Annotated in this window: 47 protein-coding genes (1 of these 47 running past the window's edge); 27 read left to right on the top strand and 20 right to left on the bottom strand. The window is 75.0% G+C overall.

Annotation, left to right across the window (positions count from 1 at the left end):
* Window positions 1–70: the end of a helix-turn-helix domain-containing protein gene (locus tag IF30_RS0109655; protein ID WP_158834882.1), read on the top strand. It extends 1,094 nt beyond the left edge of the window; 70 of the gene's 1,164 nt are visible here — the last part of the coding sequence; the start codon falls outside the window, past its left edge; the stop codon is at window positions 68–70.
* 44 nt (window positions 71–114) lie between these two features.
* Here IF30_RS0109655 and IF30_RS0109650 read toward each other — a convergent pair whose 3' ends face one another.
* The gene (locus IF30_RS0109650) at window positions 115–852 is read right to left on the bottom strand and encodes a class I SAM-dependent methyltransferase (RefSeq protein ID WP_030234829.1); all 738 of its coding nucleotides are present in this window, start codon (window positions 850–852) and stop codon (window positions 115–117) included.
* A 113-nt stretch (window positions 853–965) separates the two neighbouring features.
* Complete coding sequence (locus tag IF30_RS0109645) at window positions 966–2,174, bottom strand: MFS transporter (protein WP_030234823.1); 1,209 nt, start codon at window positions 2,172–2,174, stop codon at window positions 966–968.
* Between the two features lie 191 nt (window positions 2,175–2,365).
* On the opposite strand from IF30_RS0109645, the gene IF30_RS0109640 reads away from it, so the two are divergent.
* A complete protein-coding gene (locus IF30_RS0109640) occupies window positions 2,366–2,665 on the top strand; it encodes a WhiB family transcriptional regulator (protein WP_030234818.1) in 300 nt (99 codons plus the stop codon).
* A gap of 48 nt (window positions 2,666–2,713) precedes the next feature.
* On the opposite strand, the gene IF30_RS0109635 is transcribed toward IF30_RS0109640, so the two are convergent.
* Window positions 2,714–4,774, bottom strand: a complete 2,061-nt coding sequence (locus tag IF30_RS0109635) for a phosphocholine-specific phospholipase C (RefSeq protein ID WP_030234817.1) — start codon at window positions 4,772–4,774, stop codon at window positions 2,714–2,716.
* A gap of 298 nt (window positions 4,775–5,072) precedes the next feature.
* Here IF30_RS0109635 and IF30_RS50170 point away from each other — a divergent pair, with 298 nt between their 5' ends.
* Complete coding sequence (locus IF30_RS50170; protein WP_267884519.1) at window positions 5,073–7,847, top strand: BREX system ATP-binding domain-containing protein; 2,775 nt, start codon at window positions 5,073–5,075, stop codon at window positions 7,845–7,847.
* Window positions 7,848–8,018: 171 nt separating this feature from the next.
* On the opposite strand, the gene IF30_RS0109625 is transcribed toward IF30_RS50170, so the two are convergent.
* Window positions 8,019–8,855 (bottom strand): alpha/beta fold hydrolase, encoded by an 837-nt coding sequence (locus IF30_RS0109625; protein ID WP_030234815.1) that lies wholly within the window; start codon window positions 8,853–8,855, stop codon window positions 8,019–8,021.
* A 491-nt stretch (window positions 8,856–9,346) separates the two neighbouring features.
* Between IF30_RS0109625 and IF30_RS0109620 the strand changes: the two genes are divergently transcribed.
* Window positions 9,347–9,697 carry a hypothetical protein gene (locus IF30_RS0109620; protein ID WP_158834879.1) on the top strand — a complete coding sequence of 117 codons (351 nt, stop codon included), beginning with the start codon at window positions 9,347–9,349 and terminating at the stop codon, window positions 9,695–9,697.
* A gap of 299 nt (window positions 9,698–9,996) precedes the next feature.
* A complete protein-coding gene (locus IF30_RS0109615; RefSeq protein ID WP_234322648.1) occupies window positions 9,997–10,665 on the top strand; it encodes a sigma-70 family RNA polymerase sigma factor in 669 nt (222 codons plus the stop codon).
* Here IF30_RS0109615 and IF30_RS0109610 read toward each other — a convergent pair.
* A complete protein-coding gene (locus IF30_RS0109610; RefSeq protein WP_051709618.1) occupies window positions 10,651–13,530 on the bottom strand; it encodes an AfsR/SARP family transcriptional regulator in 2,880 nt (959 codons plus the stop codon). The genes IF30_RS0109615 and IF30_RS0109610 overlap by 15 nt on opposite strands.
* Window positions 13,531–13,799: 269 nt before the next feature.
* Between IF30_RS0109610 and IF30_RS41210 the strand changes: the two genes are divergently transcribed.
* On the top strand, window positions 13,800–16,604 hold the full coding sequence (locus tag IF30_RS41210; protein ID WP_037899437.1) for an AfsR/SARP family transcriptional regulator: 2,805 nt from the start codon (window positions 13,800–13,802) through the stop codon (window positions 16,602–16,604).
* Window positions 16,605–16,947: 343 nt separating this feature from the next.
* Window positions 16,948–19,275 (top strand): ATP-binding protein, encoded by a 2,328-nt coding sequence (locus tag IF30_RS0109600; RefSeq protein WP_051709615.1) that lies wholly within the window; start codon window positions 16,948–16,950, stop codon window positions 19,273–19,275.
* An 82-nt stretch (window positions 19,276–19,357) separates the two neighbouring features.
* Here IF30_RS0109600 and IF30_RS0109595 read toward each other — a convergent pair whose 3' ends face one another.
* On the bottom strand, window positions 19,358–20,635 hold the full coding sequence (locus IF30_RS0109595) for a serine hydrolase domain-containing protein (protein ID WP_037899430.1): 1,278 nt from the start codon (window positions 20,633–20,635) through the stop codon (window positions 19,358–19,360).
* A 276-nt stretch (window positions 20,636–20,911) separates the two neighbouring features.
* Here IF30_RS0109595 and IF30_RS0109590 point away from each other — a divergent pair, with 276 nt between their 5' ends.
* Both IF30_RS0109590 and IF30_RS0109585 read left to right on the top strand, forming a co-directional pair.
* Entirely contained in the window at window positions 20,912–21,907 is a 996-nt protein-coding gene (locus tag IF30_RS0109590; RefSeq protein WP_037899427.1) for a phospholipase D-like domain-containing protein, read from the top strand.
* A gap of 187 nt (window positions 21,908–22,094) precedes the next feature.
* Window positions 22,095–22,991, top strand: coding sequence for an alkaline phosphatase family protein (locus IF30_RS0109585; RefSeq protein WP_030234802.1), 897 nt, complete (start codon window positions 22,095–22,097; stop codon window positions 22,989–22,991).
* A 10-nt stretch (window positions 22,992–23,001) separates the two neighbouring features.
* On the opposite strand, the gene IF30_RS0109580 is transcribed toward IF30_RS0109585, so the two are convergent.
* Entirely contained in the window at window positions 23,002–24,435 is a 1,434-nt protein-coding gene (locus tag IF30_RS0109580; RefSeq protein WP_063752556.1) for an MFS transporter, read from the bottom strand.
* An 80-nt stretch (window positions 24,436–24,515) separates the two neighbouring features.
* Between IF30_RS0109580 and IF30_RS0109575 the strand changes: the two genes are divergently transcribed.
* Both IF30_RS0109575 and IF30_RS0109570 read left to right on the top strand, forming a co-directional pair.
* Window positions 24,516–25,055 carry a MarR family winged helix-turn-helix transcriptional regulator gene (locus IF30_RS0109575; RefSeq protein ID WP_030234799.1) on the top strand — a complete coding sequence of 180 codons (540 nt, stop codon included), beginning with the start codon at window positions 24,516–24,518 and terminating at the stop codon, window positions 25,053–25,055.
* A 66-nt stretch (window positions 25,056–25,121) separates the two neighbouring features.
* Window positions 25,122–25,715, top strand: a complete 594-nt coding sequence (locus tag IF30_RS0109570) for a hypothetical protein (RefSeq protein ID WP_234322647.1) — start codon at window positions 25,122–25,124, stop codon at window positions 25,713–25,715.
* A gap of 60 nt (window positions 25,716–25,775) precedes the next feature.
* Here IF30_RS0109570 and IF30_RS43375 read toward each other — a convergent pair whose 3' ends face one another.
* Together IF30_RS43375 and IF30_RS0109560 are read right to left on the bottom strand one after the other, a co-directional pair.
* Entirely contained in the window at window positions 25,776–26,903 is a 1,128-nt protein-coding gene (locus IF30_RS43375; RefSeq protein ID WP_030234796.1) for a TolB family protein, read from the bottom strand.
* Between the two features lie 155 nt (window positions 26,904–27,058).
* Window positions 27,059–27,541: a DUF1348 family protein gene (locus IF30_RS0109560; RefSeq protein WP_030234795.1), complete on the bottom strand. Its 483-nt coding sequence runs from the start codon at window positions 27,539–27,541 to the stop codon at window positions 27,059–27,061.
* A 104-nt stretch (window positions 27,542–27,645) separates the two neighbouring features.
* Here IF30_RS0109560 and IF30_RS0109555 point away from each other — a divergent pair, with 104 nt between their 5' ends.
* Entirely contained in the window at window positions 27,646–28,209 is a 564-nt protein-coding gene (locus IF30_RS0109555; RefSeq protein WP_030234794.1) for a TetR/AcrR family transcriptional regulator, read from the top strand.
* Window positions 28,210–28,271: 62 nt separating this feature from the next.
* On the opposite strand, the gene IF30_RS0109550 is transcribed toward IF30_RS0109555, so the two are convergent.
* Entirely contained in the window at window positions 28,272–29,504 is a 1,233-nt protein-coding gene (locus tag IF30_RS0109550; RefSeq protein WP_030234793.1) for an alginate lyase family protein, read from the bottom strand.
* 192 nt (window positions 29,505–29,696) lie between these two features.
* Between IF30_RS0109550 and IF30_RS47620 the strand changes: the two genes are divergently transcribed.
* Both IF30_RS47620 and IF30_RS0109540 read left to right on the top strand, forming a co-directional pair.
* Window positions 29,697–29,840 carry a hypothetical protein gene (locus tag IF30_RS47620; RefSeq protein WP_158834876.1) on the top strand — a complete coding sequence of 48 codons (144 nt, stop codon included), beginning with the start codon at window positions 29,697–29,699 and terminating at the stop codon, window positions 29,838–29,840.
* The gene (locus IF30_RS0109540) at window positions 29,833–30,051 is read left to right on the top strand and encodes a hypothetical protein (protein ID WP_030234792.1); all 219 of its coding nucleotides are present in this window, start codon (window positions 29,833–29,835) and stop codon (window positions 30,049–30,051) included. Before IF30_RS47620 ends, IF30_RS0109540 begins: the two co-directional genes overlap by 8 nt.
* 79 nt (window positions 30,052–30,130) lie before the next feature.
* On the opposite strand, the gene IF30_RS0109535 is transcribed toward IF30_RS0109540, so the two are convergent.
* Together IF30_RS0109535 and IF30_RS0109530 are read right to left on the bottom strand one after the other, a co-directional pair.
* Window positions 30,131–31,390: a DUF5685 family protein gene (locus IF30_RS0109535; RefSeq protein WP_030234791.1), complete on the bottom strand. Its 1,260-nt coding sequence runs from the start codon at window positions 31,388–31,390 to the stop codon at window positions 30,131–30,133.
* 176 nt (window positions 31,391–31,566) lie between these two features.
* Entirely contained in the window at window positions 31,567–32,310 is a 744-nt protein-coding gene (locus IF30_RS0109530) for a class I SAM-dependent methyltransferase (RefSeq protein ID WP_030234789.1), read from the bottom strand.
* Window positions 32,311–32,605: 295 nt separating this feature from the next.
* On the opposite strand from IF30_RS0109530, the gene IF30_RS0109525 reads away from it, so the two are divergent.
* Genes IF30_RS0109525 through IF30_RS0109515 form a run of 3 tightly spaced genes read left to right on the top strand, consistent with a single transcriptional unit; the run spans window position 32,606 to window position 35,361 of the window.
* Window positions 32,606–33,169 (top strand): helix-turn-helix domain-containing protein, encoded by a 564-nt coding sequence (locus IF30_RS0109525; protein WP_030234786.1) that lies wholly within the window; start codon window positions 32,606–32,608, stop codon window positions 33,167–33,169.
* A complete protein-coding gene (locus IF30_RS0109520) occupies window positions 33,166–34,638 on the top strand; it encodes an MFS transporter (RefSeq protein WP_051709612.1) in 1,473 nt (490 codons plus the stop codon). Before IF30_RS0109525 ends, IF30_RS0109520 begins: the two co-directional genes overlap by 4 nt.
* Before the next feature lie 27 nt (window positions 34,639–34,665).
* Window positions 34,666–35,361 (top strand): alpha/beta fold hydrolase, encoded by a 696-nt coding sequence (locus IF30_RS0109515; protein WP_030234782.1) that lies wholly within the window; start codon window positions 34,666–34,668, stop codon window positions 35,359–35,361.
* Between the two features lie 123 nt (window positions 35,362–35,484).
* Here IF30_RS0109515 and IF30_RS0109510 read toward each other — a convergent pair whose 3' ends face one another.
* Entirely contained in the window at window positions 35,485–36,069 is a 585-nt protein-coding gene (locus IF30_RS0109510) for a TetR/AcrR family transcriptional regulator (RefSeq protein WP_030234781.1), read from the bottom strand.
* A 145-nt stretch (window positions 36,070–36,214) separates the two neighbouring features.
* Here IF30_RS0109510 and IF30_RS0109505 point away from each other — a divergent pair, with 145 nt between their 5' ends.
* The gene (locus IF30_RS0109505) at window positions 36,215–37,396 is read left to right on the top strand and encodes an FAD-dependent monooxygenase (protein WP_037899423.1); all 1,182 of its coding nucleotides are present in this window, start codon (window positions 36,215–36,217) and stop codon (window positions 37,394–37,396) included.
* Between the two features lie 10 nt (window positions 37,397–37,406).
* Here the strand turns inward: IF30_RS0109505 and IF30_RS0109500 are convergent, their stop codons facing one another.
* Window positions 37,407–38,885 (bottom strand): DUF2252 domain-containing protein, encoded by a 1,479-nt coding sequence (locus IF30_RS0109500; RefSeq protein WP_420791131.1) that lies wholly within the window; start codon window positions 38,883–38,885, stop codon window positions 37,407–37,409.
* Window positions 38,886–39,130: 245 nt separating this feature from the next.
* Between IF30_RS0109500 and IF30_RS0109495 the strand changes: the two genes are divergently transcribed.
* On the top strand, window positions 39,131–39,544 hold the full coding sequence (locus tag IF30_RS0109495) for a DUF2809 domain-containing protein (RefSeq protein WP_030234774.1): 414 nt from the start codon (window positions 39,131–39,133) through the stop codon (window positions 39,542–39,544).
* Between the two features lie 56 nt (window positions 39,545–39,600).
* Here the strand turns inward: IF30_RS0109495 and IF30_RS0109490 are convergent, their stop codons facing one another.
* The gene (locus tag IF30_RS0109490) at window positions 39,601–40,383 is read right to left on the bottom strand and encodes an SGNH/GDSL hydrolase family protein (protein WP_030234772.1); all 783 of its coding nucleotides are present in this window, start codon (window positions 40,381–40,383) and stop codon (window positions 39,601–39,603) included.
* Between the two features lie 217 nt (window positions 40,384–40,600).
* Here IF30_RS0109490 and IF30_RS0109485 point away from each other — a divergent pair, with 217 nt between their 5' ends.
* Window positions 40,601–41,494, top strand: coding sequence for a 4Fe-4S domain-containing protein (locus IF30_RS0109485; RefSeq protein ID WP_030234770.1), 894 nt, complete (start codon window positions 40,601–40,603; stop codon window positions 41,492–41,494).
* 283 nt (window positions 41,495–41,777) lie between these two features.
* A complete protein-coding gene (ddaH, locus tag IF30_RS0109480) occupies window positions 41,778–42,605 on the top strand; it encodes a dimethylargininase (RefSeq protein WP_030234767.1) in 828 nt (275 codons plus the stop codon).
* An 86-nt stretch (window positions 42,606–42,691) separates the two neighbouring features.
* Here ddaH and IF30_RS0109475 read toward each other — a convergent pair whose 3' ends face one another.
* Complete coding sequence (locus IF30_RS0109475; RefSeq protein ID WP_030234766.1) at window positions 42,692–43,873, bottom strand: globin domain-containing protein; 1,182 nt, start codon at window positions 43,871–43,873, stop codon at window positions 42,692–42,694.
* 105 nt (window positions 43,874–43,978) lie between these two features.
* On the bottom strand, window positions 43,979–44,422 hold the full coding sequence (locus tag IF30_RS0109470; RefSeq protein WP_030234763.1) for an RrF2 family transcriptional regulator: 444 nt from the start codon (window positions 44,420–44,422) through the stop codon (window positions 43,979–43,981).
* Between the two features lie 292 nt (window positions 44,423–44,714).
* On the opposite strand from IF30_RS0109470, the gene IF30_RS0109465 reads away from it, so the two are divergent.
* On the top strand, window positions 44,715–46,364 hold the full coding sequence (locus tag IF30_RS0109465) for a beta-propeller fold lactonase family protein (RefSeq protein ID WP_158834873.1): 1,650 nt from the start codon (window positions 44,715–44,717) through the stop codon (window positions 46,362–46,364).
* Between the two features lie 204 nt (window positions 46,365–46,568).
* The gene (locus IF30_RS0109460; RefSeq protein WP_030234759.1) at window positions 46,569–47,699 is read left to right on the top strand and encodes an aminotransferase class I/II-fold pyridoxal phosphate-dependent enzyme; all 1,131 of its coding nucleotides are present in this window, start codon (window positions 46,569–46,571) and stop codon (window positions 47,697–47,699) included.
* A 106-nt stretch (window positions 47,700–47,805) separates the two neighbouring features.
* Here IF30_RS0109460 and nagB read toward each other — a convergent pair whose 3' ends face one another.
* A complete protein-coding gene (nagB, locus tag IF30_RS0109455; RefSeq protein ID WP_030234757.1) occupies window positions 47,806–48,588 on the bottom strand; it encodes a glucosamine-6-phosphate deaminase in 783 nt (260 codons plus the stop codon).
* A 343-nt stretch (window positions 48,589–48,931) separates the two neighbouring features.
* The gene (locus tag IF30_RS0109450; RefSeq protein ID WP_158834870.1) at window positions 48,932–49,339 is read right to left on the bottom strand and encodes a hypothetical protein; all 408 of its coding nucleotides are present in this window, start codon (window positions 49,337–49,339) and stop codon (window positions 48,932–48,934) included.
* Between the two features lie 297 nt (window positions 49,340–49,636).
* Here IF30_RS0109450 and IF30_RS0109445 point away from each other — a divergent pair, with 297 nt between their 5' ends.
* From IF30_RS0109445 to IF30_RS0109435, 3 genes are all read left to right on the top strand, one after another.
* Window positions 49,637–50,398, top strand: coding sequence for a hypothetical protein (locus IF30_RS0109445; protein ID WP_030234753.1), 762 nt, complete (start codon window positions 49,637–49,639; stop codon window positions 50,396–50,398).
* A complete protein-coding gene (locus tag IF30_RS0109440; protein ID WP_051709606.1) occupies window positions 50,395–51,921 on the top strand; it encodes a serine/threonine-protein kinase in 1,527 nt (508 codons plus the stop codon). The genes IF30_RS0109445 and IF30_RS0109440 overlap by 4 nt, the downstream gene beginning before the upstream one ends.
* 72 nt (window positions 51,922–51,993) lie before the next feature.
* Entirely contained in the window at window positions 51,994–53,094 is a 1,101-nt protein-coding gene (locus IF30_RS0109435; protein ID WP_030234747.1) for a calcium:proton antiporter, read from the top strand.
* Between the two features lie 420 nt (window positions 53,095–53,514).
* Here the strand turns inward: IF30_RS0109435 and IF30_RS49160 are convergent, their stop codons facing one another.
* Window positions 53,515–54,519, bottom strand: coding sequence for an LPXTG cell wall anchor domain-containing protein (locus IF30_RS49160; RefSeq protein ID WP_051709604.1), 1,005 nt, complete (start codon window positions 54,517–54,519; stop codon window positions 53,515–53,517).
* Between the two features lie 460 nt (window positions 54,520–54,979).
* On the opposite strand from IF30_RS49160, the gene IF30_RS0109425 reads away from it, so the two are divergent.
* On the top strand, window positions 54,980–56,263 hold the full coding sequence (locus tag IF30_RS0109425) for a geranylgeranyl reductase family protein (RefSeq protein WP_030234740.1): 1,284 nt from the start codon (window positions 54,980–54,982) through the stop codon (window positions 56,261–56,263).
* The last annotated feature ends 137 nt before the right edge of the window (window positions 56,264–56,400 follow it).

Here is a 56,400-nt window from a genome sequence, read left to right as displayed (position 1 = left end):
CCGCGATCCGCGGACGCCGTGGAACCGGTTCGCCTTCCGCACGGCCATCCTCGCCCGGGCCCGCCCGTGACCGCCGACCGGGTCCGGGCCGCCGGAGGCCGTGGTGGCTGCCGGTCAGACGGGCCCGGGGCGGCCCGCGGCCACGACCAGCCACTGGGCGGGCAGTTCGATCGGCAGGCCGTCGTGGGTGGATTCGGTGGTGGACAGCGGCAGGTCGCCGGTGGCGAGGACGGTGAGGCCGGCCTCGCGGAACAGTTCGGTGACGGCGGCGTCGGCGACCTCGGCGGGGGTGAGGCCGTGGGCGAGGACCGGGAGCAGCTTCGGCGGCGGTCCGGCCGGATCCCCGGCGAGGTTCGCCAGGACGTCCTTGGCCGATGCGCGGAGTTCGACGACGAAGGCCCGGCCGCGTTCGCCGAGCAGGGTGGCGACGGCCTCGGCGACGGGGCGGCGGTCGGCCGGCTCGCTCTGGTGGATCACTCCGCGCATGTACACGTGGGCGTCGCCGAGCCGGTCGTGGAGCGCCCGGACGGCCTCGGCGTCGGTGGCGTCCAGCCGGGCGAACTCGGCCCGCCGCGCCGGGTCGCGGCGGCGGGCGAGGTCGAGGGCGGCGGCGGACAGGTCGACCCCGACGGCGCGGGCGAAGCGTTCGGCGAGGAAGCGGGTCTGGGTGCCGTTGCCGCAGCCGAGGTCGACGACCGGCAGCTCGGGGTCGGTGAGGTGGTGGTCGAACAGCGCGAGGTGGCGGGCCGCGGTGACGGCCGGCTCGGCGTCCCAGATCACCGAGCCGGGTTCCTCGGGGGCGTCGCGCCAGAAGCCCTCCCAGGCGTCCCGGTACCGGTTCGTCACGCTCATGGGGTTACCTCCCGTTTTCATGCACAGGTGCCGTTGTCACCGCACGGTGCCGGGGCGGTGTCCGTCGGTCCCGGCTCCGAAGCAGAACGGCGGGGGTTCAGAATGGCGGGGGGTCAGGTCTGGGTGCCCGGGCTCGCCTGCCGCAGCAGGTACGCGCCGGAGGCGGCGGCCAGCACGGCCATGCAGGCGGCGAAGACCAGGCCGGCGTGGGCCAGGCCGACCGGCCCGGTGAGCAGGCCGACGCCGATGACCGGGATCGAGATGCCGAAGTAGGCGACCACGAAGAGCGCGGACAGGACGCCGCCGCGGTGCTCGGCGGGGCTGGCGGCGGCGACCTCGCCCACGGCGCCGCGCAGGCCCATGCCCTGGCCCGCACCGCCCACCAGGGCACTGAGCACCAGGGGCGCGAGGGTGGTCCAGGCGAGTGAGGCGGCCAGCAGGGCCAGCCCGGCGATGAGCACCAGGCAGCCCAGCGGGATCGCCCGCGCGGTGCCCAGCCGGGGCACCAGGAGCTGGCCGAGGGTGGAGGCGAAGAAGGCGGCGAAGACAATGAGGCCGACGACCGCCCGGTTGTGGATGTCGAGCACGCCGGTGAGGAAGGCGGGGCTGACGGAGGTGAACAGGCCGAGGAGGGAGAACCCCGCGAACGCGGCGATCGCGGCGGGGGCGAACACCCGGCGGACCTCCGGCGGCAGGGACGGCCGGACGGGCCGGGCGGTGCGCAGCGGGCGCGCCCCGGCGACGGTCTCCGGCAGGAGCAGGAGGAGGGCGACGGACGCGGCGAGCAGGCCCAGGTGCACGACGAAGGGCAGGACGAGCGGCCCGGGCGCGTACTCGGAGAGCAGGCCCGACAGCAGCGGGCCGCAGCCGAGGCCGCCCATGTTGGCGGCGGTCGCGACGAAGCCCGCGCGGGCCCGCTGAGCGGGCGGGGCGAGCTCCAGCACGTACGCGGTGCCGGCGCCGGTGAACAGGCCCGCCGAGAAGCCGGACAGCAGCCGGCCGAGGCAAAGCAGCGGCACGCTGTCCGCGGCCAGGAAGACGACGGCGCTGCACGCCGCGAACCCCAGGCCGCAGAGCAGGACGGGGTGGCGTCCGACGGTGTCGGAGACGTTGCCGACGAGCAGCAGGACCCCGATGACACCGAACGCGTAGACGGCGAAGACGACGGTCACCGTCAGCTCGGAGAAGCCGATCTCCTGCTGGTACAGCCCGTAGAGGGGGGTGGGCAGGGTGGTGCCCGCCATGCAGACGGCGAAGGCGACGGCGGCCAGGAGGTAGCCCGATCGGGCGACGGCGGGCCGGGCGGTCCGACGGTCGGTCATCCGCCCACGATAGGCGCGCCGCCACGGGCGGGCCCGGGGGTGGCGGCACGGCTGAGCCGAATGGCGGCCGTCCGCCGGTGCGGCCCGGACGGGAGGAGGGCCGGGGGAGGGTGGGGGCGGTGGGGCATGAAGACGCGGATCGGGGTTAGACGGGCGGGTGCACACCGTCACCTCGTTCGGAAGGGGCCGCAGTGGCCGACATAGCCCGCCGTGCCGGAGCACCGGAGCAGCACTGGACCTGGCCCGCGGAGGCGGCTTGCCGCACCGGGGACAGCAGCGTCTTCCTCGGCCGCGCCGACGAGGGGGGTGCCGACCTGGAGGAGCGCCGTCGGGCGGCGAAGGCGGTCTGCGCGGGCTGTGCCGTCCGGGTGGAGTGCCGTCGGCACGCGCTCGCCACCCGGGAGCCGTACGGCATCCGGGGCGGTCTGACGGAGGAGGAGCGCCGCGCCCTGTTCACCCGCGGGACGGCCCCGGTCTCCCGGGTCGCGTAGGGGCGGGCCCGACCGGCCGGGGCGGCCGGTCGGGCGCGTGCCGCCCGGTCAGTTCGTGATGAGGCCCGGGTCGGAGAGGCCGGGGGCGCCGGTCTCGACGTGGCCGGCGAGGCGGCGGACGAAGTCGGCGGTCGCTGCGGAGGTGACCGTCACGTCGTACCAGTTGCGGCAGGCACGCAGGTCGATGCCGTACGGGACGGTCGCGCCCCGGCGGACGGTGACGGTCTGCGGGGCGCCGCCGTAGGCGTTGGTGACGGTGAGGACGACGTCCGCCGGGCCCGCGTTGGTGAGGGTGAGGTCGAGGCCGCCGGTGCTCGGGTTGTGGCGGGCGGTGACTTCGGGGCCGGCCGTCGTGCCGGGATTGCGGAAGCGCCGCAGGAAGCCGTTGGGGCCGTGGACGGTCAGGTCGGTGACGCCCTTGGAGTAGGCGGTGTTCCAGGCGTCCGCGATCGTCTTGCCGGCTTCGGCGGTGTACGTCCACGGGCCGTCGGTGCGGTTGGCCGAGGTCACCAGGAACTGGGCGCCGGCCGCCGCGCCGCCGCTGAAGGTGAGCCGGTACTTGCCGGTGGCGGTGTCGGCCGTGCCGTCCACGTACGGGGCGTACTTCAGCGGGCGGGTGGGCTTGGCGCCCGGTTCCTGCTTGGGCATGGTGCCGGTGGCGGGCGGGGCGGGCACGTAGTCCGGGTGCCGGTTGCGGTCCGGCGGGAGGTAGCCGGCCGTGGAGGGCAGCGCGGTGGGCGCCGGGCCGGACGCGGTGAAGTCGAACGCGGAGGTCAGGTCGCCGCAGACGGCGCGGCGCCAGGGCGAGATGTGGGGCTCCGGCACGCCGAAGCGGCGCTCCATGAACCGGATGATCGAGGTGTGGTCGAAGGTCTCGGAGCAGGTGTAGCCGCCGGTGCTCCAGGGTGAGACGACCAGCATCGGCACCCGCTGGCCGAGTCCGTACGGCCCGGCCGCGTAGCCGGTGCTCCCGGCGAAGTAGTCGGCCGTGGTCGACACCGTCGACAGGCCCTGGGAGGCGGAGGACGGCGGGAACGGCGGCACGACGTGGTCGAAGAAGCCGTCGTTCTCGTCGTAGGTGATGAACAGTGCGGTGCGGGCCCACACGTCGGGGTCGGAGGTGAGCGCGTCCAGGACCTGGGAGACGTACCAGGCGCCGTAGTTCGCGGGCCAGTTGGGGTGTTCGGTGAAGGCCTCGGGGGCGGCGATCCAGGAGACCTGCGGCAGCGTGCCGGCCTGGACGTCGCGGCGCAGGACGTCGAACAGGCCGTCGCCCGCCTTGGTGTCGGTGCCGGTGCGGGCCTTGTCGTACAGCGGGTCGCCGGGCTTGGCGTTGCGGTAGTTGGCGAAGTAGAGCAGCGAGTTGTCGCCGTAGTTGCCGTGGTAGGGGTCGCTCGTCCACCCCCAGGAGCCGGCCGCGTCGAGGCCGTCGCCGATGTCCTGGTAGATCTTCCAGGAGACTCCGGCCTGCTCCAGCCGCTCGGGGTAGGTCGTCCAGCTGTACCCCGCCTCCTGGTTGCCGAGGACCGGGCCGCCGCCGGTGCCGTCGTTGCCGGTGAAGCCGGTCCACATGTAGTAGCGGTTGGGGTCGGTGGAGCCGATGAACGAGCAGTGGTAGGCGTCGCAGATGGTGAACGCGTCGGCGAGGGCGTAGTGGAAGGGGATGTCCTGGCGGGTCAGGTACGCCATGGTGGTGGCCGTCTTGGCGGGCACCCACTGGTCGTACCTGCCGTTGGCGAAGGCCTTGTGGCCGCCCGCCCAGTCATGGTTGAGGTCCTGGACGAACTGCATCCCCAGATCGTCCACCCGGGGGCGGAACGGCAGCACCTCCTTCTTGCTGCTGTCCGTCTGGTGCCACACCGACTTGCCGCTGGGCAGCGTCACCGGGCGGGGGTCGCCGAAGCCGCGGACCCCCTTCATCGCCCCGAAGTAGTGGTCGAACGAACGGTTCTCCTGCATCAGGACGACGATGTGCTCGACGTCCTGGAGGGTGCCGGTGGCGCCCTGCGGGGCGATTGCCGCGGCCCGCGCGACGCTCTGCGACAGCGTGGTGAAAGCGGCGGTGGCGCCGGCGAGTTGGAGGAAGCGACGGCGGTTCAGCTCTGCCATGGGGGATGACCTCTGGGTGTCACGGGGTGGGAGGGCGGTGCCCCCCAGGACAGCGCCTGCGGGATACCGTCCGGCGGACCGTTCATGACTGCCCGTTGTACGTCCGGCGAACGCCTCGAGTTGTCTGAACACGTTCCGTCGGCGCGGGCTGCCGCGACGCGGGGGCGACGCCGTTGCCGAGCGCGTCGCCGCGTGTGGTCGGAGCCACACCCAGCGTGGTAACGGCAGGTCCCGGCGGGCGCTAGCCTTGGGTGCCGGAGGGCCCGGGCCGTCCGACCGATCCGAGGAGAAGCGAAGAGTGGTGCACGACAGCCGGGATCCGGCCGTGTTCGGGCGGCAGCGGGAGACGGAACTCCTCACCGCCGCCCTGGTGCAGGCCGAGGACGGCGCCAGCGGGTCCACGGTGCTGCTGCGCGGCGAGGCCGGCGTCGGCAAGAGCACCCTGCTCGCCTGGGTGGAGGGCGCCGCGCGCGGGCGCGGCTTCACCGTCCTGCGGGCCACCGGCGCGGAGGCGGAGACGGACCTCGCGTTCGGGGCGCTCCACCAGGCGTTCCGGTCGCTGCTCCACCGCTCCGAAACACTCTCCGCCCACCAGCGGGAGGCCCTGGAGAGCGCGCTCGGAGTCCGCTCCGGCACCCCGAGCGGCTTCGCCGTCGGCGCCGCCGCCCTGGCCCTGCTGGAAGAGGCCGTGCGGACGGCCCCCGTACTGCTGCTCCTGGACGACCTGCACTGGATCGACTCGTCCAGCGCGACCGTCTTCGGCTTCCTCCACCGCCGCTGCGCCGAACTGCCGGTGGTGATCGTCGGCGCCTCCCGCCCCGACGGGCCGGCCGCCCAGACCTGGTCGGCCGAGGCCGTGGAGGTCCCGGCCCTGCCCGCGACGGACGCCGCCCGGCTGCTGGGCAGCTGCCACCCCGGACTCGCGGCGCCCGCCCGGGACCGGATCCTGGCCGAGGCCGCCGGGAACCCGCTGGCGCTGGTGGAACTGCCGCGCCAGCTGGCCGCCGCCCAGCAGCGCGGCGCCGCCCCGCTGCCCGAACGGCTGCCGCTGGGGCGCAAACTGGAGCGGATGTTCGCCGACCGGCTGGGAACGGTGACCCCGGAGGTCGGCCGCTTCCTGCTGCTCGGCGCCCTGGCCACCGGCCCCGACTTCAGCAGCGGCGGATGGCTGCGCGCCGTCGCGGACGACCACGTGCCGGAGATCCTGGAACGGATCGAGGCGGACGGCCTGGCCCGGCTCGACCCGGCCGGGCAACTGGTGTTCCGTCACCCCCTGGTCCGCACCGCCGTCGTCGCCACGGCCTCGGACAGCGCGCGTCGCGACGCGCACCGCGCACTGTCCGCAGCGCTCGCGCCCGACGACCCCCGACGGCTGGTCCACGAGGCCGCCGCCGCGCTGATGCCCGACGAGGACCTCGCAGACCGCCTCCAGGAGGCCGGCCGCGACCTCGCCCGCCGGGGCGGCGACGCGGAAGGCTCGCTGCTGCTCGAACGCGCCGCCGTCCTCAGCCCCAGCTCCTGCGACCGCGTCCGCCGACTCACCTGGGCCGCGGTGATGTCCGCCCGGGGCGGGCAACTGCGCCACACCGCCGCCCTGGTGGAGGAACTGAAGACCACCACGGTGCCGCCGGACGTCAGCCCGCTGTTCGCGTACGCCGTCGTCTACGCCGACCAGAGCCACCACGTCGACTTCGAGTCCTCCGCCGCCCTGCTGCCCGCCGCCCTCGACGCGCTCACGGCGCCGGGCGCCGACACGTTCGGCGGGCTGGTCGAACAGGCCTACTTCAAACTGCTCCTGGCCGCCACCTACACGGACGACCCCTGGGCCTGGCGGGCCCTGGAACGGCACCGGGAGCACGTCTCCGAGGCGGGCCGGCTGTGCCTGCGGGCCTGGACCGACCCCGGCCCGGACGCGGCCGCCACCCTCCACGCGGTGGCCGAAGGCATGACGGAGGAGCAGGAGGCCGGCGCGGCCTGGCTGCTGCTGTGGACCGCCTCGGCCCTCGACTGCCCGGAAGACGACCTGTGGCAGCGCTTCACCGGCCTGCACGGCTACGCCAACCAGGGCTCCGTCGCCAAGGCCAAGTGCCACCAGGACTTCCTGCTCGGACACTGGGAGCAGGCCGCCGTCTGCCTGCGCGAGGCCGAGATCGCGGACGAACTCGGCTACCGCACCAACGCCCTGATGTTCCGTCAGTACTACGCCCACTTCCTGGCCGGCCGGGGCGACGAAGCCGCACTGCACGACATCGAGCAGGCCATCCGGCCGACCGCCGCCCGGGCCCGGATGCGGTACGTCCTCGACCGCCTCACCCACCTGCGCGGCCTGGCCGCGCTCGCCCACGGGCGGCACGAGGAGGCGTACGCGCACTTCTGCGAACTCACCCCGCCCGGCCGGCTGCCCGGCGGGCCGCCCTGGCACCACGCCCTGGTCCTCGACCTGGTGACCGCCGCCGTCCACACCGGCCGGCACGACGAGGCCCGCGCCCACCTCGCGGCCGGGCGCGCGGCACGCTCCGCGGACATCTCCGACCGCCACGCCTTCCTGTTCGCGGCCGCCACCGCCCTCGCCGCCGACGACGACGAGGCCGACGCCGCCTACCGCGCCGCCTACGCCGTGCCGGGCGCCGAGCGGTGGGTCTTCGACCTCGCCCGGCTGCGGCTCGCCCACGGCTCGTGGCTGCGCCGCCGCCACCGGCCCGGCGCCCGCGAGCCGCTGCGCGCCGCCCACCACGTGTTCCGCCGGCTCCAGGCGGACCCGTGGGCGCTGCGCTGCGAGGAGGAGCTGCGGGCCGCCGGAGACCCGGTGGCGGCGCCGGCCGGCGCCCCGGCCGCGGAGCCGGCCGGCCTCACCGGCCACGAACTGCGGATAGCCCGGCTGGCCGCAACCGGGTTGACCAACAAGGAGATCGGCCGACGGCTCCAGCTGTCGCCCCGCACCGTCGCGGCCCACCTCTACAAGATCTTCCCCAAGCTCGGCATCACCACGCGGGCCGCCCTCGCCCACGCCCTCGCCCAGGCTTTCGACGGCGTCCCCGAAAACGGCCCGCAGAGCGCCCTCGACAGCGCCTGACCTGCCGCGGTGCCGCGCCGCGCCCCGGCGGCGCCCGCTGCTCGCCGTCCCGCCGCTCGCCGTCCCGCCGCGCGAGTGGCGCCCGCGACGGGACGGCGAGGGAGGCTGACGCGCCGCCGTACCCCGGCCGCCGCGGCGCGCCCGCCGACCGAAGCCGGCAGCGAAGTCAGGTCACTTCGCGAGGAAGGCCAGGAGCGCGGCGTTCACCTCTTCGGCGTGGGTCCACAGCAGGCCGTGCGGCGCGCCCTCGATCTCCACGTACTCGGCGGAGGGCAGCGCGCGGTGGAACGGCCGGCCGGTGTTCTCGACCGGCAGGATGCGGTCGCCCGTCCCGTGCAGGATGAGGGCCGGCACGTCGATGCGGGCGATGTCGGCCCGGAAGTCGGTGTACCAGGTGGAGGGCGCGGCGGACGCGGCGTAGGAGCCGCCGGAGGCCGCGGTGTTCCAGCTGTTGCGGACGGCTTCCTCGCTGATCCGGGTGCCGAGGTTCTCGTCGAGGTTGTAGAAGTCCCGGAAGAAGTCGCTGTAGTAGGCGTAGCGGTCGGCCTTCACCGCGGCGACGATGCCGTCGAAGAACTCCTTCGGCGCGACGCCGTCCGGGTTGTCGTCGGTCTTGAGGAGGCAGGGCTCCAGGGAGGCGAGGAAGGCGACCTTGGCGACGCGGGCGGTGCCGTAGGTGGCCGGGTGGCGGGCGGCCTCGCCGGTGCCCATGGAGAAGCCGACCAGGACGGCGTCCCGCAGGTCGAGCGTCTCCAGCACGGTGTTGAGGTCGGCGGCGAAGGTGTCGTAGTCGTAGCCGGTGGTGGGCTGCGAGGACCGGCCGAAGCCGCGCCGGTCGTAGGTGATCACCCGGTAGCCGGCGTCGAGCAGCGCCGCGCTCTGCCGCTCCCAGGAGTGCCCGTCCAGCGGGAATCCGTGGATGAGGACGACCGGCCGGCCGGAGCCGTGGTCCTCGTAGTAGAGGTCGATGGAGGCGGAGTTCTCCTGGCCGACGGTGATGAACGGCATGGGGTGCTCTTTTCTTCTGGTCCGACGCCCGTTCGGGCAGCGCGTGAGCCGCGATGGGCCCCACGCTAGGGGCGGGCTCGCACGGATGGTTGACGCTGAGAGCACCGCGCGTCGTCCGGGAGCGCCTGGAACGGCGAGCGGCCGCCGGTCCGGCCCCGGGGAGTGCCCTGCGCCTCGGGGGGTGCGGCCGGACCTGGGTGGGGCTGAACCCGGTGGGGCTGAACCCGGTGGGGCTGAACCCGGTGGGGCTGAACCCGGTGGGGCTGAACCCGGTGGGGGTGAAGTGGGTGGGGCCGGTCCGGGTGGGGATGAACCGGGTGGGGCTGAACCGGCTTCGGCGGCGAGCCCGTAGAGCGGTCCGGAAGGGGAAAAACCCTCCGCCGGACCGGCTACCGCTCGGTACCGTCGTTCGGTGACACCCGGCGCCCGCTGAGTGCCACCGAACGAGAACGAGCGCGAGTCCCGTGAACGGGACGGGGGAGGGGCACGGGATGGTTGCGGACGAGCCGGAGGTGCAGGAGTTCGTCGCGGCGCTGGTACGGGCCGGGGCACCGGAGGTCGAGGGGCCGCCCGGGCTGGAGGTGCCGAAGGCGGCGGCGGAGGAGGTGATCGCGGTCGCCCGGCGGCTGGCGCTCAGGGCGGCGCCGCAGGCGCGGTGGCGGCCCGGGGCCACGCCGGGGCTGCTGGGCGTGGCGGCGGCACTGGTGGTGGACGGGCACCCGTCCGCGCCCGGGTGGTCGGCGGCCGAGCGGGAGCGGTTGGCGACCTGGGTCGCGGTGTTGATCGAGCACCGGGGCGAGGACGGGGTGCAGGACCTGCTCCGGGAGCTGAACGAAGGCTGAGGCACAGGCTCGAGCGCGGGCTGAAGCGAAGGCTCGAGCGAGGACGGAAGCGAGACCGGGCACGGAGGGACGGACAGACGGCGGACTGCGGGGCCGGGGCTGCGGGCCCCGGCCGCCGGTGTGGCCCACGGGAGAATTCGTTGCGGATTTCGTGCAACGGTTCGGGCGTTGGCGGATCGTTGGTGAGGACTTGGCGGGGTCCGGCAGTGTGCTGTCGCAGAAGCTGCCGGGGAGGTCCGGCGGCGCCCAGCGGTGCCCTGCCCGTGCCGTGTGCCCCTGCCTGACCTGAGAGGTAGCGCGTGTCGAAGCCGTCCGTCGCCCAGCCCACGCCCGTCGCCCAGCCCGCCGCGGGCCCGTCGGACACGGCGGGGGGTGCCGCCGACCCGGCCGCCCGCCCGACCCTCGACCCCGAGATGCTCGCCGAGATCCACCGGCTGCACGGCGGCTACCTGCTGCGCGCGCTGCTGCGGGCCACCGGCGGGGACCGCGGCAAGGCCGAGGACATCCTGCAGGAGACCCTGCTGCGCGCCTGGCAGCACCCCGAGGCGCTGAGCGCCGGGCCCGAGCAGAGCCGGCCCTGGCTGTTCACGGTGGCCCGGCGGATCGCGATCGATCACTACCGGATGGCCGCGGCCCGCGCCAAGGAGGTGATCGGCGAGCCGATGGAGGACCGCCCGCTCGCCGAGGACCCGTACGAGCAGGTGGTGGTCGCCCGGGACATCGCGCTGGCGCTGCGGCGGGTGCAGAAGCACCACCGCGAGGTGCTGGTCGAGCTCCACCTGAAGGACCGGTCGGTGCTGGAGGCCTCGGCCCGGCTCGGGGTGCCGCCCGGGACGGTCAAGTCCCGGAACTTCTACGCGATCCGGGCGCTGCGCCCGGTCCTGGCGGCCGAGCACGGGTACGCGCCGCCGGAGCGCGGCTGTGCGGGCGCGGGGGCGGAGAAGGGCGCGGCGTCAGCCTCGCGGTGACCGGTCGGCGGCGCGCAGGTCGAGCGACTCCTCCAGGCTGGTGGTGAACTCGCTCCGGTAGCCCGCCTGCCGGTCGTGCGAGCGGAAGCGGTCCAGGGCCGTGCGCAGCCGGTCCCGGACTTCGGGCTCCCGGCCGCGGGACAGCAGGTGGGCGGCGTAGGACTGTTCGGCGAGCGCGTGCAGGTAGAGCAGGCCCGCTTCCTCGCACGCGGCGAGCAGCCGGTGCCAGGCGAGGTCGGCGGTGTCGCCGCGGACGGTCGGCGGCAGGGCCTGCGCCTCGGTCAGCATCGACCACAGGTGGACCTGGGTGACCGGGGTGGGGGGCAGCAGCTCGCGGGCCTCGCGGGAACGGTGCTGGGCGCCCTCCCGGTCACCGGTGGCCAGGCTGACCCAACCCTGGTGGACCTTGGCGTCGACCAGCCGGCGGCGGTTGCCGCTCTCCAGGGCCAGGGCGGTGGCGGAGGCCGCCAGCCGCTCGGCCTCGGCGGAGTTGCCGAGCATCGCGGTGACCAGCGCCAGGGTGGCGAGTGCCCGCACGCGCGCGGAGGCGGCCGCCGGGCCGTCCGCGGACTCGGCGGCGGCCACCGCCTTGCGTGCGGCCTCCGCGGACTCGTGCCGCCGTTCGAGCCCGACCAGGGCCTGCGCGCGGCAGTTGAGCAGCAGCGCCACCGCGACCGGGTCGCCGCAGCGCTCGGCGGCCTCCTGGCCGGTGCGGGCGCGGGCGAGCCAGTCGGTGAAGCGGCTGGCGCCGTAGTACAGCGAGCCCGAGGTCAGGGCGAGCCGCCAGGCACGGCCGGGGTCGGTGACGGCGGTGGTGTCGACGAGCGCGCGGATCGCGGGCTCCTCGGAGCGGAACCAGTCGAGCGCGCTGCGGATGTCGACGACCGTCGGGACGGCCGGCGGCCGGTGGGCCGGCTGGTCGGCGTCCTCCTGGCCCGGGTCGAGGAAGGAGCCGCAGCGCTGCAGGGCGGCGAGGTAGTAGTCCGCCAGGCGTTCGCGCAGCAGGCGCCGGTACGGTTCGGGCTTCCCGTCGAGCAGGCCGGCACCGAACAGGCGCACCAGGTCGGTGCGGCCGTAGCGGCCGGGGGCGGCGCCGGTGAGCAGGTGGTGCGCGGCCAGTTCGCCGAGTGCCCGGTGTGCGGTGGCGGTGTCGGTGCGCAGCAGGGCGGCGCTCGCCAGGGTGTCCACCTCGGCTCCGGGGTGGCCGGCCAGCGCGGCCAGCAACTCGGCGGCGGAATCGGAGAGGTGATGATAGGTCAGTTGGAGCTCCGCGCTCAGGCCGAGGGGGCCGTCGGCGTCCAGGACGGCCAGCCGGGTGTCCTCGTCGGCGAGTTCGGCGGCCAGCGCGGCGATCGTCCAGCCCGGCTGGGCGGCCAGCTGGGCGGCGGCGATCCGCAGGGCGAGCGGCAGGTGGTCGCAGAGCCGGGCGAGCCGGGTGGCGGCGTCCGGCTCGGCGCGCACCCGTTCCGGCGTCAGGGCGCGTTCCAGGAGGAGCAGCGCGTCGTCCGGGGGCAGTGGTGCCAGGCGCAGCAGCGTGGCCCCGTCGAGGGCGACCAGGTCCTCCAGCGAGCCGCGGCTGGTGACCAGGGCGGCGCAGCCGGGGCCCTCGGGCAGGAGGTCGGCGACCTGGTCGGCGTCGGCGGCGTCGTCCAGGACCACCAACAGCCTCCGGCCGTACGTTCGTTGACGGTAGAGCGCGGCGCGTCCGGCGAGGTCGTCGGGCACCTCGTCGGGCGGGACGCCGAGCACGTGCAGGAAGTCGGCGAGGACGGCGTCGGGCCGGGCCGGGCCGTCCGGGGCCAGGCCGTGCAGGTCGGCGTAGAGCCGGCCGTCCGGGAAGCGGGCGGCGGCCCGGTGCGCCCAGGCGGTGACCAGCGTGCTCTTGCCGACCCCGGCGGGGCCGACGACCAGTACCGGGCCGTCCCCGGCGCGGTCGGGGCCGCAGTCGTGGTCGAGCCGGCGGAGCTCGCTCTCCCGTCCGACGAAGTCCACGGGCCGGCGGGGGAGCCGACAGGGCGCGTGCGGGCCGTGCGGGCCGTGGGCGCCGTTCGTGGCGGTCGCGGTGTTCGCCGCGTGGGGCCCCGGGCCGACGGCGTCGGTCGGGGGTGCGGCGGGGAGCCGCTCCGGACGGTCGTCGGCGAGTACCTCGGTGAGCGCCGCCTGCAGCACCGGGCCGGGCCGGATCCCCAGTTCGCGGTCCAGCCGCTGCCGGGCCCGGTGGTAGGCGGCCAGGGCGTCCGCGGGCCGTCCGGCCTGGTGCAGGCAGCGCATCAGCAGCGCCACCAGCTCCTCGCGCAGTCCGTCCGTCCGGACGTTCTGCTCCAGGACCGCGACCGCCGCCGCACCGGTGCCCTGGCGCAGCCGCAGTCCGGCCCAGCAGAGCAGGGCGTCGGTGCCGGCCTGCTTCAGGTGGTCCACCGCGGCCGCGCGCGCCGGAGTGTCGGGCAGGTCGGCCAGGGCCTCACCGCGCCACAGCCGCAGCGCCTCCTCCAGCAGGGCGATCGCCTCCGCGTCGCCACCGCGGCGGGCGTGCTCGGCGGCCCGCTCCGCCAGCGCCTCGAACCGCAGCGCGTCCACCTCGTCGGCCGGCCCGGTCAGCAGGTAGCCCGAGGCCCGGGTGTGCAGCTCGAACGGTGTGAAGGCGAGCACCTTGCGCAGCGCGGCGACGTGCCCCTGCACCGCCGCCCGCGCACTGGCCGGGGGCCGTTCCCCCCACAGCACCTCGCAGAACTGGTCGACGGTGACCACACGCCCCAGCCGCAGCGCCAGCAGCGCCATGATCGCCCGCTGCTGAGCCCCGGCCAAGGTGGCGAAACCGTCCGCCTCGACCCGCAACTCCACCGGGCCGAGCAGCCGAATCCGCACCAGTACCCCCACCTCACCCCACGCCGGACCCGAGGGTCCGCCCTCGGGGTGAAGCAGTGTAGTGCGCGGACCTGTCCGGTCCGTGACACTCCACCGCCCCTGCCCTCGGGGGACGCGGGTGGGGCGGGCGCCGGTTGCGGCGGCCACCGTGGGGCCCCGCGCCCCCGGTGTCCGCGCCGGGCCGGGCGGGCGGCCGCGGCGTGAACGGGCAGGTCGGGCCTATCCTCGAACGGTTCGGGGGGCCCACGGGTGGGGGAGGAGAGGAGCGCATGCACATCGATCTGCTCGGGCCGGTGGTCGTGCGGCGGGAGGACGGCAGGGACGTGACGCCCTCGGCCCCGAAGCGGCGGGCGCTGCTGAGCGCGCTCGCCGTGCGGCTGAACCGGACGGTGACCACCGAGGAGCTGATCGGACTGGTCTGGGACGGCGCGGCGCCGCCCACCGCGCGGGCCGCGCTGCAGGGGCACGTCGCGGCCCTGCGCCAACTGCTGGACGGGGCGGGCCTGGAGCTGGGTACCCGGGGGGCCGGATACGTGCTGACCGGCGAGCCCGACCGGGTCGACGCGCTGCGCTTCGGCCGGCTCTGCGAGGAGGCGGGCGTGCTGCGGCCCGAGCCCCCCGGCCGGGCGGACGGGGCGCCGGAGGACCCGGCGGTGCCACTGCTGCGCGCCGCACTGGACCTGTGGCGCGGCCCCGCGCTCGTCGACTGCGGCTCCGTGCTGCTGCGCGAGCGAGTCCTCCCGTCCCTGACCGACCTGCGGCTGCGCGCCCTGGAACGGCTGGCGGAGGGGCTGCTCCGGGCGGGCCGGGGCGGCGAGTCGGCCGCCGAACTGGCCGAGGCGGCCGACGCCCACCCGTCCCGGCAGGTGCTGGCCGCCCGGCTGGTGCACTGCCTGGCGCAGGCCGGCCGACACGCGGAGGCACGGGAGCGGTACGAGCGGGCGGTGGCCCGGCTCTCCGGCCCGCCGGGGCCGGAACTGCGGAGTGCCGGTGCCCTGTTCAGCGCCCGCCCGACCGCGCCGGACCGCCGGTTCGTCGGGCGGACGGCCGAACTCGTCCGGTTGGACGCGGCGTTGCCCGCCGCCCGGGCCGGCCGGCCGGTCCTGGTCACCGGCCCGGCGGGGGTCGGCAAGACCGCGCTCGTCCGGCACTGGGCGGCGCAGCGCGGCGCCCGGCACTTCCCGGACGGCGTGATCCGCGCCGACCTGCGCGGCTCCGACCCCGACGGGCCGCGCGACCCCGCCGACGTCCTGGCGGAGTTCCTCACCGCCCTCGGCGTCGCCCAGGACGCCCTGCCCACCTCCACCGACGAGCGCTCCCGGCGGTACCGCGCCCTGCTCCGCGGCCGGCGGACACTGGTCGTGCTGGACGACGCCGCCTCGTACGAGCAGCTGGCCCCCCTGTTGCCCGATCCACCCTTGCCGGACCCGGCGCTGCCCGCGTCGTTGCCCGACCGGTCGTTGCCCGACCCGGTGCTGCCCGCGTCATCGCCCGACCCGCAGTTGCCCGACCCGCCGTCGAGACGCCCCGAGGACGGCTCCGACCACGGTGACCGCCCCGGGTACGGGGAGGCGGCCCCGGCGCCCGTCGCCGTCGTCACCAGCCGCGACCGGCTGCGCCCCCTGCTGGTCCGCGCCGGCGGTGTCCCGCTCCCGCTGGGCGTGCTCCCGGCCGAGGACGCCGCCGAGCTCCTCGCCCGGACCGTCGGCCCCGACCGGACGGGCGAGGACCGCGAAGCCGTCGCCGAACTCGCCGAGCGGTGCGACCGGCTGCCGCTCGCCCTGCGCCTGGCCGCCGCCCGGCTGGCCGCCCGACCCGACTGGACTCCGGGCGACCTCGTCAGCGAACTCACCGACGAGGAGACCGGGTTGGCCGCCCTGTCCGGCACCGGCACCGGCACGGCCCGCGGCCCGCTCGGCCTCACCGCCGCGCTGGACCGGACGTACCGGACGCTGCCGGCCGCCGCCGCCCGGCTGTTCACCCTGCTCGGCCTGCACCCCGGCGCGGTGATCGACACTGCCACCGCCGCCGCCCTCGCCGACCTCCCGCCCGCCGCCACCCGCACCCTGCTGGCCCGGCTGGACGCCGTCCACCTGCTGGAGGAGGCGACCCCCGGCCGCTACACCCGGCGCGAGCTGGTCCGCCGCTACGCCGCCCGGCGGGCCGCCGAACTCACCTGCGACGAGCGGTTCGTCGCCCTCGACCGGCTGATCGCGCACTACCTGGCCGCCACCGCCGGCTGGACGGCCGAGAGCACGGCGGGCGGCGGCAGCGAGCGGGCGGCGGCCTGGTTCCGCCGCGAGGAGAGTGCCCTGCGGGCCGTCGTGCTCTGCGCCGAGCAGTACGGCCGGACCGCGCAGTCCTGGCAACTCGCCCACCGGATCGGCCTGCTGTACGAGACCACCGGTCACGAACGGACCCACTGGCGGGCCGTCGTCGAGGCCGGGCTGAGCGCCGCGCGCGCCGACGGGGACGAGGCGGCCGTCGCCCGGCTCGGCACCGACCTCGCCGTCCTGCACGTCGCCCGCACGGCCCACCGCACCGCCGCCGAGCACCTGGACCGCGCCGTCGCGGCGGCCGACCGGGCCGGCGACCCGGTGCTGCGCCACGAGTGCCGCAGCCGGGTGGCCGCCGCGCTGGTGCGGGCCGGGCGCTACGACCGGGCGCTGCCGCTGCTGACCGACCTGGTGGCCGCCGCCCGTACGCCCGCCACCGGCCACCTGCTGGTCCGCTCGCTCACCGGCCTCGCCGACGCGCTGGTCCTCGCCGGCGACGCCGGTCCGGCCCTCGCCCACGCCGACGAGGCCGTCCGGGCCGCCACCGCCCGCACCGGCGGGGCGGAGGCCGTCCTCGCCGCGCACAGCCGCGCCCGCGCGCTGCACGCGCTCGGCCGCCGCGACGCCGCCCTCTCCTCCGCCCGGCTCGCCGTCGCCCTGGGCCGCACGGTGGGCGACCCGGCGCTGGAGGCGCGCTCGCACGGCCTGCTCGCCGACCTGCTGTGCGAGTTGGGCCGCGGCGTGGAGGGCGCCGAGGCGCGGCAGCGGGCGCTCGCGCTGGTGGCGGGGGACCCCTGACCGGGGGCGGAACGCCGGGGGCGCCTCGCCCGCGGGGAGCCCGGCGACGCCCCGGCGGGCAGCGCGGAGCGCCCCGCCCGGCGAGGGGCCGGGCGGGCTGGGAAACTGCTGACCGCAGGCGGAACCGCAGGCGGAACTATCGGCAGTTCCGCCCGGCACGCCCCGCCCGCCACCGGTGCGCCCCACACTCCGACACCACGTCTGAGCTGCGCGGAGGCGTTCACCGGCGGCCGAGTACGAAGAACTCCTCCGGCGCGGCATACTTCTGCCTGGCACGGTCTGCCGGACAGGGTTCCAGGCAGAAGTGCGGAACTGGCGGGGACCGACGGAGCGGGGGCGGGGCATGACGGCTGGCGGCGGCACCGGGGCGGGCGCGGACACGGGCGAGTTCAGCCGCCTGCTGACCGGGCACCGGGTCGCGGCCGGCCTGACGCAGGAGGAGCTCGCCGCGGCCGCCGGAGTGAGCCTGCGCGCCCTCGGGGACATGGAGCGCGGCCGGACCCGCGGGCCGCAGCGCCGCACCGTCCGCGCCCTGGCCGTCGCCCTCGGGCTGGACGAGCGGCAGGGCGACGCGCTGGACCGGGCCGCGCAGTGCGGGCGCCCGCGCGGCGTCCGGCCGGGCCAGGCCCCGGTGCCGGCCCAGGCCGCGCCCCGGGAGCCGCTGCCCGAGGCGCCCGCCGGCGCCGGCCAGAGCGCCCTCGCCCTGCCGCGCGACATCGCCGACTTCACCGCCCGCGAGGACGCCCTGGCCGCGCTCGTCGGCCTCGCCGCGGACGACCACCCCGCCCACCCGCGCGTGGTGCTGGTCAGCGGTCAACCCGGCCTCGGCAAGACGGCTTTCGCCCTGCACGCCGCCCACACCCTGGCCCCGCGCTTCCCCGACGGCCAGCTCTCCCTCGACCTCGGCGGGATGTCCGCGCAGCCGCTGACGGCACGTGACGCGCTCGGCCAGGTGCTGCGCGCCCTGGGTGTCGCGGACGCCGCGGTGCCCGCCGGCACGGAGGAGCGGGCCGGGCTCTACCGGGCCCTGGTGCGCGAGCGGCGGCTCGTCCTGGTGCTGGACAACGCCGCCGACGAGGGCCAGGTGCGTCCGCTGCTGCCGGGCTCCGGGCCGGCCGTGACGATCGTGACCAGCCGCAGCGTGCTGCCCGGCCTGGAGTCGGTGCACCGGCTGAGCCTGGACGTGCTCGCCCCGGCCGAGGCGGCCGGACTGCTGGCCCGGATCGCGGGCCGCGAGCGGATCGAGGCGGCGCCCGACGCCACCGCCGAACTGGCCCGGCTCTGCGGTTACCTGCCGCTGGCGTTGCGGATCGCCGGGCAGCGGCTGGTCGCCCGGCCGCAGCAGCCGGTCGCCCACCTGGTGCGCCAGCTCGCGGCCGAGGAGAACCGCCTGGACCTGCTGGAGACCGGTGACCTGGCCGTCCGCCCGGCCTTCGAGCTGTCCTACCGGCGGCTGCCAGCCGAGTCCCAACTGGTGCTACGGCGCTGCGCGTTGACAGCGGGAGCGGACTTCACGGCGGCCGTCGCGGCGGCCTACGCGGGCCGGTCGTCGGCCCGGACCGAACTGGTCCTGGAACAGCTCGTCGACGCCGGGCTGGTGCAGCCGGCCACCCCGGACCGCTACCGCCTGCACGACCTCGTGCGGCTCTACGCGGGCGAGCGGCTGGCCGCCGACGAGACGCCGGAGGAACTGGCCGACGCCCGGACCGCGGCCGGACGCCGGATCCTCGACCGGGCGGCGGCCTACGGCCTGCGGTTCGACCCCGAGCGCGAGCAGGACGACGCCGCGGCCACCGGCGCCGGCCCCGAGCGCCTCACCGAAGCGGCGCGCTGGCTGGAGTACGAGCACCCGGAGTGGCTGGCCGCCCTGCACCAGGCGCAGCGGGCCGGCCGGTACCGGGAGGTCGTCGACACCGCCGAGGCCATGCACTGGTTCTCCGACCGGCTGTTGAGCTGGGGGACCTGGGCGGAGGTGTTCCAGCTCTCGGTCGACGCCGCCCGCGCGCTCGGCGACCGGCGCGCCGAGGCGGTGCACGTCAACTACCTCGCCTGGACGTACGTCACCTGCCTGCACCGCTACCAGCGCGGCGTCGAACTCGCCGCCGAGGGGCTGGAGTTGGCGAAGGAACTCGGCGACCGGGAGCAGCAGGGCTGGGCGCTCACCTACCTCGCCGCCGGTCTGCGCTACCTGCGCCGCCACCGGGAGGCGATCGACGCCTACCACCGGGCCTCGGACGCCTTCGCCGAGGTGGACGGCCGCGCGGCCATGATCGGCCGGCTGGTCACCCTGCGCGGCGCCGCCAACTGCCTTCGCGAGTCCGGCCGGGCCGAGGACGCGGTGGACACCCGCCGGCGGGCGCTGGCTGGCGCCCTGGAACTGGTGGACCGCTGGTCCTCGCCGCTGATGCACCTGCTGGCCGCCATGACCGCGCACGAACTCGGCCTGGACCGCGCGGCGTTGCGGCGCTGGCCGGCCGCCGAGAAGGCCTACCGGCAGGCGCTGGTGCACTACGAGGCGGTCGGCCGGCCGGACAGCATGACCAAGACCCTGACCGAGCTCGGCACCGCGCTGATCGAGCAGGGCCGGCCCGAGGAGGCCCGCGAACTGCTCACCGAGGCGCTCACCGACCTGAGCGCGGACGGCCCCCGGCCCGCGACGCCCGGGCGCTGACGCGCGTGCCCGCCCCCGGCCGGGCCGGGAACGGGCACGCGGGGCCGGGACGGGAACGGGCATGCGGGGCCGGGACGGCCGGTCAGATCCGGGTGTCCTCCACCACGGGCAGCTCGTCCACGGCGTCCGTGCTCCGGACGTCCGCACCCGGCGCGAAGGCCGTGCGCGGCGCGGCCGCCGGCTTCTTGCCGCAGAAGGCCGGCTCCAGCGCGTTCATCAGGCCCTGGGTGACCGCGCCGTTGTTGGAGGCGTTGGCGAAGACCACCACGCTGCGCCGCCCGTCCGGCGTCGCGAAGGACTGGGTCTGGAAGCCCTGCACGATGCCGCCGTGGCCGTACACGTCCCCGCAGGAGAGCGAGATCCGCCGCAGCCCCAGGCCGTAGGAGATCTTCGCGGTGGGCGTGGGCAGGGCGGCGGTCATCTGCTGCAGCGAGGCGTCCGAGACCAGCCCGCCGGAGCTGCCCGCCACCAGCGCGGAGAGGAACCGGTCGAGGTCTTCGGCGCTGGAGATGACGGCCCCGGCGCTCCACACCCAGGAGCCGGTCTGCTCGGTGGAGTCCAGCAGGGGCTTGCTGCGGTCGTCGTTGGTGAGGTAGCCGGTGACGTGGGCGCCGCGGATCTTCTGGTCGGGCACCACGAAGGAGGTCTTGCGCAGGCCGAGCGGCCGGATGATCCGCTCGTTCAGCACCTCCGGGTACGGCCGGCCGGTGAGGTGCTCGACCGCCAGGCCCAGCAGCACGAAGTCGGTGTTGGAGTAGGAGTAGCGGCTGCCGGGGGTGTACTGCACGCCGTGCTTGACCGACATCGCCACCAGGTCGCGCGGGTCGTACACCTTGGTGCGGATCCGAGCCTCGAACGCGCTGGTGGTCTCCTCGCCGGCCTGCTCCAGCAGGTCGTTGGTGTGGTCGAAGATGCCCGCCCGGTGCTCCATGACCTGACGGCCCGTCATCGTCCAGCCGTCCGGCAGGGTGCCGTCCGGCAGGTAGTCGCGCAGGGGCTTGTCGAGGTCGATCCGGCCCTCCTCCGCCAGCTGCATCACCAGAACGGCGGTGAACATCTTGCTGTTGCTGCCGACCCGGAACCTCCACGAGGAGTTCATCGGAGTCCCGTCGAGGTCGGCCTTGCCGACGGTCAGCGAGCGGGTGTCCTCCTGGTCGCCGTGGTTGCGGATCACCGCGAAGGCGCCGGGGGCGCCGGCGCCCGTGGTGGCCTGCAGGGCGGCGAGCACGCCGGCGATGTCGGAGGCGGGCGCGGCGGCGGTGCTCTGGCCGGCGGCCACGGCGTGCGCGGCACCGGTCGCCACCAGGACGACTCCCGCGGCGGCCACCGCGAACGGACGCAGAAGGCTGATCTTCGCCATGATCCTCGGTTCTCTCGTCGACTGACGCGGCGTCGGGCCGCGTCGATGGAAGATCACTATCACCGGCCGGAGCGGCGGATGGCAATGTGAACCGGTTCGCCCGCATCGTCCGTTGCGCGCCGGGGCCGGGTTGCCGCACCGTTCGTTTCCCGCCCCGGGGCCAAGGTTTCACCTGCCGTCGTCTACCCGCGTCAACGGCCGCGGCCCATGCTGTTCGGGCGCGCGACTTCCCCGTCGCCCCGTCAGCTTCCCTCTCGCCGACCATGGAGCCTGCCCATGCCCCTGGCCTCCCTGACGCGCCGTGCCGGCGCCCTGCTGCTCGCCACCGCCGGCCTCGTATCGCCGGCCGCGAACGCCGGGGCCGCCACCACGGCCTCCGGCACGTACACGGCGGTCGTCTTCCCCGACCAGGACCACACCGTCGTCGACGACCTCATCGGCTCCGCGACCCGGTCCGTCGACGTCACCATGTACGAGCTGCGCGACACCGCCGCCGTCAACGCCCTGGTCGCCCGTCAGCGCGCGGGCGTCAAGGTCCGGGTGATCCTGGACGGGGCGCACACCTCGGTCAACGGCGCGGCCTACTCGGCGCTCCGGGCCGCCGGGGCCGGTGTGACGTACTCCTCCTCGGCGTTCGTCTACACCCACCAGAAGACCGTCACCGTGGACGGCGCCACGTCGCTGATCATGACCGGCAACCTGGACGCCGACTACTACGCGAACGACCGCGACTACGGCGTCATCGACACCGACGCCAACGACGTCGCCGCGATCGAGCGGGTCTTCGCCGCCGACTACGCCAAGACCGCCGTCACGCCCACCGACGGCGACAACCTGGTCTGGTCGCCCACCGACTCGCAGTCCCGGCTGCTCGCCCTGATCAACGGCGCGCGGACCAGCCTCGACCTGGAGCAACTGGAGTTCGGCGACCCGGCACTGGTGGACGCCGTCGCCGCGGCGGCCGCTCGCGGCGTCACCGTACGCGTCGTCGGCATGAACCCGGACACGTACGCCGACTCCTTCGACCAGGTGGCCTCGGCCGGCGGCAAGGTCGTCACCTACTCCTCCACCACCGGCCTGTACGTCCACGCCAAGGTGATCGTCGCCGACTACGGGACGGCGTCGGCCAAGGCGTTCGCCGGTTCGGAGAACTTCTCCGACAACTCGCTGAACCACAACCGCGAACTGGGCCTGATCACCGCCGACTCCGGGGTGGTCGACAGGATCGAGTCCACCGTCGCCGGGGACTTCGCCGGCGGCACGCCCTACTAGGCCTGTCCCGGGCCGCAGCGCAGGCCGCGGCGCACGCCGGTCGTACCGCTCCCGTCTCCAGGCGTCCCCGGTCCGGCCGTGTCGTGTCCCCGATCGGGCCGTTCCTTCCATCCGGCCGTCACTGATCCGGCAGTACCCGCCCCTCTCCGAGCAGCCCGCCGGGCCGTTCCCTACCCGAGGACTTGTCATGACTCCGTCCGTGAAACCCCTGAACGCCCGTTCCCACCGCACCGCGACCGCGATCGGCTCCGCCGTCGCCCTCGTCGCCACCTCCGCCGGCCTGTGGGCGGCGACCGCCTCCACCGCCCAGGCGGCCGGCCTGCCCACGCCCGACCACGTCGTGGTCGTGGTGATGGAGAACCACGCCTACAGCCAGGTCATCGGCAGCAGCAGCGCCCCGTACATCAACAACACGCTGAAGGCGGGCGGTGCCGACCTCACCCAGTCCTACGGCATCACCCACCCCAGCGAGCCGAACTACTACGCGCTGTTCTCGGGCTCCACCCAGGGCCGCGTCGACGACAGCTGCGTGACGGTCGGCGGCTTCCAGAGCGCCAACCTGGCCTCCGAGGTCCTCGCCGCCGGCAAGACCTGGGCCAGCTACAACGAGTCCCTGCCCGGCCAGGGCAGCACCGTCTGCAGCAGCGGCAACTACGCGCAGAAGCACAACCCGTGGTTCGGCTTCGGCAACGTGCCCCTCGGCTCGGCCAAGACCTTCGCGCAGTTCCCCACCGACTACAGCACCCTGCCGAACGTCTCCTTCGTCGTGCCGAACCTCTGCAGCGACATGCACGACTGCTCGGTCAGCACCGGCGACACCTGGATCAAGAACAACCTCGGCGGCTACGCCGCCTGGGCGCAGAGCCACAACAGCCTGCTGATCGTCACCTTCGACGAGGACAACAAGCTGTCCGGCAACCGGATCCCGACCGTCCTCTACGGCGCCCACGTGGCCCCCGGCAGCAGCTCCGCCACCACCTACAACCACTACAACGTGCTGCGCACCGTGGAGGACCTGGCCGGGGCGAGCGGCCACGCGGGCAACGCGGCCGCCGCGAGCGACATCACCGGCATCTGGAACTGAGCCGCAGCGATCAGGGACTGACCCGAGCCCGGGCCGGTGGCCGCTCGGCCACCGGCCCGGGCGCTGCGATGGGCGCTGCGATGGGCGCTGCGATGGGCGCTGCGATGGGCGCTGCGATGGGCGCTGCGATGGGCGCTGCGATGGGCGCGGCTGTGGCTGTGGCTGTGGTGGCGGTGGCGGCGGGCCCGGGTGCGGTTCCGTCCGCGGGCCGTACGCCGTGGCGGCGGACCCCGGGCACCGCCGCCGTGCCCGCGCAGACCAGCGTCACCAGCGCGGCGGCCGCCAGCAGCGGCACCCGGCTGCCCCAGGCGTCGGCGGCCAGCGGCGCCAGGACGTACCCGAGCGGGGCGGCGGCCAGCGAGAGCAGCCAGTCGTACGAGGTGACCCGGGCCAAGGACCCGGCCGGGAAGTCCTGTTGGACCACCGTCTCCCACACCGGGTTCAGGAAGCCCAGTCCGGTCATCGCCACCGCCTGCGCGGCCACGGCGAGCGGCGCCGGAGCCGGGACGGCGAGTGCGAGCAGCGGCAGTCCGTACAGCGCCAGGGCGAGGTTGCCGGCCAGCACCGGGCGGCGCGGCCGGAGCCGCCCGGCGAGCAGCGAGCCGACCAGCAGGCCGACCGCACCGGCCTGGGTCAGTGCCACCCAGACGCCGTCGCCGCCCAGGCGGGTGGCGGCGATCAGCGGCCCTAGGGTGAGCAGGACGGCGCTCGCGCCGTTCCACACGCCGTGGGCGATCAGGCTCGTCCAGTACCAGTCGCGGGAGCGCACCTCGCTCCAGCCCTCGGCGAGGTCCCGGCGCAGCGAGCGCGGTCCGGTGGGGGAGTGGCTGCCGGGGGCGTGGCCGTCGGGGGCGGGTCCGTCGGTGGCGCGCCGGGCGGTGAGCCGGGTGAGCAGCGCCGCGCTCAGCACGAAGGACGCGCCGTCCAGGACGAACGCCCAGCCGGGCCCGGCGGTGTACACCAGCACGCCGGCGAGAGCCGGGCCGCCGAGGCGGGCGGCCGCGGTGGCGGTGCCGAGCAGGGCGTTGGCCCGCAGCCGCTTCTCGCTCGGGACGACGGCCGCGACCAGCGGCGAGGCGGTGGGCACGGCGAAGGCGGAGGCGATGCCGCCGACGGCCGAGGCGATCGCGACGGGTGTCAGGCGCGGGTGGCCGCCGAGCAGTTCCAGGCCGACGAGCACCTGGGCGACGGCGCGGACCACGTCGGTGGTGAGGGCGACGAGGCGCGGGTCGAAGCGGTCTCCGACCACCCCGCCGAAGGGCAGCAGGAGCAGTTTCGGCACCATCGCGCAGCCGAGCACCAGGGCGAGCGCGGCAGCGGAGCCGGTGGCCCGGGTGACGGCGATCGCGAGGGCGGCGGGGACGACGGCGTCGCCCAGGGTGGAGATCGTCCGGCCGAGGAAGAGCAGGCGGAAGTCCGCCAGGCGAAGGGGGTGTTGGGTCACGGGCAGGACTTTATTTCGGTACCGAAGTTTTGGCAACGAATATTTCGGTACCGTTGTTTTAGGGTTTGTAGACTCCTTCCATGGCCGAGCACCTCCCCCAGCACGACACCCCGCCCCGCGACTGGACGGACGGCCACGTCGACCGCTGGCAGCCGGTGCTGCCGGACCTCGACCCCGACATCGAGGCCGCCGTCACCCGGATGTCTCGCCTGACCCGCCACCTCGGCCGGGTCCGCGAACAGGGCGTCGCCGACTACGGCCTCCACAAGCACGAGTTCGACACCCTGCACGTCCTCGCCGGCCGCGGCGGACACGCCGCCCCCTCCGACCTCCGAGCCGACCTCAACCTCGCCCCCGCGTCGATCAGCGGCCGGCTGGAGGCCCTGGAGCGGCGGGGCTTCGTCGTGCGCAACCCCTCGACGGAGGACCGCCGGAAGGTCGACATCGTCCTCACCGACGCCGGGCGTGCCGCCTGGCAGGAGGCCCTGGACGTGGTCGGCCGGGAGGAGCGCCGGCTGCTGGGGGTGCTGTCGGAGGAGGAGCGGCGGCTGCTGTCCGGACTTCTGCGGAAGGTGATGCTGGTCCAGGAAGCGGAGCGGCAGCAGCCCGCCGGGCACTGACGCGGTCGACCCGCCGGGCATCGACCGGGTCGACCCGCCGGGCCGGTCCCTGGTATCGATGGGGCCGTGCGATTCGAACTTGTGCCGATGCCCGACGGTGTGGGGGCGCGGCCCCGGGACGTCCGGGGGTACCCGGTGCCGGCGATCACGCCGTGGCACGGGGGCGAGCCGCAGTTCGCTCTGACCGACCACGCGCGCAGCGCCGACTGCGCCCTCGGGCGCCGCTGTTCGGTGTGCGGCACGCTCATGGAGCGCGGGCCGGTGTGGCGGGTCGTGGGGCCCGCCGAGAGCGCCGCGATCGCCGAGGCGCTCGCGGCCGGGCGACCGTACCGGAACCTCGCGCCGACCATGGAGGGCCCCGGGCACCGCGCGTGCATGCTCTACGCGTCGATGGTCTGCCCCTACCTGGCGCGCCCGAACGCCCGGCGCCGGGCGACCGCCGAGGACGCGGCCCACGGGCTGACGTCGGCCGCCGTCCGCGGGGCGGCGCGCGGCGGCCTGGGCGCGGTGGTCGGGTTCGGCGACTACGAGTACGCCGTCACCGAGACCCGGGTGCTGTTCCGCTTCCTCGACCTGGTCGAGTTCCTGCCGCACGCCTCGGGTGACGAGCACCTGGCCGAGCTGCGCGCCGAGTTGGCGAAGCCCGGCCAGGGTCGGTAGGGGCCGATAGCCGATAGTCGACAGGGGCTGGGGTGGGGGCCTTGCGGCGGACTCGCGGGCCTACGGCCGGTAGGCGGGCAGGCCCTTGAGGGTGGAGACCTGGACCGGCTCGGCGGAGCCGTCGGCGGGCAGGGTGCTGACGCCGTCCGGGGTGCGGGCTGCGACGGTCCTGCCGTCGGGGGACCACGCGGGCTCGGTGTAGTCGGTGGTGGCAGACGGGGTGAGGTCCGTCTCCGCGGTCCGGTCGAACCGTGTGGAGCGGCTGAACAGGTGGTCGTGCCCGTTCACCGAGCGGACGAAGACGACGTGCTCGCCGTCGGGGGAGAGGGCGGGCTGGGAGCCCTTGCCCAGGGCCCGGGTGTCGGGCCGGATGTAGTCGTCGTAGATGTACACCTCGTCGGTCGGGGCGTTGGCGTACGCGATCTCGCCGCGGTGGCCGCCCGCGTCGGCCCAGGTGTTGCCGGTCTGCGGCGGCTGCGGCATGTCCTCGCTGCCGCCCTCGGAGTTGTGCGGGGTGAGCACCTCGGGGACGGCGCCGGGGGTCTTTGCGGGGACCTTCTCCAGCCTCAGCACGCCGCCCTTGCCGGAGGCGAACACGATGGTGTCGAAGCGTTCGAGCGCTTCGGCGCCGACCGTGACCCCGGGGTCCGCGGTGGCGTGCCGCCACGTCGGGTGGGACCAGGTCTCCCCGCCGGGGTTCTTGGCGAGGACGGCCTTGCCCGTGCCGTCCGGGTTGGCGGTCACCAGGTCGCCGTCGCCGTCGACGAAGGCGGCCTTCCTGCCGTCGGGGGACCAGGCGAGGTCGCGCACGACGGTGCCGAAGTCGACGCGGGTGCCGTTCATGGCGACGGTCCGGGTGCCGGCGCTGATGGTGAGGTGGTTGGCGGCGGAGGTGCCGTTGACCTCCTTGCCGCCCGGGGCGGGGCTGCCGGACGGGGCGCCGGGCGTGGCCGTCCCGGGCGCACCGGTGGCGGGGGCACCGGTGGCGGGCGCGGCTCCGGCCGGTGTGGTGGCGGTGGTGGGTGTGGCGGAACCCGGTGCGCCGGTGGCGGGTGCGGCGCCGCCGGTCGGTGCGGCGGTGGGACCGGACCCGCCGGCGTCGGGGCCGCAGGCGGAGAGCAGGACCGCGCCGAGGGTGGTCATCAGGGCGATCGCGGCGGCGGTGCCGAATCCGTTGCGTACGGGCATTCCAGGTCCCCCTCGGGTGCTGTGCGCTTCCGAGGGGAAGCGTCCCAGGGCGAGGTCGGGGACCGGTTCGTCCTGTGTCACAGGTGTGGAACAGCAGGCTCCGATCCGCCGTCGGCAGCCCGGCGGCTCTCCCGGGTCCGCGGCCGGGGTGACCGTCAGAGGCCGAGTTCGGTGAGGCCCGGGTGCTCGTCGGGGCGGCGGCCGGGCGGCCAGTGGAACAGGCGCTCCTCGGGGGCGATCGGCAGGTCGTTGATGGAGGCGTGCCGCCGGGCCATCAGGCCGTCCTCGGCGAACTCCCAGTTCTCGTTGCCGTAGGAGCGGTACCACCGGCCGGCGTCGTCGTGCCACTCGTAGGCGAAGCGGACGGCGATCCGGTCGCCGTCGTGGGCCCAGAGTTCCTTGATCAGGCGGTAGTCGAGTTCGCGGTGCCACTTGCGGGTGAGGAAGTCGGCGATCGCCTCGCGGCCGGTGAGGAACTCGGCGCGGTTGCGCCAGCGGCTGTCGGGCGTGTACGCGAGGGCGACGCGCTGCGGGTCGCGGGTGTTCCAGGCGTCCTCGGCGGCCCGGACCTTCTGCCGGGCGGTCCGCTCGGTGAACGGGGGCAGCGGCGGGCGTTGTCCGTCGCGCTGGTCGGCCATGTGTGGACTCCTCGGGGAATGGGCGTTCCGCTGGTGAGAACGATCGTTCTCACATCGCTGGCTACGATAGGAGAACTATCGTTCTCGCGCAAAGGGCACGGCAGATGGAGCACGAAGACCCGCGGACCCGCATCCTTGACGCGGCCGAGGAGCTGTTCTACGGGCAGGGCATCCAGTCGGTCGGCATGGACGCCGTCCGAGCCGCCTCCGGCACGACGATGCGCCGCCTGTACCAGCACTTTCCGTCCAAGAACGACCTGGTCGAGGCCTACCTGCTGCGCCGCGACGGCCGCTGGCGGGCGAGTCTCGCCGTCCACGTCTCGCGCACCGGCGGCACGCCCCGGGAGCAGGTGCTCGCGGTGTTCGACTGGCTCGGCCGGTGGTTCGCCGAACCGGGCTTCCGAGGCTGCGCGTTCGTCAACTCCCTCGGCGAGCTGGGCGCCACCACGCCTGCCGTCGCGGCTGCCGCCCGGCACCACAAGGAGGAGTTCGGCGGCTACCTCGCGGGCCTGACGGAGGCGGCCGGCGCCCCGCCCGCCACCGCCGTCCATCTGACGCTGCTCGCCGAGGGGGCCATCACCGCCGCCGCCGTCCACGGCGACCCGACGGCCGCCGTCGACGCCAAGGACGCCGCCCGGCTGCTGCTGGACGCCGCGTCGGCCGGATAGTCGCGGCCGGATAGTCGCGGCCGGGTGGGCCGGTCCCGACGGCGAGCCGGAGCGGCGACCGCTCAGGGCGCGTCGGTGTGCGTCAGCGTCTCCCAGCCGATGAAGTAGTTCGCCCCGAACGGGCTGTGGGCGGCCACGTACTTCTGGGTCTGCGGCATCGCGATCCCCTCGCGCAGGTGGTACTCGTCGTACGCGAGCTGTACGGCCGGGCCCAGTCCGGTCTTCAGCGAGCCCCCGCACAGCCAGCCGGGCGCCTTCGCGCCGTTGTCGTACGCGGTGTGGAACTCCAGTGCCTTCACCAGCCGTTGGCGCCCCTCGCCCCACAGGTCGAGGCCCTGCAGCCGGGCGGTCTCGGCGGTCTGGGCGGCGGCCTCCAGGCCCCAGCCGGTGTGGCCGAAGTCCCGGCAGGTCTCCTGGGCCAGCCCGTCCACGAAGGTGGACTGGCCGTTCCAGTACGCGACCAGTGCCGACCGGCCCTCGATCCCGGCGCGCGGCGGCGGCACCGGGAGGGCGCCGTCGGAGGAGAGGTAGACGTACGCGGGCAGGCGCTTGCGCCACAGGTCGGCGGCCCGGTCGAAGAGGCCGCGGTCGTCCAGGAAGACCGCGATGCCCATCAGGGCGTCGGTCTGGACCAGTTCCCAGTTGCCGTTCTTGCGCGGGCTGCCGGGCGTGAGTTGCGGCACGTAGACGGTGCGCAGCATGGTGGCGAAGCGGTCCACCGAGGCGGTCGGCCAGCCCGCGCCGGTGTGGCGGACCAGTTCGGCGGCACGGGCCCAGTTGTTGCCGGCCCAGCCGGTCTGCAGCGGGGCGTTGCTGTCGGTGTGCTCCCTGATGACGGCCGACCAGGCGTCCATGATCTGGATCGCCTTCTCGGCGTGGCGGTGGTCGCGGGTCAGCACCCACTGCAGGGCCTGGGCGTACGCGGCCATCGAGTCGTCGCGCTCGTCGGAGCAGCCGTTGTTCGGGTTCGAGCCGGAGCCGCACTCGACGGTCGCGCGCGGCTTGGGCTTCCAGTCCGGCGAGGCGTACTTGCTCGTCCGCAGGTCGGCGTACGCGGACTTCCAGGGCTCGGCTCCGGCGTCGACCCGGCCCTTGGTGAAGGCGATCTGCTGGGCGCCGACCAGCACGCCGGGGTGCTGGAAGGCGGCCTGGCGGGGGCGGTCGGCGGCGGGTCCGGTGGCGTCCGCGGGTCCGATGGCGGCTCCGGTGGCGTCCGCGGGCGCGGCGGCGAGCGGCAGCAGGAGGGCGGCGAGCGCCGCCCCGGCGATCAGTGTCCTGATGGTGCTACGACCCATGGGGAAGTCGTCCTCTCGGTGGGAGGGCGTGCTCAGGCCTGTGACTTCTCGTTAGGAAACCTTCCTAACGACACGCATTGAACCACCGCCGCCCGCGCTCGCCAAGCGCTCCGTGGGGCGAGCGAGGTGCCCGTGACAGCTGTGTCCGGTGCGTTTATCGGCCATTGATCGTCTCCGTCTAGCGTCGGTCGCATGGACGACAGAGTGGCCGAGAGGCTGGGAACGGTGCCCGAGGGGCGAATGACGGAGCAGGACACGGACAGGTTCCGGCAGTTGCTGGCGGGGCTGGAGAACTCGCTGGTGGCGGACCGGGAGGCGGCGGGGCGCGATGCCTGAGCTCGCCGAGTCGCGTCCGGTGACGGTGCTGCCGCTCTGGCGGCGCGGCCCGGGCGGGGGCGAGAGCGGGGGCGCGGGTGAGGGGTCGGCGGGGAGGCCGGCCGAGGGCGACCAGCGCGGGAGCGCGGACCGGCCCGGGGTGCCGCGGGGGCACTCCGGGCCGACGGTGGGCGCCCGCCAGGGGAAGGCGGTGACGGACCCGCAGTACTGACGTACGGTCAGGTGCGAGCGGTCGGTGGTCAGCGGCCGGTGGCCAAAGCGGTCAGCCGTCAGCGGTCAGCGGTCGGCGGTCAGCAGTCGCACCCGCAGTCGCAGCCGTCGCAGCAGTTGCACCCGTCACAGCACTGGCAGCAGTCGCCGCAGCTGGGATCGCAGCAGTCACCGCAGTCGCAGCAGTCGTGCCGCTGGCAGAAGCCCTGGCGGTGCTCGCGGCTGAACGGGTCGTTGTGGTCGCAGCAGAGCAGCTGGCAGGTGCAGGCCATCAGCGCCCACACCGCGCACCCGGCGAGCAGGTTGCGCGGGCGCGGCGGCTTCTTGCCGGGCGGGGTGAAGCCGGGGCCCTGCGGCACCCACGGTGGGATCGGCGCCTGGCCCGGGTCCTGGCCGGGCGGCGCCTGGCGCGGCGGCGCGTCGTGCGGGTGCTCGGCTCCGGCCCCCGGTGCGGCGGCCGCCGTCCGGCACCCGGCCGTGTGCTGCGCTCCGAAGACCCGGTCCACGGCCCGCTCGGTCTCGTGCGCGAGCAGGACGTGGACCAGCGCGCGGTCGGTCAGTTCGACCTCGCGCAGCGCGAGCCGGATGCCGTGGACGGCGTCGCGGCAGAGGCGTTCGGCCTCGGCGCGGTCGGTGCCGGTGGCGGTCAGCGGGTTCCAGGCGCCGGAGGCGGCGTCGGCGGCCTGGTCCTCGGCGGCGTCGAGGAGGTGGGCGAGACGGCCGAACAGCCGCCCGGCCTCGGCGAGCGGGGCGGCGTTGCCGGGGCGCCCGGCGATCACCGCGGTGTGGGCGAAGGCGGCGGAGGTGGCGGTCTCGGTGGGCTCGGTGACCAGCAGGACGGACCCGCCGGGCCGCAGCGATCGCTCCAACCCGCCCTGGCGGGAGGCCGCTTCGAGCAGTACGCCGGTGTCGAAGCCGACGGCCGAGGCGCTGCCCGCGCTGCGCCGGTCCCAACGCCGGGTGACCGCGCGGGCCCCGGCGGCGACGGGGCGGCGGGCGAAGACGCCGTCGCGGTCCTCGACGTGGTCGCGGATCTTCACCGAGGCGAGGGTGAGCGAGACGGCGGCGGCGAGCCGGGCGCCTTCGCCCTTGGCGACGGAGGCGGTCCGCATGCCGCGCAGGGGACACGGACCGGCGGTGCGCCGCCAGGAGGAGTCCTCGCGGGCGGCCTGGGCCTCGACCAGCACGGAGATGATCAGACCATCGTAGTTGGTGGCGGTCCGGGCGAGCTGTCCGTGGTCGTCGCGCAGGGCGAGGCAGAGCCCGCACAGGTGCGCCATCCAGGAGGTCTGCAGCCGTTCGGACAGCCGGTGCCTGCACGGTCTGATGATGCCGAACACGATCGTCCCCCTTGCGTTGCGGGCCGCTGACCGGCCGCGATTCGCCGCACATCATATGATCAGCGGCGCGCCGGAGCGGAGCCCTCCCCGGTCAGGATGCTCGCGAGCGGAGGCCGGTTCCGCGCGGGGGCGGTCGCGCGGGGGACGGTCGTGCGGCGGCAGTGTCCGACCGGCCGTCAGGCGCGGCAGCGCAGCAGCTCCAGCGGGGGGTGGGCGAGCAGGTCCGCCCAGAAGTCCGCACCGAACGCGCGGAAACCGGCCTCGGACACCTGCAGCGGCACCCACTCCAACGCGCCGAATCCGGCCGCCCGGAGGCTGCCCTCGAAGACCTCGCGGCGCGGGGCGGTGGTGACGATGCTGATCGGCCGAGGGTCGAGGAGGGCCGTGACCCGCACCCGCGGGCCCGTCTCGACCTCCTCGCCGGTCGGCTCGCAGCGGAACCCGTAAGCCTCCAGGGACGGACAGTCGAACCGGTAGTCGGGATTCTGGGCGAGCAGGAAGAACTCCCCGCCCGGCACCAGGCTCCGGTGGACGGAGCGGCACATCCGCTCCATGGCCGCGGTGTCCTCGGCGTAGTTGAGGCACTGCACGCCCAGCGCGATGTCGAAGCGCCGCTCGAGGGGCCGCAGTTCGGCGACGTCCCCGACCTCGTACCGAACGCCCAGTGGGTCGCGCTGCTCGAACTCCCGGGCCGCGGCGACCATCTCGACGGAGATGTCGACCCCGAGGACGTCCGTGGCGCCCCGCCGCTTCAGCTCCCTGCTGTAGAAGCCGGTGCCGCAGGCGAGGTCGAGCACCGACCTTCCGCTGACGTCCCCGACCATGCCCAGGAGGCTCGGCACCTCGCCGTACCGCATCAACGGCAGGGACTTGAAGCCTTCGAATGCCTCACCGATCTCGTCGTACTGCTGCACGCCCATCGTGTGGTCCTTCCGTCGGGTCCGTGGCCCGGGCTCCGCCCGGAACGAACTCCCGGGCGCCCCGCGGCCTCTGTCGGGCAGTCAACCGCACGCCGGTCAGGGCGCCGTACTGGCGGAAGCCACAAAGATCCCCGCCGACCGGGCCCGGCCGACGGAGGGCCGTACGGACGGGCCTGCGTAGAGCCCGTCCTGCCAGTCGGTGCGGGACGGCCGCGCGGTCGGCCGTCCGGCCGGAGGTGGGGTGTCGCCGAGACTCCGCCGTATCGATTCCCGTATTCGGGATAGCATCGCGAATATGGGAATCGACACGGCCGCCGACGAACGGCTGGCGCAGCGGCTCGCCGAGCTGAGGCTCGAACGCGGGTGGACGCTGGAGGAGTTGGCGCGGCAGGCGGACGTCAGCCGGTCGACGCTGTCGCGGGTGGAGCGGGCGGAGGTCAGCCCGACGGCCGCGCTGCTCGGGCGGCTGTGCGCCGTGTACGGGCGGACGATGTCGCGGTTGCTCGCGGAGGTGGAGGCGGGCCCGGCGCCGCTGGTGCGGGCCGGGGAACAGCAGGTCTGGCGGGACGGGACGACCGGCTTCGTCCGCCGGTCGGTGTCACCGCCGCACGGCTCGCTGCGGGCGGAGATCGTCGAGGGCCGGCTGCCGGCCGGCGCCGACATCGCCTACGACCGGGTCTGCGTACCCGGCCGGGAGCACCACCTCTGGCTGTTCGAAGGGCGGTTGGAGCTGACCGTGGACGGCGCGACGCAGCCCCTCGGCCCCGGCGACTGCCTGCGCTACGTCTCCGGGGCGAGCCGCTTCCACAGCGTCGGCCCCGGCGAGGCCCGGTACGCGCTGGTGGTGGTCGAGCAGTGAGCGCCACCACCGGCCCGACGGCCAAGGAGCGCTTCGACGCCGCCGGGCGCCGCGTCCTGTCGGTCTGCGTGGCGGGCGGGTTCACCACGCTGCTCGACCAGTCGGTGCTCAACACCTCCATACCCGCGCTGCGCGAGACCCTGCACGCCGGGCCCGCCGACCTGCAGTGGATCGTGGCGGGCTACTCGCTCGCCTTCGGTCTCGCGCTGATCCCCGGCGGCCGGCTCGGCGACGTCAAGGGCCGCAAGTGGTTCTTCGTCACCGGGCTCGCCCTCTTCACCCTGGTCAGCCTGGTCTCCGCGACCGCCACCGAGCCCGGGGTGCTGATCGCCGCCCGGCTGCTCCAGGGCGCGGGCGCCGGCCTGGTCAACTCCCAGATGATCGGCACCCTCCAAGACGTCTTCGAGGGCCAACTGCGGGCCCGCGCCCTCGGGATGTACGCCGTCACCGGCGGTCTCGCCTTCGCCCTCGGGCCGCCGATCGGCGGCGCGGTGCTCGCGGCGGTAGGCCCCGAGCACGGCTGGCGGCTCACCTTCCTGCTCAACGTGCCCTTCGGCCTGGCCACCGTCGTCCTGGCGGCCCGCCACCTCCCCGTGCCCCGCCCCAGGGCCCGGCACACCGACCTCGACCCGGTCGGCCTGCTGCTGGTCGGCGCGCTCACGCTCGCCCTGATGCTGCCCTTCGTCCGGCCGCCCGGTTGGACCGGCTGGCTGGCCTTCGCGGCCGCGGCCGTCCTGCTGCTGGGCGCGCTCGCCTGGTGGCAGCAGCGCTACGCCCGCACCGGCGGGCATCCGCTGATCCACCCGGCGCTCACCCGCTCCGCCCCGTACGCGCTCGGCACGGCGACGGCGATGGCCCAGTTCGGCTCCTCGCTCGCCGCTTCGCTCGTCCTGACCATGTTCCTCCAGGACGGCCTCGGACTGTCCCCGATGGGTGCCGCCCTGGTCGCGCTGCCCTCGGCCGTCGCCATGGGCATCGCCTCGGCGCTGGCCTGGCGGGTCGTGCAGCGCTTCGGCCGGCGCACCGTCACCGCGGGCATGGCCGGCTCCGCGCTGGCCATGCTGGCGAGCGGACTCCTCGCGCACGGGACGCCCGCCGCCGCGCTGCCCTGGCTGCTGGCCCTGCTGCAGTTCCTCGGCGGTGCCTCGATCGGCCTGATGGGCTCCACCAACCAGGCCTACGTGCTGCGCCACGCACCCGCCGAGGCGGCCGGGGTGAGCGGGGCGATCCTGCAGATGGCACAGCGGATCGCGGCGGCCGTCGCCGTCTCGGCGCTGTCCGGCGTCTACCTGCGGGAGACCGCCGGCGGCGGCGGGCACCGCTCCGCCTACCTCGGCACGAGCCTGGTGTGCGCGGCCGTGGCCGGGCTCGCCGTCCTGGCCTCCGTCCTGGCCGGCCGTGCCACGGCCCGCGAGCAGGGCGACGGCGAGCCGGCGGCGCTGAGCCGAGGGCGAACACCGGTCCGCTGACGGGCCCCGGCCCATACGGTGGTCACCATGACCGACGTACGGACCGTGGACCTGCCCGAGACGACGCTCGCCTACCGCGCGAGCGGACGCCCCGACGGCCCGCCGCTGGTGCTCCTCCACGCCCTCGGCGAGCGTGCCTGCGACTGGGATCCGGTGCTGCCCGAACTCGCCCCCGGCCACCGGGTGTACGCCCTCGACCTGCGCGGCCACGGCGACAGCGGCCGACCCGGCCGGTACGGCCTGGAGGAGATGCGGGACGACGTGCTGGCCTTCCTGGACGCCCTCGGGCTGGACCGCGTCGACCTGGTCGGCCACTCGATGGGCGGCGCCGTCGCCTACCTCCTCGCCCAGGCCGCGCCGCAGCGGATCGGCCGGCTGGTCCTGGAGGAGATCCCCGCGCTGTACCCGCGCCCCGCCAGTGTGGTGCCGGACGACCCGGACGAGAGCATCCACTTCGACTGGGCGATGGTCCGGGCCGTCAAGGCCCAGCTCGACAGCCCCGACCCGGCCTGGCGGGACGGGCTGGCGAGGATCACCGCCCGCACCCTGGCGGTCGCGGGCGGTGCGGCCAGCCCCGTCCCCCAGGAGCGGATCGCCGAACTCGCCCGGTTGATCCCGGACTGCCGCCTCGTCACCGTCGAGGCCGGGCACCTGGTGCACGGTGCCCGGCCCGGGGAGTTCGTCGCCGCGGTGGCGCCGTTCCTGGCGGAGCCGCTGCCTTAGTTGCTGCTGCCGCTGCTGCTGCCGGCATCCCCGGACACTCCGTCCCGACCACCGGAAACCACAGAGCCCTGTCGAGCGGCCCGTCCGGGACCGCTCCCGTCCGGGACCGCTCCCGCCCGGCGCTCACGCCCGGTCGAGGAGCGCGGCCAGGTAGCGCGCCGTGTCGTCGCGCAGTTCCTCCAGCGTCGGTGCGTGGCTGTGCCCGCTGCCTGCGGTCGAGTTGAACAGCACCCCGTCGCACCAGCGGATCAGCCGTCGGGCGTCGGCCACCGCGTCGGCGGAGCCGCACTGGGCCAGTAGGGCGGCGGCGAGGTCGGCGAAGCGGGCGCCCAACCGGTCGTAGCCGACCCGCAGTTCGGGCCTGCGGGTGGCCTCCAGGGCGAGTTCGATGCGGGCCAGGGTGAGTGTGCGTCCGGTGGTGAGCGCCTGGTGCAGCAGACCGGCACCGACCCGGACGAGCAGGTCCCGCGGCGAAGCGTCGGCGGGGGGCGCGCCGCTGAAGGCGGGGTGATCCCGGGTCTCCCGCTCGACGATGCGGGTGAGGGTGAGGTCGAGCAGGGCGGCCCTGGTGCGGGCGAGGTTGGAGGTCGAGCCGGCGGGGAGTCCGGCCTCCTGGTCTACGGCGCGATGGGTCAGCCCGCGCAGGCCTCGTTCGGCGATCAGGGCGATGGCGGCGTCGGCGATCAGGGCCGGGCGTGGCGACGTCATGGATCCGGCCATGGCCTTCCTCTTCGGGGTCCTGACTCGGGGTGGTCCGAATCTGTCACCGCAACAGTAGTCGCTTCGACTACAGGTGTAGTACGGTGCGGCACATCGGTCACTACATCCGTAGTGTCAGGAGGGGAGCTCACCCATGGACGCACCTGAGGCGATCGTCATCGGCGGAGGCATCGGCGGACTCGCCGCCGCCCTCGCCCTGCACCGGCAGGGCATCCCCGTGACCGTCCACGAGCGCGCCGCCTCGCTCGAACCCGTCGGGGCCGGCCTCGCCCTCGCCCCCAACGCCCTGCGCGCCCTCGACCGGCTCGGTGTCGGCGAACGCCTGCGCGCCCTCGCCTCCCCGCACCCCGCCATCGGCCTGCGCCACCCCTCCGGCCGTTGGCTCGCGCGCACCGACACGGCCACCTTCGAGGCCTACTTCGGGGACACCATCGCGGGCGTCGCCCGCGCCGACGTCATCGCCGCCCTGGTCGACGCGCTCCCCGGGGGCACCGTCCGCACCGATTCGGCTGCCGCCCTCGTCAGCGCCGGAAGTGCCACCGAACCCGCCGTCGTCCGCACCCCCGACGGCGAGCGGTCCGCCGCTCTGGTGGTCGCCGCCGACGGCATCCGGTCCGCCACCCGCGGCCTGCTCTTCCCCCAGCACCCCGGCCCCCGCTACAGCGGCTTCACCACCTGGCGCACCATCGTGACCCCCGCCGGCCGACCGGAGGCCGTCGGCGAGATCTGGGGACGCGGACGGCTGGCCGGCATCGTCCCGCTCGCCGACGGCCGGGTCTACGTCTACGGCGCCGCCCTCGCCCCGGCGGGCGAGCGGGCGGCCGACGGCGACGAGAAGGCCGAACTGCTGCGCCGGTACGGCTCCTGGTGCGCGCCGGTGCCCCAGCTCCTCGCGCTCGCCGAACCCGAGCGCGTCCTGCGCCACGACGTCTGGGACCTCGCCGACCCGCTGCCCGCCCACCACCACGGCAGGGTCGCCCTCCTCGGCGACGCCGCCCACGCGATGGCTCCCTTCCAGGGCCAGGGCGCCTGCCAGGCCATCGAGGACGCCGTGGTCCTCGCCGCACCCCTGGCCCCGCACCCGGACCCGGTCGCCACCCTCCCCGCCTACACCGCCGCCCGCCTGGCCCGCACCACCGCCATCGCCACCGGCTCCCGCCGCGTCGGCGACCTCATCGCGCTCCACACCCCCGCCGCCACCTTCCTGCGCACCACCGCCCTCACCCTCGCCGGCCTCCTCCCCGCCCGTCTCCTCCTCGGCCGCTCCGCCGCCACGTACGACTGGCAGCCCCCGGCCCTCGGCGCAGCGGCCTGACCACGTACGCCTATACGCCGCGTTCGGCGGGAAGCCGCCCGCTGCGCACGGCCGTGAGCAGATCGGCGTGGTCGGCCTCGGTGCGGTCCGCGTAGGCGACGGCGAAGGCCGCGACCGCCGCGTCGAGCGCCTCGCCCTTGCCGCAGTACCCGGCCAGCAGGCCCGGGTCCGCGGTGTGCGCATGTGCCCTGGCCAGCAGCGCGCCGGTGATCCGCGCGTAGTCGTCCAACTGCGCCGGCAGCAGCGCGGCCGGGTCGACGCTGCCCTTGCGGTTGCGGAACTGCCGTACCTGGTACGGGAGTCCGTCGACCGTCGTCCAGCCGAGCAGGGTGTCGCTGACCACCTGCATGTGCTTCTGGCCGAGCACCACCCGGCGGCCCTCGTGGCCGTTCCGCTCCGTCTCCGGGAGGTACGGCAGCAGCGCGGACGGGCGGGCCTCCTTCACCTGCAGCACCAGCGGCTGGTCCCGGTGGTCGGTGAGCAGCACCACGTACGAGCGGGTGCCCACGCTGCCGGTGCCCACCACGCGGAACGCCACGTCCTGCACCCGGTACCGGGTCAGCAGTGTGCGCACCTCGGCGGGCAGCGTCTCCACGTACAGGCCCAGCGCGTGGGCGACGGCCCGGGCAGTCGCGTCGGACACCTCGGTGAGCACCGGGGGAGCCGCGGTGAAGCGCCAACCGCCGTCCGCCGTGCGGGCGGTGCTGCGGGCGGCGAACCTCGCGCTGGTGTTGCCGAGCGCCTTGGCGCCCACCTTGTCCAGCACGTCGGTGAGGTCGTGCGCGTCGGCGAAGGAGACCAGCCGTTCGTCGGCGACGGCGTTCCACGCGTCGAGCGCGGGCAGCTTGGCGAGTGTGCGCATGGTCCGGCGGTACGCGCCCGCGACGTGTTCGGCGGCCTCCCGCGCGGTGGTCTCGCTCGCCCCGGTCTCCCGGCCCGCCAGCACCAGACTGGTGGCGAGCCGCTTGAGGTCCCACTCCCAGGGGCCGTGCACCGTCTCGTCGAAGTCGTTGATGTCCATGACGAGCCGGCCGCGCGCATCGCCGTACAGGCCGAAGTTGGCGGCATGCGCGTCCCCGCACAACTGCGCGCCCACCCCGGTGACCGGCGTGCCCGCGAGGTCGGCGGCCATCAGCCCGGCCGAACCGCGCAGGAACGCGAACGGGCCGGAGGCCATCCTTCCCACCCGGATCGGCACCAGGTCGGGGATCCGGCCTGCGTTCGACGACTCGATCGCCTCCACGGCCGTCGGCCGCCCGGGAGCGACGGCGAACTCCGCGTGCCGCTCGCGGGGCACCCGCGCGCGCAGTTCCTTCCCCCGTTCGCGGGCCCGCCCGTCCTGTGCGGGCGCGAACCCGGCCACCGCGAAGCCGCGTCGGGCCCGCGCGGCCTGGCCGCCCGTGCTCCGCTGCGCGACGACCACCGGTCTGCTCCGGCCGCCACCCCCTGGTCTCGGCTCCGCCCCGTCCACTGCCACTGCCTCGGTCACTCGCGCCACCGCGCCCGCCCGTCCCTTCCGGTCCTCTCCGTCCGCGACCTGCGCGGATGGTGCATCGGGGGGAGTGACGTACGGCGCCGCACGGTGGTTCCGGCGCGGCGGTTGCGACTCGTGCGCGAGCCGGAGCCGGCAGGGCGCGTGGGCGCGGGGGGCGGTTGTGCGGCGCCGGGGGCGTGCGCGCCCGGAGGCGACGGGCGCGGGCGGGGGCCGTGCACCACGGGCGTAGCCTGAGGCAGGTGGATGATCTCCGGGGGAGCCTGTGCGCCCGCCTGCCGGCCGCGTCGGCGGCGGTGGTGACGGTGGCGGCCGGGCTGGGCGTGCGCGCGGTGTCGGGCGGCGACGTCGCCAAGTACGCGGGGGACGCGCTCTACACCGTGCTGCTGTACGCGCTGGTCGTGCTGGCCGCTCCGCGCGTGCGCCCGGCCCGCGCGGCGGTGCCGGCGGCCGCGCTCAGCTGGGCCGTCGAACTCTTCCAGCTCACCAGGCTGCCGGACGCGTGGGGCCGCCGAAGCGCGCTCGCCCGGCTCGTGCTGGGCTCGACCTTCGATCCGCCGGACCTGGGCTGGTACCTGGTCGGTGCGGGCTGTGCCGTCCTGCTCCACCGGGTGGTGCGGACCGTTCGTCCCGCACCACCCGGCCGAGCAGCCTGACCGTCCCGATCGCGTCCCGACCGTCCGGTATCGCCCCGGGGCCGGCTGACGGAGCGTCAGAGCGGAAGCAGTTCCGGGCGCTTGGGCTCGAGGTGGTCGCCCGAGGACTCGCCGCGCAGTCGCCGCCCGACCCAGGGCAGCAGGTGCTCGCGGGCCCACTGGATGTTCTCGCGCCGCTGGTCGGCGGGCGTGAGCACGCGGGCGTCCGGCCAGGGGGCCTCCGGGTCCTGGCCGGTGGCCAGGCCCAGCGAGCGGGCGGCCAGCAGGGCGACCCGCTGGTGGCCCTCGGGGGACAGGTGCAGGCGGTCCTCGCTCCATGCGCGCCGGTCCTGCACCGCGCGCAGCGACCACAGGTCGGCCACCTTGCAGCCGTTGCGGTCGGCGACGGCCCGCATGTGCCCGTTGTAGGTGGCGATCTTGCCGCGCAGGTGCTTGAGCAGCGGCACGTCACGGGTGTCGAAGCCGGTGCAGATCAGCACCGTCCCGGCGGACTCGGTGAGCCGGACCACGGCGGCCTCGAAGCGCTCGGCGACCTCGTCCGGGTCGCTGCCCGGCCGCAGGATGTCGTTGCCGCCGGCGCAGAAGGTGACCAGATCGGGCTGGAGGCGGTGCACCTGCGGCACCTGCTCGGCCGCGACCTGGTCCAGCAGTCGGCCGCGCACCGCCAGGTTGGCGTAGCGGAAGGTGCCCGGCGGGCGCCCGTCGGCGAGCATCCCGGCCAGGCGGTCGGCCCACCCGGCGAACCTGCCGCCGGCACCGGGGTCGTTGAGACCCTCGGTGAAGCTGTCCCCTAGGGCGGCGTAGGAACTGAGGTCAAGGGTCTCCTGGAGGTTCGGCATGAAAGAGATAGTTCACCCAATCAAGTGACCTACGCCACCGTAGGTGAGCCTGGTGGCACGTGAGATGGACCACGTACCCTCGTCCGCCCGCCCGGCCGCTCAGAGCGCCGGGGTCCGGAAAGCACAAGTGCCGCACCCCCTACCGCTTTCGGGCCCGCCCGGCCGATGCTCGAAGGGCGCGGCCGCCCGGCCGCCGTCCTCCCGGGGGGAGACATCCATGGCCGTGACCACACGCACCGACGCGTCCGAGAACTGGTCCATCGACGACCGCTGCACCAACTGCGACGTAGCCCGCCAGCTCGCACCCGGCTTGGTGCGCGAGCACGCCGGACGCTCCGAGCTGGTCCGCCAGCCGCGCGACGACGCCGAGCGCCGCCGGCTGCTGGCCGCCGCCCACGCCTGCCCCACCCGCTCGATCCGGCCCGGCACCGGCCGGCTCGACCCGGCCACCGACCCCTTCCCGCTCGCCCTCACCGACGAGGTGCTGGTGCTCGGGCACAACTCCCGGCTCACCGCCGGAGCCAACTCCTACCTCTGTCGCCGCCCCACCGGCTGGGTCATGATCGACACCCCCCGGTACAGCGACGCCCTGGCCACCCGCTACGCGGCGATGGGCCCGGTCACCGACGTCCTGCTCACGCACCGCGACCACGCGCGGCACGGCCGGGAGTACGCCGACCGGCTCGGCGCCCGGCTGTGGATCCACGAGGGCGACCTCGCTGCCGCTCCCGACGCCGACCGGGTGCTGCGCGGCACCGAGCCCGTGGAGATCGCCCCCGGCCTGGTCGCGCACCCCTTCCCCGGCCACACCGTGGGCAGCGTGCTGTACGTGGCCGACGAGCGGTACTGCTTCAGCGGCGACAGCCTGTACTGGTCCCGCACCACCGGGGACGTCGAGGTGCAGGAGGCCGTCACCTGGTACTCGATCGAGGAGCAGGCCGCCTCGCTGGAGCGCAGCCTGGGCGTCCTCCGCTTCGAGTGGCTGCTGCCCGGCCACGGGGACCGGCGGCGGATGCCCGCCGAGGAGGCCGACCGCCGGCTGCGAGCCCTCGCCGGCCGCTGCGCGGCGTTGCGGCCCGCGCCGGTGGACTTCACGGCGGTCCGCTGGTAGCCGCAGTTCCGGGGCCGCGTCGCACGGGCTGACCGGCACGGTCCAAGAGCCGCAGCCGGAACCGGAGCCGGAACCGCAGCCGGAACCGGAGCCGGAGCCGGGCCCGGCGGTCGATGCGGAGGGCTCGTGCGCCGGGGCTCGCGCCGGGTGCGCGGGGGGCGTGCGTCTGTTGGGGGCGCCCGCGCGGGTGTGCGAACGGCGGCGCCGGGGCAGCCGCCTCTCCGACAGAGGGGTGTTCCGTACCGGCGGGACCCCGGCCCCGCGACCCAAGGACGGTCGAGCCATGCCCACGCAGACTCCGGAGCGCACCGCCCGGCCACGGACCTACCTGATGTGCCCGCCGACGCACTTCACGGTCGACTACGCGATCAACCCGTGGATGGACCCGGCCCAGCCCACCGACACGGCGCTCGCGCTCCGCCAGTGGGAACGCCTCCACCGGACCTACCTCCGCCTCGGCCACACCGTCGAGCTGATCGAGCCGGTGCCCGGCCTGCCCGACATGGTCTACGCCGCGAACGGCGCGACCGTGCTGGACGGCCGGGCCCTGGTGGCGAGCTTCCGCTACCCGGAGCGGGCCGCCGAGTCGGACGCCTACCACGCCTGGTTCCGGGCGCGCGGCTACCGGGAGGTGCGCCGCGCCGGCCACGTCAACGAGGGCGAGGGCGACCACCTGGTGGTGGGCCGCCGGGTGCTCGCCGGCACCGGCTTCCGCACCTCGCGGGCCGCGCACGCCGAGGCGGGCGAGCTGTTCGGTGTCCCGGTGGTCAGCCTGAACCTGGTCGACCCGCGCTTCTACCACCTGGACACCGCGTTAGCCGTCCTCTCCGACGACCACGTCATGTACTACCCGGAGGCGTTCGACGCCGACAGCCGGGCCCTGCTGCGCCGGCTCTACCCGGACGCGATCCTCGCGGACCGTGCCGACGCCGAGGTGTTCGGGCTCAACGCGGTCTCGGACGGACGCCGGGTGCTGCTGCCGGAGACGGCCAAGAACCTGGCGGGCCGCCTCGTCGAGCACGGGTACGAGCCGATCCCGGTGGACGTCTCCGAGCTGCTGAAGGGCGGCGGCGGGGCCAAGTGCTGCACCCTGGAGCTCAGGGCCGCGTGACGCCGGCCTGCGCCGCGGCCCCGCCGGAGCCGGGGCCCCGGCGGGGCCGCGCCGATGGCCCGGGGCCGGGCGCCGAAGGCCTTTGGTCAGGCGCCGAGCCAGAGGTCCGGGCCGAACACCTCGTAGTGGATGTCCGCCGCCGGGACGCCCGCCGCCAGCAGCTGTCCGCGGACGGCGCGCAGGAAGGGCAGCGGGCCGCAGAGGTAGGCGGTGGTGCCGGCCGGGACGTCGACGGTGGCGAGGTCCACCAGCCCGGTGCGCTCGGCAGGCCACTCGCCGAGCGGCTGCTCGTAGAAGACGTGCGCGGTGGCGTTCGGCAGCTTGGCGGTCAGCTGCTCCAGGTCGGCGCGGAAGGCGTGGCCGAGCTGGTCGCGGTCGCCGTGCACGGAGACGATCCGGCGGGTGGAGCCGGTGGCGGCCAGGTGGTCGAGCATCGCGGTCATCGGGGTGTTGCCGATGCCGGCGGAGGCGAGCAGGAGCGGGCCGTCGCCGTCGGCCAGGACGAGGTCGCCCAGCGGAGGCGACAGTTCGACGGTGTCGCCGGTCCGCAGGTGGTCGTGCAGGTGGCCGGAGACCTCGCCGCCGGCCTCGCGCTTGACGGTGAAGCGCAGCGCGCCGTCGGCGCCGCCGGAGAGGCTGTACTGGCGGATCTGGCGGGCGCCGTCGGGCAGTTCGGTGCGCACGGAGACGTACTGGCCCGGGCGGGAGGCGGGGACGGGGCGGCCGTCGGCGGGCCGGACGAGGTAGCTGGTGACGGTCTCGGTCTCCTGGTAGCGGGTGACCACGGTGTACGGGCGCCAGAGGTCGGCCGGGTCGCCGCCGGCGGCGACCTCGGCGCGGAGCCGGTCCTCGACGGCGATCAGTCCGTTGGCCATCAGCCAGTAGACCTCGTCCCAGGCGGCGGCGACCTCGGGGGTGACGGCCTCGCCGAGCACGTCCACGATGGCGGCGAACAGGTGCTCGTGGACGATCTTGTACTGCGCGTTGTCGATGCCGACCGAGACGTGCTTGTGGGCGATCCGCGCGAGCATCGCGTCCGGGCGCTGGTCCGGGTGGGCGATCAGCGCGGTGGCGAAGTGGGCTATCGAGCCGGCCAGCGCCTCCCGCTGGGTGCCGTTGGCCTGGTTGCCCCGGTTGAAGAGGTCGCGCAGCAGCTCCGGGTGGGCGGCGAACAGCCGGTCGTAGAAGAGCGGGGTGATGTCGCCGATGGCGGCGCCCACGGCGGGCAGGGTGGCCTCGATGACCTCGGCGGACTTCGCGGACAGCATCAGTCGGACTCCTGACTCGAAACTTGTGACTTATAACTGGTATCTCAGATGCCTATTAAAGGCCGTGGAAGTGCCCGGCCCCGGGCGGGGGCGGCGGGCGGGCGATCAGTCGGTGGGCCTGGCGCCGAGGCCGAGCAGGACGGGTCCGGTGGGGGCGGCCACCAGATCGTCGATGGAGAGCCGGTCGAGCGCGGCGAAGAACGCCTCCTGGGCGGTGCGCAGCGCCCCGCGCAGCCGGCACGCGGCCCGCAGCGGGCACGGCGGGTCGTCCTCGCAGCCGACCACGTCGCCGACTCCTTCGAGCTCGCGCAGCAGCAGGCCCAGCGAGCCCGTGCGCCCGGCGAAGGTGAGCGCCAGCCCGCCGCCACGACCGCGACGGGCCTCCACCACCCCGAGGTGCTGCAGTCGGCTGACCACCTTCGCCGCGTGCGTGTACGGCACGTCGACCGACGCGGCCACCTCGCGGGTGGTCGGGTTGTCGCCCTCGTCCAGGACCGCCAGCCGCATGGCGATGCGGAGGGCGATGTCGGTGCTCTTGGTCAGCCTCACAGTCGAAACGCTAGCGAATGCGAGTATGAAACTCCAATTTCCTGCACGACTCTGATCGGGTCGGCGCGAAAACCGTTGCGGGGAACCGGTCGAATCTGAACAGTTGGCGATATTAGTGGTCACTCACTGACGGCCAGTCAGGGTGCCTTCTACGCTTCGTGCGGCCCCCGGGCCGCCCCGCACGACACCTGCCGAACAGCTCGCGCCTCCCGCACCGCCCGCACCGTCAGCGCCACCCGCACCGTCAGCGCCACCCGCACCCCACCTACCGCCGACCCCCTTGGAGAGAGCCGTGAGAACACGCCGAGCGCCCCATCGCGCCCTGACGGCCGTGGCCGCGATAACCGCGGCCACGGCCGCACTGCTGTCCCAGCCGGGCACCGCCGCGGCCGCCGCACCGCCGCCGGCCGTCACGGCCCAGGTGCCGGTGGCGCCCTACCCGGCGGGCGTCGCCCTGGCGCCGGACGGCGGCCACGCCTACGTGACCAGCCAGAGCAGCGGCACCGTCAGCGTGCTGGACACCGCGAGCAACACGGTGACCCGCAGCTTCACCGCCGGCACCGGCTCGTACGCGGTCGCCCTGTCGCCCGACGGGCACCGCGCCTATCTGACGCACCACCTGGACAACACGGTCAGTGTCGTGGACACCGCGAGCGGCACGGTGGCCGCGACCGTCCCGGTCGGCTCCCAGCCCTGGAGCCTGGTCCTCTCGCCCGACGGCTCGCGCGCCTACGTGAGCAACGCCGCGTCGAACACCGTGAGCGTGCTGGACACCGCGAGCGGCACGGTGACCGCGACCGTCCCGGTCGGCGCCGAGCCGCACGGGCTCGCCGTCTCGGCGGACGGCAAGCGGCTCTACGTCGCAGCCTCCGGCGACAAGGCGGTGAACGTCGTCGACACCGCGGGCAGCGCGGTGAGCGCCACCGTTCCCGTCGGCCACAGCGCCTTCGGCCTCGCGCTCAGCCCGGACGGCGGCAACCTCTGGGTGGCCGACGGCGACGACAGCACCGCCGTCGTCATCGACACCGCGGCGAACACGCTCCTCGGCACCGTCCCGGTCGGCTCCGGCCCGTACGCCGTCACCGTCGCCCCGGACGGCTCGGCCGCGTACGTGTCCGACTACGCGGACAACACGCTGAGCGTGGTGGACACCGCGAGCCGGAAGGTCACCGCGACCGTCCCGGTGGGCGCGAGCCCGTACACGCTGGCGCTGACCGCCGACGGGCGGCACGGCTACCTCGCCGACTTCACCGGCGGCGCCGTCCAACTGCTGAGCTTCCCGCTGCCGGTGCCCGCCGTGACCGGGATCAGCCCGAACAGCGGCTCCGGAACGGGCGGCACCACGGTGACCGTCACCGGCACGGACCTCAACGGCGCCACCGCCGTGACCTTCGGCGCGGCCGGCCCGGCCACCTCGTTCCGCTGCACCAGGACCAGCTGCACCGCGACCGCCCCGGCCACCAGCGTGACCGGCCCGGTGGACGTGCAGGTCACCACGGGCGGCGGCACCAGCGCAGCCGTCCCCGCCGACCGCTTCACCTACGCGGCGCCCGCCGCCCACCTGGCCGTCGCACTCACCGCGACCCCGGTGACCCAGCTGCTCGCGAGCCGGGTGGACTACACGGTCACCCTCACCGACCAGGGGCCCGACCCGCTGGCCTCGGCCACCGTCGCCGCCGACCTGCCCGCCGGGCTGACCGCGACCTCCACCGACTGCTCGATCGCGGGCGGGAAGCTCACCTGCGCCCTGGCCGCGCCGCTCGCCAAGGGCGCGAGCACCACCCGGCACTTCTCGGTCACCGTCGGCCTGTTCTCCCTGGTCCGCAGCTGGGACGTCACCGTGGCCCGCACCGCCGGGGTGCCCGCCGACCCGTCGCCCGCCACCAGCCGCGACACCCGCAGCTGCTCCGCCCTCCTCGGACTGCTGATCACCTGCAAGTAGGACGGCTCCTCGCGGCCGGGCCCCGCCGGACTCCTCCGGCGGGGCCCGGCCGCCCGCCGCGCAGCCCCCGCCGGACCCGCCACCGCCACCGCCACCGCGCCGCGGATCTCCCGCCCCACCGCCCCACCGCCCCATCGCGCCCATCGAGTTCGAGCACCCCGCCGGCCCCGCGATCCCGGCGGGCCCCAGAAAGGAACGGCCCCCATGCCCCAGCTCCCCGAATTCCGGCTGGAAACCCACCTCGCCCGCTGGGAGTTCACCGCCCGCCACCACCTCGGAGCCTCCGACGCGCAGACCATGACGACGGGCGAACTGCTCGCCCTGGCCGGCCCCGAGGACCGCGAGGCCTGGGACACCCTCGCCCTCGGCTACACCGAGATCCTCGGCGACCCGGGGCTGCGCCGAGCGGTCGCCGGCATGTACGAGCGGGCCGACCCCGATGACGTGATCTGCTTCGGCGGCGCCCAGGAAGGGCTCAACCTCGCCATGCGGGCGCTCCTCGAACCGGACGACCACGCCGTCGTGGTGGCCCCCAACTACCAGTCCGCGGAGACCATCCCGCTCTCCCTGTGCGAGGTCACCGGCGTCGCGCTGGACGAACGGCAGGACTGGGCCCTGGACCTCGACGCGGTCGAGGCGGCGCTGCGCCCGAACACCAGGGTGGTGTCGGTCAACTTCCCGAACAACCCGACCGGCGCGGTGATCGACGCCGCCGACTTCGCCGGGCTCGCCGGACTCTGCGACGAGCGCGGCATCCGGCTCTTCTCGGACGAGGTCTACCGCGGTCTGGAGCTCGACCCGGCCCGCACCCTGCCGCAGGCCACCGACCTCTCCGAGCGCGCACTCTCCCTCAACGCCACCACCAAGTCACTCGGCCTGCCCGGCCTGCGGATCGGCTGGATCGTCTGCCGGGACCGGGAGTTGGTCTCCCGCCTGGAGCGGGCCAAGCACTACACCACGATCTGCAGCTCGGCGCCGAGCGAGGTGCTGGCCCGGATCGCGATCACCGCCCGCGAGCGGATCCTGGAACGCAACCGCGGCATCATCGCGGAGAACCTGCCGCAGTTCGACGCCTTCTTCGCCGAGTTCGAGGACCTCTTCGAGTGGCGCGCCCCCGCCGGCGGCTGCGTCGCGTACCCGCGCTACCTCGGCCCGGACGGGGTGGAGGACTTCTGTACGGCCCTGGTCGAGCAGGCGGGCGTCCTGCTGATGCCCGCGAGCACCTTCCGTTCGGCGCTCACGCCCACCCCGACCGACCGCTTCCGCATCGGTGTCGGCCGCCGCGATCCAGGCCCGGCGCTGGAGTCCTTCGCGGACTGGCTCCGCAAGCGCTGACGCCGGGCCCGGGCGCGGGGGCGCCGCCACCGGGGGATCGGTGGCCGGCGCCCCGGCCGTCACAGCGCCCCAGGCCACCGGGGCGGCGGGGCTTGCCCGGGCTCGCTCAGAGCTTCTGCCAGGCCGGCTTGGCCGCGTAGGTGTCGCGGAAGTAGTCGGCGAGCTTGAGGCGGGAGGCGGCGGCCTCGTCGACCACCACGGTGGCGTGCGGGTGCAGCTGCAGCGCCGAGGCGGGGACCATCGCGGACAACGGGCCCTCCACGGCGAGGGCGACGGCCTCGGCCTTGGCCTCGCCGGTGGCCAGCAGCACCAGGTGACGGGCTTCCAGGATGGTGCCGATGCCCTGGGTGATGACGTGGTGCGGGACCTCGTCGATGCTGTCGAAGAACCGGGCGTTGTCCTCCCTGGTCTGCCGGGTCAGGGTCTTGATCCGGGTCCGGGAGGCGAGCGAGGAGCAGGGCTCGTTGAAGCCGATGTGGCCGTCCGTGCCGATGCCGAGCAGCTGGAGGTCGACGCCACCGGCCTCGGCCAGCGCGCGGTCGTAGGCGGTGGCCGCGGCGGCGATGTCCGTCGCGTTGCCGTCCGGGCCCAGGAAGGAGTCCTCGGTCAGGCCGAGCGGCTCCACGACCTCGCGCAGCACCACCGAGCGGTAGGACTCCGGGTGGCCGGCGGGCAGGCCGACGTACTCGTCGAGCTGGCAGACCCGGGCCCGGGAGGCATCCAGGCGGCCGTCGCCGACCCGCGCGGCGAGGGCCTGGTAGATCGGCAGCGGGGTCGAGCCGGTCGCGACGCCGAGCAGGGCGTCGGGCTTGTCGGTCAGCAGATCGGTGATCGCCGCGGCGATGAGTTCGCCGGCCGCTGGGGCGTCTGGGACGATCACGATTTCCATACTGGGTCCACCGTTCTGAGGCGCGGCTGAGGTCTAGACCTCCGAGGTCTAGACCAGTTTGCCGTGAACGGGTGCCCCAGGTCCACCCGGGTGCGGGTGCGAAGCGCTCCCCACCTCTCCGGTCTCCGTACGGGGCCGGTGGGCGCGGTGTTCCGGGCGCCCTTCCGCATGGGGGCGGACGCCGGTGGGCCGGCCGCCGGGAGGTGGATCCCGGCGACCGGCCCGGACCGGGGCCGCGGCCCCGGCTCGTCCTGCTGCTGCCACTGCACGTCCCGGCCGGGCGGAGGCGCTATCGCCCGGCCGCGCGGACGGCGTGCGCTGCGGCCCGTCGAGGGCCCCGCGATCAGAACGGGCTGGTACAGGTGGTGATCTGCTTGGCCGCGTCCAGCGCCGGTCCGGCGGTGGCGCAGACGATGCGCAGGTCGGTGGTGACGACGCGCGGGGTGACGGCCTTGGCCGAGCCGAGCCGCACGGTGGTGGCCGAGGCGACGGTCTCCCACGGGCTGCCCCAGGCGGCCTGGGTGCGGACCTCGACCTTCACGATCGTCAACTGGGCCGCGTCGGCGGTGACCTGGGCGACGCCGACGATGCCCTCGCCGTCGGCCTGCTGCGAGATGCAGGGCCGGTTGAGCACCGAGGCGCAGGCCACGGTGCCGGTCTCGGACGAGGCCGTGGCGGCCATGGCCGGGCCGGCCGCCAGGCCTGCGATCCCTGCCACCGTCATCATCACAGCTGCGATCCGAGCGCGCATGATATGAACCTCCTTGGAAATTAAGGGGATCTCACTCTTTGAGATGAGTCTTGCACACATTGTGGACGACGTGTGGTGTGCGTTGCGTCACACTGCTGGTGACCGTTCAACTACATAGGGCAACGATTCGCCGACTGTTCGGCGCCCGGACACCTCATGTCCTGACGACCGCTCGGTTCGCGGGCGGCGGGCGCCGTCCGGCAGGGTTGGCGATGTCCCTTCACTCGTCCGAGTGGCGGATGGACACCGGGACGAACGGGGCGGATAGCATCGACCCGATCCCACGGAGGTGGCTGCGTGGACACGGTCATCGTGCAACTTCCCGGTGCGGGGCCCGAGATGGCGCCCGGCGCGGCGCCCGGCCTGCTGCGGATGGGCCCGGGCGAGGTCGCGGTGTTCGGGCGCGGCGAGCCCGGGCGGCCGGTCGCCGTCCCGCTGCCCGACCAGGGCGTCTCCCGCCGCGCGGGCGAGGTGGTCGCGGCCGAGGACTACTGGCGGCTGTCCAACTTCAGCACCTCCGCCACCTACGTCGTGGAGAACCTGGAGGGGGCGGGCGAGCACATCAAGGTGGCGCCCGGCCGGCTCGGCGCGCCGGTGCCGTTCGAGCTCTCCCGGGTGCTGCTGCCCGCCCTCGGCGAACCCGCCTCCTTCAAGGTCTTCGCCCCGCAGCACGCCTATCTGGACGGCCGACCGGGCGGCGCCGACGGCGAGCACACCGTCAGCCCCTTCGCGCTCGACCCGACCGCCAAGTACTTCCTGGTGCTGCTGGCGCTCTGCGAGCCCCGACTGCGTTCGCCCTCCGCCGCGGCCGTCCCCGGCGTCACCGAAGTGCTGGCCCGGCTGCGCGCCCTGCCGGCCTGCCGCGGCCTGACCCGCTCGGCGGTGAACTACCACATCGACTACCTGGTGGAGACGAAACTACGGCTACGCGAGCCGTACGAGGACGGCCCGGGCGGCGGCAAGCGCGAGGAACTCGCCGCGCTGGCACTGAAGTTCGACCTCGTGCGGGAAGAGCACCTGGCCCTGCTCCCGCCCCGGCGCCCGGCCGCCCGGCCATGAGACCCGCCCGGCCCGGCGACCCGCACCCCGGCCTGCCCGACGACCTGCCGTTCGACCTCCCCGACGGCTACCCGATCGCCGGGTACCGCACCGGCGCCTTCCTCGGCGCGGGTGCCTGGGGTCGCGTCCACGCCGCCGAGGGCCCGGACGGCGCCCCCGCCGCCGTCAAGTTCCTCGGCTCCGCCCGGTTCAGCCCGGGCCAGCGCCGGACCGTCGCCCGGATGGCCCGCAGCGAGGAGCGGTTCGGCCGCCGCGCCGACCACCCCCACCTGATCCGCACCCTCGCCGTGGTCACCGTCGACGACCCGGACCGCCCCGGACTGGACGGCGCCGTCGCCCTGGTGATGGAGCGTGCCGCCCGCAGCCTCCAGGACGTCCTGGCCGACGCCCGGCCCGGCACGGCGGTGCCCGACGCCGAGCGGATCCTCACCGGGGTCTGCGCCGGGCTGACCCACATGCACCGGGCCGGCTGGGTGCACGGGGACCTGAAACCGGCCAATGTCCTCCTGACGGCCGACGGCACCGCCAAGATCGCCGACTTCGGCCTCACCGCCGAGCTGGAGGGCACCCACGCCTACGCCCCGCCGCTCGGCTCGCCCGACCACGTCCCGCCCGAGTGGTGGTCCCAGCGCACCGGCCCGCGCGGCATCGCCGTGCGCCCCAGCGCCGACGTCTGGGCCTTCGGCGTGATCGCCCACCAGCTCCTCACCGGCGGGCTGCACCCCTTCCTGGGCGCCACCGCCCGCGCCCGCTCGCTGGCCGCCCAGGCGTACGCGCGCGGCGCGGCACCCCTGCGGCTGGACGAGGCGCTGCCGGCGCGCTGGCGGCCCGTGGTCACCGCCTCCCTGGCCCGCGGGCGGGAGGAGCGGGATCGCGTCGACCTCGCCGCCCTGGTCGCCCGCGCCACCGCCCGACCGGCCCGGCGCCGCCGGGCCGCCGTCCGGGCCGGCGCGGGCCTGCTCGCCGGCGCGCTCGCCGTCCTCGCGCTGACCGGGGCGCCCGAGCCCGCCGGGCCGACGACGCACCGCGCCCCGCCCCCGCTACCGGGCGCGATCCCGGCCGGCGCGGACGTTCCGGTCGCCTACCGGGGCATGATCGAGGACGCCGCCCGGCGCTGCCCCGAGCCGGAGGTCACGCCGGTGCTCCTGGCCGCCATGCTCAAGGCGGAGAGCGGCTTCGACCCCGATGCCGCCAGCCCGGAGACCGGCGAGTACGGGATCGCCATGTGGACGCCCGCGGTGTTCGAGGCCTGGGCCAAGGCGGCCCATCACGCCGGCCCCAAGTCCTACCTGGACCCGGGCGACGCGATCGCCGCGATGGGCAACTACGTCTGCTGGCTCGACCAGCAGCTCAAGCACGCCGGCTACACCCGCGGCCTGCCCGCCCTGGTCGCGGCCGCCTACCGGACCAGCGACAAGACCGTGGAGGCGGCCGGGGGCGTCCCTGAGCGCGTCCGTCCCCATGTCGACAAGGTGATCCGGTACCTGTCCGACTACGGCGGCAAGAGCGACGAACCAGGATGAGTTCCGGCATGTCGCCCGGTGCCCGGCGCGGGCGCCCGAGTGACGGGCCCCTCGTCTGGGATCCTCGGCGGCATGATCGCGAAGCTCCGCGCGGTGGCCGCGCAATGGACCGTCGTCGTCCCGGTGCTGTCGTTCGTCGTCCTCGTCCTGACCTGGCACAAGGACCTGCCCGGCTGGGTGGTGGGTGTGGTCGCCTGCTTCCTGGTGGCGGCGGTGCTGTCCGCCGTGCACCACGCGGAGGTCATCGCGCACTGGTCGGGGGAGCCGTTCGGATCGCTCGTGCTCGCGATCGCCGTCACCGTGATCGAGGTCGCGCTGATCGTGACGCTGATGGCCGACGGCGGGCAGAAGTCCTCCACGCTGGCCCGGGACACCGTCTTCGCCGCCGTGATGATCACCTGCAACGGCATCCTCGGCCTGTCCATCCTGGTCACCGCCGTCAGGTACCGCACCGCCGTCTTCAACGCCGAGGGCACCGGCGCCGCACTCGCCTGCATCGCCACCCTGGCCACCCTCAGCCTGGTGCTGCCGACCTTCACCACCAGCTCGCCGGGCCCGCAGTTCTCGACCACCCAGCTGACGTACGCGGCCACCGCCTCGCTCGTCGTCTACGGGCTGTTCGTGGCCACCCAGACCGTCCGGCACCGGGACTACTTCCTGGCCGTCGGCCACGAGGGCGGGGTGCCCGACGAGGAGGAGCACGCCGGCGCGCCCACGGTGGGGGCCGCCGGGATCAGCCTGCTGCTGCTCGCCGTCGCGCTGGTCTCGGTGGTCGGCCTGGCCAAGGGCGTCTCGCCGACCATCGAGAAGGCCGTGGACGACGCCGGCCTCCCGCACGCCGTCGTCGGCGTGGTGATCGCCCTGATGGTGCTGCTGCCCGAGACCATCGCGGCGCTGCGCGCGGCCGCCCGCAACCAGGTGCAGACCAGCCTCAACCTGGCCCTGGGCTCGGCGCTCGCCAGCATCGGCCTCACCATCCCGGCGGTCGCGATCGCCTCCACCTGGCTGCCCGGCCCGCTCGTCCTGGGCCTGGACCCGGCGCACATGGTGCTGCTGACCCTGACGGTCGTGCTGGGCACCCTCACGGTCATCCCGCGCCGGGCGACGCCGCTGCAGGGCGCGTTGCACCTGGCGGTGCTGGCGGGTTACGTGGTGCTGGCGGTGAACCCGTGACGGGCGGCCAGCCGTAGTCCCGGGTGGAAGCCCCTCGCCTGCTCCCCCGTCAGGCGAGGGGCTTCCGGCGTGCCCGGGCCCGGTCCCGGAACGGACGGGACCGCTGAGGCCTCTGATGCCGGTGAGTCCGGTGGTTCGGATGAGGCCCGTGGTGCTGATGTCATCCGGTGGGGCCAGCGGTGAACCGGGGACGGGGCGCCGCCCGTAGTCCGGGGTGAGGGCCGCTGGTCCACCCCCGTGGCCGGGGGCCCTCGCCGGCGACGACGCCGTCGGCCGTGGTCCTCCCTGACCCGGGCGCCGTCGTACGGCACGGAGCCCCTGGACCCGCAGCTGCTCGCGGATCCAGGGGCTCGGTCGTGCCGCGGCCCAGTCGCGGCAGGTGCCCGGGGCGCGGTCGGCGCACCGGACGGGCCCGGTGCCTCAGGAAGAGGTGCGGCGACGGCGGGTGTAGACCACCGTGCCCGCGCCGGCGGCCAGCAGGACGGTGCCGACGCCCGCGTACAGCAGGGTGCCGTCGCTACCGGTGCTGGCCAGCTTCTTGCCGTCCGAGGGGGCACCCGGGATCGGGGTGGGGACGCTGACCTTGGCGGGCAGGGTCAGCGGCTCGTCCGGGTTGACCGGGGTGTCGGTGGTCGGGGTGTGCACCGGCACGGTGGCGGTCGGCGGGTTCGACGGGCCGGGGCTCGGGACGCCGGTGGGGGCGGCGGTCGCCCCGTCGGTCGGTTCCCCGGTCGCCGGAGTCGTCGGGGCCGGGGTGGTCGGCGCCGGGGTGGTCGGGGCGGGAGTCGTCGGCGCCGGGGTGGTCGGGGTGCCGGACGGCTTCGCGGTGGGGCTCCCGGTCGGCGAGGCCGGAGTGGAGGGGCCGTGCGACGGCGTGGTCGGCACGGTGGTCGGGCCGGTGGACGGGGCCTTGGTGGGGGTCGGCGTCACGCTCGGCGAGGGCTTGCCGGTCGGGGCGGGGGTCTGGCTGCCGCAGTCGACCTTGAAGACCTTGTGCTTGGGGTTGTTGAGCTTCGTGTCCTTCGGCAGTTCGCCGTCGACCAGCTCGACGGACTGCCAGTAGAGCTTGTAGTGGCCGTCCGGCAGGTGGATGTCCTCGGTGCGGACGTGGCCGTGGCCGTCGACCGGGAGGTCGCCGTACGCGACGAGCTTCTCGGTGGGGCCGCCGCCGACGGTGGTGATCGCCCAGATCACGTCCTGGTCGGCGTCGAAGCCGAAGGAGTCCAGGTAGAAGGTGCAGACCTTGGGCTCGTTGCGGACGTCCTCCTGCCCGGTGGCGGCGTCGTGGATCTTGACGGTGCCGTTGTTGCCGGGGGCACCGCCCTTGCCGCCGACGGCGTGCGCGGCGGCGGGGGCGAGCAGCATGAGGGCGGCGGCGGTCGGGACGGCCACCAGGGAGCGCGCGGCGGTGGAGCGGATGTGCATGGCTGTTCCATCGGGTACAGCAGGCCGGGACGAACCTGCGCGGCGGGAGGGAGCCTCTGGTCGGCCGTTCGGTGCGAGCCGGTGCCGTACGACGGGAGGGGCACAAAAGCTCCCGCAGAGCTCACCGTGACGCAAGGTGGGTTTGGCCGAAATGCATCGCTGTGCACGGTTGGTCCGACTAGTTCGTTACAACGATCCGATCACCCGGTTGTCATGGTTTCGTGTTCGTTCGGGCCGGTGCGGCGATCGGTGACAGTCAACTCGCGGCCCCTGTTCGGCGGGTGAACCCGAGGGGTCGAGGTGGCCGGTATTGACCGCTCCCCGGCGGTGGCCTGCGTGTCGGGGCGGCAGCCGGGCACCAGGGTCAATATCGTCCGTCTGGGACCGCCCAGTGCGCCCTGCACGTCCAGCCGCAGATCCCGTTGCGCGCGCAGCCGATCCGACCCCGTGGGAGATTGCGATGCCCGGCCCAGAGCAGAACGCCGAGGAGAGCGCGGACGTCATCGTGGTGGGGGCCGGCCCGGCCGGCTCCACCGCCGCCGCCCACCTCGCCCGGACCGGCCTGGACGTCCTGCTGCTGGAAAAGTCGGCGTTCCCGCGCGAGAAGGTCTGCGGGGACGGCCTCACCCCGCGCGTCGTCAAGCAGCTGACCGACCTCGGCGTCGACGTCTCCGAGGAGGCCGGCTGGCTGCACAACCGGGGCCTGCGGCTGATCGCCGGGCGGCGCGCGCTGGAGTTCGACTGGCCCGAGCTCTCCGCCTTCCCCGGCTACGGACTGGTCCGCCGCCGCGCCGACTTCGACCAGCTGCTCGCGCAGAAGGCCGCCTCCCTCGGCGCCCGGCTGGTCGAACGCGCCAACGTGGCGGGCCCGTTGGTGGACGAGCGGACCGGCCGGATCACCGGGGTCACCGCCAAACTGGGCGAGGAGCGCCGGCCGGTCGCCTACCGGGCCCCGCTCGTGGTCGCCGCCGACGGCAACTCCACCCGACTGTCCGTCGCCATGAAGCGCTACCGCCGAACCGACCGCGCGATGGGCGTCGCCTACCGCACGTACTTCACCACCCCGCGCCACGAGGACCGCTACCTGGAGGCCTGGCTCGACCTGCGCCACCCCGACGACCCGGCCCGGCGCCTGCTGCCCGGCTACGCCTGGGTGTTCGGCATGGGCGACGGCACCGCCAACGTCGGCCTCGGCGTCCTGGACACCGCCAAGGCGGACGTGGACTGGCGGGACCTGCTGCGCCGCTGGTGCGAGGACCTGCCCCCCGGGTACGGCTACACCCCCGACGGCGTCACCGAACCGATCCGCGGCGCCGCCCTCCCGATGGGCCTCAACCGCCAACCCCACTACGCGGACGGCCTGTTGCTGGTCGGCGACGCCGGCGGCACGGTCAGCCCCGGCACCGGGGAGGGCATCGCCTACGCCATGGAATCCGGCCGCTACGCCGCCGAGACCATCGTCCAGGCCCTCGCCCGCCGCACCGACCGCGGCCGCGAACTCGCCCTTCGCGGCTATCCGCAGGCCCTGCGCTCCGCCTACGCCGGCTACTTCGCGCTCGGCAGGCTGGCCGCCGACCTGCTCGGCCGCCCCCGGGTGCTCGGCGCCGCCGGGGCCGCCGGACTCGGCCACCCGGCACTGCTGAAGGTGGTGTTCCGGCTGATGGTCAACCTGACCGAGCCCAACTCCAAGGACGCCCTCGACCGGCTGCTCCACCTGGTGGGGAGGGTCGCCCCGGGACGGTGACGGAACCCGGCCGGGCGGCCCGTCCGTCCCGTCCCGTCGGGTGGGCGGTCCCCCGGTCGGGTGGGCGGTCCCCCGGTCGGCTGAGCGGCCCGGCGCCCCGGCCTTGGCCGAAACCGGGGAATCCGACGCGCCCTCCG

The sequence above is a fragment of the Streptomyces sp. NRRL S-350 genome (assembly GCF_000719705.1).
Classification (GTDB): Bacteria; Actinomycetota; Actinomycetes; order Streptomycetales; family Streptomycetaceae; genus Kitasatospora.
Note: the sequence above shows the minus strand (reverse complement) of the source record. Positions and strands in the feature narration are given on the sequence as shown.

Excerpts from the sequence above, each read along its gene's own strand:
- IF30_RS0109550 (WP_030234793.1), bottom strand. The coding sequence starts at position 29,504 with ATGGGTCGTAGCACCATCAGGACACTGATCGCCGGGGCGGCGCTCGCC.
- IF30_RS47620 (WP_158834876.1), top strand. The coding sequence starts at position 29,697 with ATGGACGACAGAGTGGCCGAGAGGCTGGGAACGGTGCCCGAGGGGCGA.
- IF30_RS43375 (WP_030234796.1), bottom strand. The coding sequence starts at position 26,903 with ATGCCCGTACGCAACGGATTCGGCACCGCCGCCGCGATCGCCCTGATG.
- IF30_RS0109525 (WP_030234786.1), top strand. The coding sequence starts at position 32,606 with ATGGGAATCGACACGGCCGCCGACGAACGGCTGGCGCAGCGGCTCGCC.
- IF30_RS0109540 (WP_030234792.1), top strand. The coding sequence starts at position 29,833 with ATGCCTGAGCTCGCCGAGTCGCGTCCGGTGACGGTGCTGCCGCTCTGG.
- IF30_RS41210 (WP_037899437.1), top strand. The coding sequence starts at position 13,800 with ATGCACATCGATCTGCTCGGGCCGGTGGTCGTGCGGCGGGAGGACGGC.
- IF30_RS0109600 (WP_051709615.1), top strand. The coding sequence starts at position 16,948 with ATGACGGCTGGCGGCGGCACCGGGGCGGGCGCGGACACGGGCGAGTTC.
- IF30_RS0109440 (WP_051709606.1), top strand. The coding sequence starts at position 50,395 with ATGAGACCCGCCCGGCCCGGCGACCCGCACCCCGGCCTGCCCGACGAC.
- IF30_RS0109530 (WP_030234789.1), bottom strand. The coding sequence starts at position 32,310 with ATGGGCGTGCAGCAGTACGACGAGATCGGTGAGGCATTCGAAGGCTTC.
- IF30_RS0109425 (WP_030234740.1), top strand. The coding sequence starts at position 54,980 with ATGCCCGGCCCAGAGCAGAACGCCGAGGAGAGCGCGGACGTCATCGTG.
- IF30_RS0109650 (WP_030234829.1), bottom strand. The coding sequence starts at position 852 with ATGAGCGTGACGAACCGGTACCGGGACGCCTGGGAGGGCTTCTGGCGC.
- ddaH (WP_030234767.1), top strand. The coding sequence starts at position 41,778 with ATGCCCACGCAGACTCCGGAGCGCACCGCCCGGCCACGGACCTACCTG.
- IF30_RS0109645 (WP_030234823.1), bottom strand. The coding sequence starts at position 2,174 with ATGACCGACCGTCGGACCGCCCGGCCCGCCGTCGCCCGATCGGGCTAC.
- IF30_RS0109620 (WP_158834879.1), top strand. The coding sequence starts at position 9,347 with ATGGTTGCGGACGAGCCGGAGGTGCAGGAGTTCGTCGCGGCGCTGGTA.
- IF30_RS0109475 (WP_030234766.1), bottom strand. The coding sequence starts at position 43,873 with ATGCTGTCCGCGAAGTCCGCCGAGGTCATCGAGGCCACCCTGCCCGCC.
- IF30_RS0109590 (WP_037899427.1), top strand. The coding sequence starts at position 20,912 with ATGCCCCTGGCCTCCCTGACGCGCCGTGCCGGCGCCCTGCTGCTCGCC.
- IF30_RS0109635 (WP_030234817.1), bottom strand. The coding sequence starts at position 4,774 with ATGGCAGAGCTGAACCGCCGTCGCTTCCTCCAACTCGCCGGCGCCACC.
- IF30_RS0109555 (WP_030234794.1), top strand. The coding sequence starts at position 27,646 with ATGGAGCACGAAGACCCGCGGACCCGCATCCTTGACGCGGCCGAGGAG.
- IF30_RS0109515 (WP_030234782.1), top strand. The coding sequence starts at position 34,666 with ATGACCGACGTACGGACCGTGGACCTGCCCGAGACGACGCTCGCCTAC.
- IF30_RS49160 (WP_051709604.1), bottom strand. The coding sequence starts at position 54,519 with ATGCACATCCGCTCCACCGCCGCGCGCTCCCTGGTGGCCGTCCCGACC.
- nagB (WP_030234757.1), bottom strand. The coding sequence starts at position 48,588 with ATGGAAATCGTGATCGTCCCAGACGCCCCAGCGGCCGGCGAACTCATC.
- IF30_RS0109585 (WP_030234802.1), top strand. The coding sequence starts at position 22,095 with ATGACTCCGTCCGTGAAACCCCTGAACGCCCGTTCCCACCGCACCGCG.
- IF30_RS0109485 (WP_030234770.1), top strand. The coding sequence starts at position 40,601 with ATGGCCGTGACCACACGCACCGACGCGTCCGAGAACTGGTCCATCGAC.
- IF30_RS0109490 (WP_030234772.1), bottom strand. The coding sequence starts at position 40,383 with ATGCCGAACCTCCAGGAGACCCTTGACCTCAGTTCCTACGCCGCCCTA.
- IF30_RS0109460 (WP_030234759.1), top strand. The coding sequence starts at position 46,569 with ATGCCCCAGCTCCCCGAATTCCGGCTGGAAACCCACCTCGCCCGCTGG.
- IF30_RS0109595 (WP_037899430.1), bottom strand. The coding sequence starts at position 20,635 with ATGGCGAAGATCAGCCTTCTGCGTCCGTTCGCGGTGGCCGCCGCGGGA.
- IF30_RS0109435 (WP_030234747.1), top strand. The coding sequence starts at position 51,994 with ATGATCGCGAAGCTCCGCGCGGTGGCCGCGCAATGGACCGTCGTCGTC.
- IF30_RS0109510 (WP_030234781.1), bottom strand. The coding sequence starts at position 36,069 with ATGACGTCGCCACGCCCGGCCCTGATCGCCGACGCCGCCATCGCCCTG.
- IF30_RS0109450 (WP_158834870.1), bottom strand. The coding sequence starts at position 49,339 with ATGCGCGCTCGGATCGCAGCTGTGATGATGACGGTGGCAGGGATCGCA.
- IF30_RS0109560 (WP_030234795.1), bottom strand. The coding sequence starts at position 27,541 with ATGGCCGACCAGCGCGACGGACAACGCCCGCCGCTGCCCCCGTTCACC.
- IF30_RS0109625 (WP_030234815.1), bottom strand. The coding sequence starts at position 8,855 with ATGCCGTTCATCACCGTCGGCCAGGAGAACTCCGCCTCCATCGACCTC.
- IF30_RS0109505 (WP_037899423.1), top strand. The coding sequence starts at position 36,215 with ATGGACGCACCTGAGGCGATCGTCATCGGCGGAGGCATCGGCGGACTC.
- IF30_RS0109575 (WP_030234799.1), top strand. The coding sequence starts at position 24,516 with ATGGCCGAGCACCTCCCCCAGCACGACACCCCGCCCCGCGACTGGACG.